Below are 50,023 nucleotides of genomic sequence, written 5' to 3' on the forward strand. Positions count from 1 at the left end.
AAGTCGAGTCCACCGGTCGTCATCACCTCCGGTCGGATCCCTGAGCTGGTCCGGTGCCCGAATCCCCCGACCTCGCGGGCACCGGACCTCCCCGGTGGGCCGGGCGTCACCCCTCCCGGCGCCCGGCCCACCGCCCCCGGAAAGCTGATTGACTCTCCAGTGGCTGGAGTCCTTACGGTGGCGACGTCTGATCTGCTGGTCTGCTCGTCACGTCAGGAAGGGACCATGGCCGTTCGAAGTGACATCGGGGTCTGTCCCGAATGCCGAGCCCTGGCGCACGACCCACCGGATCAGGCGGAGTTGTCCGCTCCGAGGCGGGGGAAGGGGTGGGTGGAGAACACCACCTCCACCGGGACTTCGAAGTGCTCCGCGATGCGCAAAGCCAGGTGGAGGCTCGGGCTGTACTCGCCGCGCTCCAGGTAGCCCACCGTTTGGTAGTGCACGCCGAGGGCCTCGGCGAGCTGGCGGCGGGAGGTTCCCCGTTCCGCGCGCAGCATCGCGATGCGGTTGTAGATCGTCTCGCTCATGTTCCCTCCGCCGTCAGCGCACGCGCTGCATGGCTTTCTCCCTCCGCGCTGCCACGATCGAACCGGACTCGCGCCGCGCCATCCGCCGCAGGATCACCGGGGCCACGCTGAGTCCGAGCACGGCCCACAGGCCGAGCATCCCGATAGTTTCCAGGTGCCGCCAGGACTCGCCGATCTCGGCCGTCACCGCCGCGTCCGGCAGCAGCGCCGAGCGCATGCCCAGGCCCAGCCAGTACATCGGGAAGACCTGCGCGATCCACTGCACCCATTCCGGGAAGACGGTGATGGGGAAGAAGATCCCGGAGATCGCGACCAGTCCCATCATCGGCAGGAACATCAGCGCCATGCTGCTCGGTGTGTTGAACAGCGAGCCGAGGCTCGCCCCGATCGGGATCGTCGCGGTCAGGCCCAGGACCGTCAGCCCGAGCACGCCCAACCACGAACCCAGGCCGAGCGTGAAGCCCTCGAACATCACCAGGCACGGGATCAGCAGGATCGCCATGCTGATGAAGGTCATCCCGATGATCAGCACGATCTTGCCGATCAGGTAACCGAACATGCCGTGCGGCACGGCTTTGGCCCGCAGCAGCGTGCCGTCCTCGCGTTCGGTGACCAGCATCTGTCCCGTGCTGATCAGCCCGCCGAGCGCGATGGTCATGCCGAGCGCGCCGGGTACGCTCGTCATCCCGAGCGCGACGCCGTTCACGACGGAACTGCGTTGGGAGGACAGCACCACGAGCAGGATCACGGTCGGCGCCAGGTAGCCCATCAGGTCCTGCCGGTTGGCCAAGGTCTGGCGGAACTCGATCCACCCTCGCTGCAGCCCGACACGCACGGTGTTGGCGTTCACCGGTTCACCTCCACGTTCGCGAACGGCAGCGCGGCGATCTCGCCGTGCCCGGACTCGTGCGCCTGCACCAGCGCCATGTAGGTGTCCTCCAAGGTTGCCCGGCGCACTTCGAGGTCGGCTACGGATTCGCCGTGCTGCGCGAGCAGCTCGCGGACGAAGGCGGTCGCGTCCGCCGCGGAGTGCACGAACCGCTGGCCGTCGACGGACCACTTGATCTCGGAATCGGCGGTGACCTGCCGGGAGAGCTGGTCGGCGGAACCGTCGGCGACGATGCGGCCGCCAGCCAGGATCAAGATGCGGTCGGCCAGCTTCTCCACCTCGTCCAGGTCGTGCGTGGTGAGCAGGACGGTGGTGTCCTCGTCGGCGAGCTGGTGCACCAGGTCGTGGAACTCGCGCCGGGCCTGCGGGTCGAAGCCCACCGTGGGTTCGTCCAGGAACAGCAGTTCCGGGCGGCCGACGATGCCGATCGCCACGTCCAGCCGGCGCCGCTGCCCACCGGAGAGCTGCCGGATGCGCTTGTCCGCGTGCTCGGTCAGCCCGACCGCGTCGACGAGGTCGTCGGTGTTCCACGGCTTGCGGTAGGGCGTGTAGTAGCTGCTCAGGTGTGACAGCAGTTCGCGCACCTTCCACTTGCCGTGGTCGCGCCAGGACTGGAGCACGACGCCGAGCCGCGCCCGCCAGCGCTCGTCGCCGTGCGCCGGGTCGGCGCCGAGGACTCGGACGTCGCCGCCCGACCGCATCCGGAAGCCTTCCAGGATCTCGATCGTGGTGCTCTTGCCCGCCCCGTTGGGCCCCAGGAGCGCGAGGACTTCACCGCGGCGCGCGGTGAAGTCGACGCCTTTGAGCACGTCCGTCGTTCCGTAGCTCATCCGCAGGTCGCGAACGTCGAGCACGGTCGTATCGGTGGATGGCGGTATCGCGTGGTCGTTGGTAGCTGTCATTTCCCCAGTACCTTCTGTAATGTACATTCGTCGATATGTAGTACAGATACTACATCTCCGAAGCGGGGCTGATCGAGTGTGGCGTGGATCTCAGCATCGGAGAGATCGACTTCAGCCGCGGTGGACGGCGGCCGGATACTGGACGGGCCTTGCCAACGGGGGTTCGGTGGATAGCCTTGGCAGTGCTGGTGGTTCGTCCGCTTCCGCGCAGCGGGAGGGGACGAGGCAAGAGGGAACCCGGTGCGAATCCGGGACTGCCCCGCAGCGGTGAGCGGGAACGACCGCCGTCATCGAGCACTGGACGCCAACTTCTGGGAAGCGACGGCCAATAGGAATCTCCGATTCGGAGAGCGCCCGCGAGTCCGAAGACCTGCCGCCGGTGCGCCCGCTGACCGGTGGGCGCGGTTCGAGGTCTCGTGGGAGGACCTGACCGACGAGCGGCTGCTGCCTGCCCGCTGGTCCACGCCCGCACGACCTCGGCACCCCTGATGTCGAGCTCGCGAGGTGAGGACTTGACCGGCAAAATCGGATCGACCGTACTCGGGTATCCCCGGATCGGCCCGAAGCGAGAGCTGAAACGAGCCCTGGAGAGCTACTGGGCGGGCCGTTCCAGCGAGGCGGAACTGCGCGAAACCGCCCGGAACCTGCGCGTCGACACCTGGCGCCGGCTGCGCGACGCCGGCCTGGACTCGGTGCCCAGCAACACTTTTTCCTACTACGACCAGGTTCTCGACACCGCCGTCACCTTCGGTGCGGTGCCCAAGCGCTACACCGAGCTCGGACTCGGACCGCTGGACACCTACTTCGCGATGGCGCGGGGCGTGGATGCGGTGGCGCCTTTGGAGATGACCAAGTGGTTCGACACCAACTACCACTACCTGGTGCCGGAAATCGGTCCGGGCACGAAGTTCTCGTTGGCCGACCGCACGCCCGTCGAGCAGTACCGCGAGGCGCTGGAGGCCGGGGTGACCACGCGCCCGGTGATGGTCGGTCCGCTGACCTTCCTGCTGCTGGCCAAGTCCGCCGCGGGGGATTCCTTCCAGCCGCTGGGCAAGTTGCCTGAACTCCTCGAGGCCTACGCCGAACTGCTGCGCGAGCTGCACCGCGCCGGGGTCGAGTGGGTGCAGCTCGACGAGCCCGCGTTCGCCGCTGACCGCACGCCCGAGCAGCTCAAGGCGCTCGGCGATGCCTATCGGCAGCTAGGCGGGCTGTCCGCACGGCCGAAGCTGCTGGTAGCGGGGTACTTCGGCGACTTCGGCGAGGCCCTGCGGGTACTCGCGGGAACTCGGGTTGAAGCGTTCGGCGTGGACCTGGTGACCGATCCGTCCACTGTGGATTCGCTGTCCGGGGTGCCGGGGTTGCGGGACAAGACGCTGGTCGCCGGGCTCGTCGACGGGCGCAACATCTGGCGCACCGACCTCGACCGCGCGCTCACCACGGCGGCCACCCTGCTCGGCTTGGCCGGTGAGGTCGCCGTGAGCACGTCGTGCTCGCTGCTGCACGTGCCCTACGACGTTCAGGTCGAGGACATCGATCCGCAGGTCAAGTCCTGGCTGGCCTTCGCCGCGCAGAAGATCCACGAGGTCGTGGTGCTCGGGCGTGCTCTGCGGGACGGTCGGGACGTCGTGGCCGACGAGCTCTCCGCCGCACGCGACGCCATCGCCGACCGGGCGGGTGCGACGCGCGTGCGCAACAACCGCGTCCGCGCGCGGCTGGAGTCGCTGCGGCCGGAGCACTCGCAGCGCGGCGACTACCAGAAGCGGCGTGCGGCGCAGCAGAAGTCCTTGCAGCTGCCGCCGTTGCCGACCACGACGATCGGTTCGTTCCCGCAGACCACCGACGTCCGCAAGGCGCGCGCGGCGTTCCAGGGCGGACGCATCGACCGGGCCAGTTACCAGCAGCGGATGCGCGACGAGATCAAGCGCGTGATCGAACTGCAGGAGGCGATCGGCCTCGACGTGCTGGTGCACGGCGAACCCGAGCGCAACGACATGGTGCAGTACTTCGCCGAGCACCTGGACGGGTTCATCAGCACCGCCAACGGCTGGGTGCAGTCCTACGGATCCCGCTGCGTGCGACCGCCGATCCTCTACGGCGACGTGTTCCGGCCGGAGCCGATGACCGTCGAGTGGGCGACCTACGCGCAGAAGCTCACGTCGAAGCCGGTCAAGGGCATGCTCACCGGGCCGGTCACCATCCTGGCCTGGTCGTTCGTCCGCGACGACCAGCCGCTGGGCGACACCGCCGCGCAGGTCGCGATGGCCATCCGCGACGAGGTCCAGGACCTGGAGGCGGCCGGGATCCGGGTGATCCAGGTGGACGAGCCGGCGCTGCGCGAACTCCTCCCGCTGCGTGCGGCCCAGCACGAGGCGTACCTGGAGTGGGCGGTGTCGGCGTTCCGCCTGGCGACCTCCGGCGTCGCCGACTCCACCCAGATCCACACGCACCTGTGCTACTCGGAGTTCGGCGACGTGATCGACGCGATCGTGGCGCTGGACGCCGACGTGACCAGCATCGAAGCCGCCCGCTCGCGGATGGAGGTGCTGGACGACCTCAACGAGGTGGGCTTCGGCCGCGGCGTCGGGCCGGGCGTGTACGACATCCACTCCCCGCGGGTGCCGGACGCGGCGGAGGTGACCGACCTGCTGCGGGCGGCCCTGCGCTCGGTCCCGGCGGACCGGCTCTGGGTGAACCCGGACTGCGGTCTGAAGACCCGCGGCTACGCGGAGGTCGAGCCGGCCCTGAAGAACCTGGTCAGCGCAACGGAAGCGGTCCGCCGCGACCTGCCCTGACCACGCGGGTTGCGGGTGGTGCCGTACTCCCACCACTCACGGCACCACCCGCAGCACCCCCACGTCAGGTCTGGGGCGCGAGGTCCGGCCCGAGGGAGGAGAACTTCTCCCGGGAGACCACGCGGGGCGGGGGCCAGGTGATGTTGCGCGGCGGCCAGGACTGGCGGGTGCGCTTCAAGAACCACTCCGGGGGTTCGTACATCGGCGGCTCGAAGTCGGCGGGCAGCATGCTGCGCCACTCGACGTCCTTGGTGCGCTCGGCGAACTCGTCCTTGAGCGCCTGCAGCCGCTCGGGCTGGGTGAGCAGGTCGATCGCCAGTGCCGCGAGGTACTTCGACGCGGACAGCAGCGCCGCGTGGCCCATGGGGGCCGCGGTGGTCGCGGCGAACGCCCAGTTGTGCGTCTTGCAGCCGAGCGGGGCGACTGCGGTGCCGAGGCTGACGGTCGGAACCTGCCAGCTGATGTCGGCGACATCGGTGGAACCACCGCCCAGGAACACCGGGTTCGGCGGCTCCAGCTCACCGATCTCGGTGGCCGCGCCCTTCTCCGGCAGTCCGAGCGAGGCCTGGATCTGCCGGGCCAGCCGCTGATCGTCGTCGCTGAACCGCGGCGGTCCGATCTGCAGCATGTTCTCGTGCAGCAGCTCGGCGGCCGACTTCGACGGCAGCTTGTTCCAGCAGGCCGCGGTGATCTTGTGCTGCACCTTGGTCTGGCTGGCCTGCGCGGCGGCTTCCGCGCAGGAGACGACCTTGTCGAACAGCACCTTGACCCGCTCCGGGCTGCCCTCCCGCACATAGTAGGAGATCTGCGCGATCTCCGGCGTCACGTTCGGCGCGTCGCCGCCGTTGTTGATCACGTAGTGCAGCCGCCCTGACGGAGCCAGGTGCTCCTCGCGCAGGAACTCGGTCATCGTGGCGAGCATGATCGCCGCGTCCAGCGCGCTCTTGTTGCCCAGCGGGATCCCGCCGTGCCCGGACACGCCGAGGAAGGTGAACGTCACCGCGGTCAGCGCGCTGCTGGTGCCCCAGCCGGTCGAGTTGGTCGTGCCCGGATGCCAGTCCAGGAACGCGTCCAGCCCGCGGTACACGCCTTCGTGGACGGCGTAGGCCTTGCCGATCAGCTGCTCCTCGGCGGTCGAGCCGAAGAACTTGATGGTTCCGCCCACTCCGTTGCGGCGCATGCCCTCGGCGGTCGCCGCGGCCGCGCCTGCGGCGGCCGAGCCGAGCGCGGCGTGGCCGCAGCCGTGCCCTGGTCCGTAGGTCGGGGCGAACGGGTCGTGGTGGTAGACGAGCGGGTCGTGCTGGCCCGCGCCCTTCTTCTGCGACAGACCGGGAAGCGCGTCGTACTCACCGCTGAACCCGAGCGTCGGCCCATTGCCGTTGCGGAAGGTCGCGACGAACGCCGTCGGGAAGCCCGCCGCGCCCCACTCGATCTGGAAACCGTTGCGGCGCAGGAACTCCGCTTCGGCGATCGAGGAGTTCCACTCGCGCAGGGACAGCTCCGCGTGCTCCCAGACCTCGTCGTTGAGGCCGGTGATGTCCTTGTCGTGCGCGTCGATCCAGGCCAGCGCGCCGCGCTTGGCCGGGGTGTCCTTGGCCAGTCCGGTCGGTGGGGTGTAGCCGATCGCGGTGCCGGTGTCGCCGGTCGTCGCAGCCATCGCCGGATCGCTGGCCATCGCCAGTCCTGCTGAGGTGACGCCGGCCGCGCCGAGCAGTTGGAGCACTTGGTGCCGGCTCAATCCGCTCTGCGGTGCGGCATGTTCGTGGTCGCTATGGTGCAGGTCACACACGGAGCGCCTCCCGGGCTGGCGGTGCGAACGTTTGCCCCGGCAAGCATTCGGTTGATCGTTCGGCGAGGTCAAGGAGATCGACCCGAACGGACGTGTTTCCTGTTGACTTCCGGCCGAGGCCAGCAAGACTGGGGGTGTGGTCAAGACGCTGCACCCGCAGAACTACGCCGACGTCTACCACGTCGGCGACTACTTCCGGCAGGGCAATGCCGTGCTGATGGACCTGACGGACCTGACGAACGCCGAGGCGATACAGCTCGTCGACTTCGCGGCGGGCATGGTCGTTGCGCGGGACGGCAACATGGAGCGCGTCGCGCCGAAGGTCTTCCTGCTGAGCCACGCGAAGGAGGCGAGCGCGGGTTCCACCCGCTAGCTCCCGGGTGAGATGTCCTGCCGGGCAGAGATCGACCGCGCCTCGAAGGTGCTCGACATCGGCTGCGATCCGGTTGCGGCGTTCCGCGACATCGCGCGGGCACTGCGCCCAGGCGGATCTGGGGTGGTCGGGAGTCGAATGACCCCGCGCGGGGTGCCATCCGGGATGGAGCGGCCGGGGCTCGCCATCGTCGTCATCGACAAATCGGCGCGATGATGCTGCGAGTGGAATTGTTTTCGCGATTTCTTCGAATTCATGCGAGTGGTGGTAATCTGTTCGGCTGGAATTGAATGGCGGGACGATCGGGGGAATGCTAGCAAGTGCTCGACATGTCCAGGCCCGATCTATTGAAAAGCCTCTGAGCTGGGCGAATGTCGGTTATTTTGATCGTTTTGCGGCGGCGGCGCATATCGGGGATATCGCCTCACCGCATGAGGTGGTCATGTTGATTTCGAGTTGCCGTGCTTTGTTGTGCGGGCGATATGGTGACCGGTGCGGATCGGTGGAAAGCATTCGAGCTGGTTCATCGGTCTGAATTGGTCGGCGCGAGGTTCGTCGCCGCAGATCCGGTTCTCATGGAAGGAAGTGTCACGATGCGCACTGCCAAGCGAGTGGTGGCCGTTCTCACGGTGAGCCTCCCGCTGTTGTTGGGAGCGACGGCCACGGCGATGGCCGACGGCGAACACGATGGCTCCCCGACGCAGCAGCAGAACCAGGACGAGATCCAGGTGAGCAAGCCGACGAACAACAACAACTCGCCTTCGGTCGTGGTGCAGCAGGGCGACGGTAGCCACGTCGCCAACACCGGGCCGTCGCAGGTCAACAACGCGAACCAGACCCAGGCCGGTGACTGGGAGGACAACACCCAAGCCCAGTCGGTCGAGGACGATGGCTCTCCGACCCAGGTGCAGAACCAGAACGAAGTCCAGGTGAGCAAGCCGACGAACAACAACACCTCGCCTTCGGTCGTGGTGCAGCAGGGCAACGGTGACCACGTCGCCAACACCGGGCCGTCGCAGACCAACAACGCCGACCAGGACCAGGCCGGTGACTGGGACGGCAACGCGCAGGTCCAGGAGGTCGACCCGCGCTGACCGCGCATCAACCGTTGAAGAAGGTCCCGTTCTGGTTGGCGGAGCGGGACCTTCTGGCTGCTCGGGTGCACCGTTGATGCGTGTCGGTCCGGTGGACGTCGTGGTCGGCGCGAGCTCGATGATCAGCCGGCGCGGCTGGGGAGGGCGGAGTGGTGTCCTGACGATCCCGGTGTCGCTGACCGCGGTTCCACGGGTCCGCTCTGAGGTGGAAAACCGGTTGATCAGTCGGTTGAACCGCGTAGGGTTCACGGCTGCGCTCTTTCCGAAACGGCCTCTGGGGGAATCATGGGCGGCAGCCCGGCAGTTGATCAGTCCAATGTGGCGGAACTCCGCGCGTGGAACGGCAACCAGGGCGATTTCTGGGCTTCCCGTGCGGATCGGTTCAACGAGGGTGTCGCGGGTTACCAGGATGCGTTCCTGGACGCCGGTCGGATCGACCGCGCCTCGAAGGTGCTCGACATCGGCTGCGGTAGCGGGCAGACGGCTCGGGATGCGGCCCGGCGGGCGGTCGACGGTTCGGTGCTGGGCGTGGACCTGTCGTCGAGCATGATCGAGCTGGCGCGTGAGCTGGCCGCGCGCGATGAGCTGACCAACGTGGCGTTCGAGCAGGTCGACGCGCAGGTGCACGACTTCCCCGCGCAGCACTTCGACATCGCGGTCAGCCGCCACGGATCGATGTTCTTCGGCGATCCCGTCGCGGCGTTCCGCAACATCGCACGGGCGCTGCGCCCCGACGGACGCCTGGCGTTGCTGACCTGGCAGCCGATGGAGCGAATCGAGTGGATGGTCGCGTTCCGCACGCTGCTGGCTGCCGGACGCGAGCTGCCGAAGCCGCCCTCGCGCGGCCCGAGCCCGCTCTCGCTGAGCGATCCCGGCGTGGTCCGCGAACTGCTCTCGGATGCCGGATTCGCCGACGTGCAGCTGCGCGGCCTCGCCGAACCGATGTACTTCGGCCGCGACGTGGACGACGCGTGCGACTTCATCACCGAACAGCACGCCTGGCTGCTTGCCGACCTCGACGCGAGCGAGCGGGCCCGCGCCGTCGCCGACCTGCGCGCGGATCTAGCCGGCCACCAGACCGAACGCGGCGTGCTCTACGACTCGGCGGCCTGGCTGGTCGAGGCCCGCCGCCGCTGAGCCCACCGGAGCGGGCCCAGCGGTACGCCGAGATCAGCCGTTCACGAACTCCGCGAGGTGCGCGGACTGCTCCAGCCGCGAGCGCTCGTGGACGTACATCATGTGCCCGGCGGGGTAGTAGCGGACGTCGATGTTCTCCCGCAGCTCCGCCGGGATCGGCAGCCGGGCCAGCACGTGCTCGGCCGCGAAGTACGGCGTCGCGCCGTCGGTGTAACCGCAGCCGACGTGGATCCGCAGGTGCGGGTTGGCCTGAATGGCCGCGCCGAGCTTGTCCACGACGGACACGCTCGCGCCCTCGAACTCCTTGTAGGACCAGGGCTGCACCTTGCTGGTGATCATCTCGTAGGGCAGGTCGCTGGTGTAGTCGAGCTCTTCGCGCAGGTAGTGGTTGATCGACGCCGCGTAGGCCCCGAGGATCCCGGAGATGCTCGGGTCGTCGGTGAAGTGCTCACCCGCCGCGTCCGGCTCCCAGCCGGTGAACCGGCCGTCCATCCGGCCCACCGTCTGCCGCCGGTCGCGCAGCAGCTCGGTGAAGAACCGGATGTGCTCGATGCGCAGGTTCGCGCGCTCCACGTAGTCCTCGGAGAGCCCGGACAGCTCCGCGACCCGGCGCACCACGTCGGCCCGCTCCTCGTCGGACAGCCGCGCGCCGCGGGCCAGCGCCCACTGGTACTCCTTGGCGGCGAACTCCTCGGCCTCGTCGAGCACCTCGCGCAGCGGCCGGTCGCCGTGCTTGCCGTGGTGGTGCGCGATCGCCGCGTAGGTCGGCAGGTAGAGCGAGTACGGCAGGTCGTTGCCCTCGGTGAACCGGATCGTGCCCATGTCCAGCACCGAGGAGATCAGCAGCAGGCCGTTCGGGTAGAGCCCGTACCGGGACTGCAGGTGCTCGGCCAGCGCCGCCGCGCGCAGCGTGCCGTAGGACTCGCCGGCCAGGTACTTCGGCGACATCCACCGGCCATTGCGGGTGGTCCACAGCCGGATCACCTCGGCGATGGACTCGATGTCGCGCTTGTAACCGTGGAAGTCGTCCGGCGTGCCGCCCGCGACGGCCCGCGAGTACCCGGTGGACACCGGGTCGATGAACACCAGATCACTGTGCGCCAGCAGGGTTTCCGGGTTGTCGGCCAGCCCGTAGGGCGGCGGGGCGAGGTCGCCGGCATCGCCGGAGACGACGCGCCGCGGGCCGAGCAGCCCGAGGTGCAGCCACACGCTCGAGGACCCCGGGCCGCCGTTGAACGCGAAGGTCACCGGCCGGGTGGTCCCGGGCTCGGCGTCGACGACGTAGGAGGTCACGAAGACCTCGGCCTTGGGCTTGAACCCGTCGAACTTGCCGTCGGCGTGCACCTCTTCGCGCAGCACGACGCGCCCGGTCGTGGCGGTGTAGGACAGCTCCGCGCCGTCCACCTCGATCGAGTGGTGCGTGCTGACCAGGTCGTCGGCCGGCTCCGCCGGGATGGTCGTTTCCTTGCTCTCGTCGGTCTTGTCCGCGCTGGCTGCCATGCCGACCACATTACGTGCCGCTGAACCGGTTTTCTGCGATTTTTGAGAGGTGCCCGCCACGACCTCCAGGCTGGTCACCGACCCCGTCGGCGACCCCGCCACCGCCGCCCCAACCGCATCTCGGCTGTCCGACCTGGACCAGCTGATCACCCGCTGCACGGCCTGCCCGCGCCTGGTGTCCTGGCGCGAGGAGGTGGCCGAGGTCAAGCGCGCGGCGTTCCGCGACGAGGAGTACTGGGGCCGCCCGGTCCCCGGCTTCGGCCCGCCGGACGCCGCGATCGCCATCGTCGGCCTGGCCCCGGCAGCCCACGGCGGCAACCGCACCGGCCGCATCTTCACCGGAGACCGCAGCGGCGACGTCCTGTTCCAGGCGCTCTACGACGTCGGCCTGGCGTCACAACCCGAAGCGCACCACGTGGACGACGGCCTGCAGCTCTTCCACACCAGGATCACGGCCCCGGTGCACTGCGCCCCGCCGGCCAACAAGCCGACCCCGACCGAACGAGACACCTGCCGCCCGTGGCTGGTCCAAGAGCTCGACCTCCTCCGCCCGACCCTGCGAGTGGTGATCGTCCTCGGAGCCTTCGGCTGGCAAGCCCTCCTGCCGGTCCTGGCCGACGCGGCGTGGCGAATCCCGCGCCCCCGCCCCAAGTTCGGCCACGAAGCCCACGCCGAACTTCCAGCGGCAGACGGAGGAAACCCCCTCCACCTCCTCGGCTGCTACCACGTCAGCCAGCAGAACACCTTCACCGGAAAGCTGACCCCGGAGATGCTGCGCGGCGTCCTGCAACGAGCGAAGCAGCTGGCGCGACTGGTTGACGACGCGCGGTGACCCCAAATTTTGTCGGGCGTCGCTAGCCGTGCCGACTGTGGATGCGGACACAGCTGGGCCTTTCCCCGGTCAGCTCTGCCATGCCTCGTCCGGCACCGGCGGTAGGGTGGCGCCGGTCTCCAGCAGCGTCTTCAGGTCGGAGAGCAGGTGTGGCCAACCGGCGCTGACCATCTGTCGCATCATGCTGCCATCGGGGAAGTCGTCGTGGATGACGGTGAGCTTGACCGTCTGCCCGAACGGTTCGATCTCGAACGTGACCTTCGACCGGGTCTCGGCGGCGAGCGTGGCGAGTACGTCGTCGTCGATGCCGGCGGCGGCAGCCCATTCCGGGGTCGGCGTGTGCCACGTGTAGGAGAGCCGACGGTACGGCTCGGCCTCCAACACGACCTGGTCCGGATCAGCGGTGCGGTGCCCGTTTTCCTCCCAGACCATGGGCGATCCCGGGCGCCAGTCGGTTTCGAAGGCGACCCCCCAGTATCGGCGAGTGAACGCTGGATCGGTGAGGGCCTGCCACAGCTGCTCCGGTGTGGTTTTGATGAAAGTGGTGTATGCGAACGCGGTTTCGCTCATCGGTGATGACTCCAATGCTTGCTTGAGGTCGGAGAGTGCCTCCGCGCGACGCCGGTCGTACCGGTGCATCCAGCGATCAGCGATCGCATTGATCGGCGCGGCGTTCAGGTAGTGCAGCTTCTCCCGGCCGCGACGAATCGTGGTGACCAGGTTGGCCTCCTCAAGCACCGCGAGGTGCTTGCTGACTGACTGCCGGGCCATGTCCAGGCCCGCGCACAGCTCGCGCAGACGCTGCCCGTTGCGGGAGTTGAGGCTGTCGAGAAGCTGACGCCGATTCGGGTCGGCCAACGCCCTGAAGACCTCGTCCATAGCTCCCACGCATCGCAAAGAAAGGCACCCTGTTGGCTGCCTAAAAAATAGGCAGCCAACAGGGTGCATGTCAAGCTGGCGGATAGCGTGCGGCGCGCTGCTTCCAACGGGGTCTCTGTGAATCCGTTCACGTCAGCCAACAGAACACCTTCACCGGGAAACTCGCCCCGAAGATGCTCCGGGTCGTCCTGGAGTACGCGAAGCAGCTGGCGGGGGTGAGGTGCGGCACCGCTGGCGCTTAACGGTTGCCGTTAATAACGTGCTACGTTAAACTCATGCTGCGATCTTTCGCTGACAAGGAGACCGAGCGTGTATGGCAACGGCGTCGTTCGCGGGTTCTCGATCAGAGGGTTCAGCGGACGGCTCTGCGCAAGCTCGCCATCCTTGATGCGGCGGAGACCGTGGAGGACTTGCGCATCCCGCCGGGTAACCGGCTGGAGAAGCTAAGTGGAGATCGGGCTGGTCAGCACAGCATTCGCATCAACCAGCAGTGGCGCATCTGCTTCGAGTGGACGTCGGCTGGCCCGGAGAACGTCGAGATCGTGGACTATCACTGAAGGGAGCTGAGGATGTCTGACGAGTTCGTCATGCCTCCGGTCCACCCCGGGGAAGTCCTGGCCGAGGAGTACTTGGAGCCGCTCGGCATCACCCAGCACCGCCTGGCGGTGGCGATCGGCGTTCCACCGCGCCGGATCAACGAAATCGTGCACGGCAAGCGAGGGATCTCGGCGAACACATCTCTGCGACTCGCACGCTTCTTCGGTACTTCCGAGCGGTTCTGGCTCAACCTCCAGTCGCGCTACGACCTGGAGCGGGAGAAGGACGCCCTCGCTGGCACGTTGGACCGAATCCAGCCTCTGTCCGCGTGACGGAAGGTGTCGCCCTCGCGGAGCGCGTCAGGGTGCTGGAGACGAGGTCCCGCCTGCTAGCGGTCGGCTTCGGTGTAGTTGGCCAGGTCTGCTTCGATGCCGGTGCGGGTGAAGAACTCCGCTGGGTCGAAGTCGGCTGCTCGGTGGACTTGGTGCACCGCAGTCCGCGCTCCCGCGAGGTCGTCGGCTGACGACCACTTGACGATCGTGACGACGTTGAACCGGCCCGGGCCCGAGTGCTGTTCCAGCAGCACGTCGTCGACGAAGCCGGTCTGCTCCCGCAGCACGGCATGAGTCCGGCGGACATGGGTCCAGAACTCGTCACGAACCTGCTCGGGAACGTCGAACTTGTCCACTCGGTAGACCGCGGTCATCGGGCGCTCCTCGTCTCGTGTGATCGATTGCCCGTCACGCTAGAACTTCCAGATAACTCGAGATCAAGCCTGAATTTCGCAGTAGGCGAGGTTGTGTTGGGTGTTGAGGCTGACCGGTGACGATGACTTGACTTCGAATGCATGATGACTGCAAAATGACTTCATGGCTGTGCTGACGATTAGAGATGTGCCAGAGGACGTCAAAGATGCTCTCGCGCAGGATGCGCGTGAGAGCGGGCAGTCCTTGCAGGCCTTTCTGCTGGGTGTCCTGCGGCGGCAGGCGGCGTTCAGCCGTAACCGGCAGCTCCTTTCCGAGATCGAACGCGACCTCGCCGAGGGCGGTGGTGCCGGTGACGACGCGCCCGATGCTGCAGCGCTCTTGGAGCAAGCGAGGCCGAACGATCTGGATGGTGGGGTTGGCCGTTCCGGGGCAGGGGGCGCGGCGTGATCGTGGTCGACGCCTCGGTGCTGGCGAACATGCTGCTCTACGCGGACGAGCGAGGGCGCCGCGCAAGAGCTGTGCTGGGCAGGGATGTCGAGTGGGCTGCTCCTGAGCACTGGAAGGCGGAGGTCTTCTCGGTTGTCCGCGGACTCACGCTGGGCAGCAAGATCAAAGAAGATCAGGCGGCCCGAGCGGTTGATCGTCTTCCAGTGCTCGGTATCGAGCACGTCTCGCTCGACGAGCTGCTTCCTCGCATGTGGCAGCTTCGCGCTGCTATCAGCGGTTATGGCGCCGCATACGTGGCATTGGCGGAGGCTCGCGGTATCCCGCTCGTGACGGCAGATGGTCGACTCGCGCGCACCGCGACGAGCTACTGCAGGGTGGAGCTAGTCGCTCCTGGAGCGTGATGGCGCTTGTGGGAGTGCTCAGCGAGGTTGGGCTACCGCCTCGAGCTCGAACCGAGCTGGACGGTCACGCCTCGGTGCTAGATGGCGCCACGACGTGCGGGTGGGCGAAGTCCGAGTTGTCGATGATGGTGTTCATCTTGGGGAGGGGGTCGACTTCTCGGAGGTAGATGCGTTCGGCGACCAGGTACCTGTTGCGGTGGATCGACTCCGCTTCGGATCCCGCCCAGTTCTGGTCGCGCTCGCCGCCTCGTCGGACGGACAGCTCCTCGTCCACCTGCAGCCAGATCCGGAAGTCCCAGTACTCGTCGATCTCCGGTCGGAAGGCGAACACGCCGTCCACGATCAGCACCGCGTCCGCGTCGATCGGCGTCAGTTCCGACGAGTGATCGCGTTGGGTCAGCGGGTCGATGCTGCACAGCGCCGCGGATGCCGTTCCCGCTGTCCTGCAGGGGGCCAGCAGCAGGCGCTTGACCGACGCGTAATCGTACGCGTTTCGGTAGTAACCCTCGCCGGACTCCCGGTCGTACAAATGCCGGTCGCGCCACGGGTTCTTGAAGTCGTCGAGGGTTGCGCGGAGCACCGGTCGTCCGGCAGCGCTGATCCACGCAGCCAGCTCATGTCCGAAACTGGTCTTCCCCGCGGCGGTGAAGCCGTCGATCCCCACCAGCAGACGTCCCTGGCCGAGAGCCAGGATGCGCTTCGCGGTCTCTTCGACCAGTGCGCTTCGTCCTGGCGAAGCTTCCGGAGGACAGGGCTGCTGCCAGGACGAAGCGGAATGGTGCACGTCTGCGCGGGGCGGCTGCATGAGGTGAAACCTATTGCCTGACGCGCAGATGAGGAAGATCAGCCCAGCTCGGCGAGTCTGGCGGCATGTCCGGGCAGGTGCTGCGTTGCGCGCAGGTGGATCAGCTCATTCCACGTGAATTGTTGGTCGGGGACGGGGTTTCCGTCGCGATCGACGATGCTCATCCGCACAGCGGCGTGCTCGGGGATTCGGTTGATGAGCGCGGTGAAGTCCTTGGCGTTGCGGCGCACGAGGTCGACTCGCTGCTGGTGGGAGGTGCTGCCGATCAGCCCGTCGAGCGCTGCGGGGTCCATGGCTTCGCGGTTGTCGACGACGGCGGTGCCTCCGGCGAGGACGTCGTGCGCTGCGGCGATGAGGATGCGGTCGCTGAGTACGAGGTGGGCGATCGTCCGGTCGACCTGCGATCGGGCGTCTTCGGGTAGCGGGTCGGTGATCGCTTCGGCGGTCCGGATCAGTTCGCGGTACGCGGCTTCGAGGGCGCTCGGGTTCATGAGATCTCCAGGTGGTTCAGACGAGGGCGGCGGCTCATTTCGGCGAGGGCGATCAGCAGCACCAGGCACAGCACTGCGATGAGGGCCGCGAAGGCCTGCACGGCGGGCAGCAGGCCGATCGAGGTGGCGAGGAAGCCGACACCGATCACGGGCAGTCCGACGCCGAGGTAGATGAGGGCGTAGAAGCTCGACAGCACGTCGGCGTGGCGATCGGCGGGTGCGGCCTGGTTGACCGCGGTGAGTCCGCCGAGGAACGCCAGCCCCTGTCCATCCCGGCGATGACGGTCGCGATCAGCAGCAACGCCAGCGAACGCAGCTCGCCGGCCGCCGCGAGCAGTACCAAACCCGTTGCCAGCAGCGGAAGTCCGATGAGTTCCAGCGTTCGCGCCGGGCGGCCGTAGCCGAGGAGCTGCGCCACCGCGGAGCTGGCCAGCGGTGAACCGACGCGGTGGGGTGACATCTGCTCTCCCTGTGTTCGAGATTTCCGAACATAACACATGTTCGGAAATCTCGAACATGGTTCGCTACGATGGAGGCATGGCGAGCCGCACCGCGACCGAACTGGTCCATCCCGCACGCGATGAGCTGCGCTTCACCGGCGTGATGGCCGCGCTCAGCGACCCGGTGCGCTTGGCGATCGTCGCCCGGCTCGCCGAGGTCGGACCCGACGGCGAGCTGGCGTGCGCGACGTTCGCACTGCCGGTCAGCAAGTCCACCCAGAGCGGCCACTTCAAGGTTCTCCGGGAAGCCGGCGTGATCCAGCAGCGGAACGAGGGAACCCGCCGCCTGAACCGGCTGCGCCGAGAAGACCTCGAAGACCGGTTCCCCGGACTGCTCGACCTCGCCGTCCCCCAAGGACGCGCGGTGATCGCCGACTGGTCGTGAGCGGCCTCAGCCGCGAAATTCAGGTGCGGCCGGTGGGCTCGATGGCCATGCTGGCCGGATGGATCGCCACGAAGTGGCTGGTTGAGCGGGTATCGCGGAGTGCTCGGATTCGTCTGCCTGCTGCTCCGGCGGCAGTAGGAGGTGTGCTGTGGACGTGCGGGTGATCGACGGTTCGCGGACTCACGTGGCCGATGCGGCGCGGATCTGGGCGGAAGCAACAGCGGCGCGCGACCAGGAAGAAGTCGCACCGCTGCAGTTCGCGACGCCGATCATCCAAGGGGTGCTCGACAGGTCTCCCCGGTCGCTGCTGCTCGTTGCGGTCGTGGGGGACGCGGCGCTCGGGTTCGCGGCGGTCGAGCCGGTGGACTCGTCGACTGCCGAGGTGAGTTACGTCGGTGTTCACCCGGACGCGTGGGGTTCGGGAGTGGGCACCTCGCTCGTGAAGGAGCTGCCGTCCCAGCTTTCGGCGCGGGGATTCACCCACGCGCAGCTGATGGTCTACGTCGACAACCACCGCGCGGTCCGGCTCTACGAAAGCGCTGGTTGGCGGGCCGTCGGGCGCCCCGCACCGCATCCACGATCGGGCAAGCCGGAACAGCAGTACGTGCTGTCGCTGACCGGGTAGGACCGGGCGTTGGATGCGTGGCGCTCGGTCAGCTCTCGGCCGATCTGGGCGAGTTCGGTGCGGACCGACTCCGGTTCCCGCGCTACCTGGCGATTCTCGCTGCGGGCCGCGAACACTTAATTCGGTGGTGGATGTCGGTGTGGCGTGGGAAGTTTCGCGGCATGACGGGATCGAATCCGAAGGCTGAACTGAAGCTCTACTTGAAGGCCGCCCGCGAGGCGCTGCTGTGGAAGCTCGACGGGCTCTCCGAATACGACGTCCGTCGCCCGCTGACGCCGACGGGCACCAACCTGCTGGGGCTGGTCAAGCACGTCGCGAGCATGGAAGCCGGGTACTTCGGCGTCGTGTTCGACCGGCCGTTCCCGCAGCCGCTTCGCTGGCTGGAGCCGGACGCCGAGCACAACGCGGACATGTGGGCGACCGCCGACGAGTCGCGCGCGTGGGTCATCGATTTCTACCGCCAGGCGTGCGAGCACGCGGACGCCACGATCGACGCCCTCGAACTGGACGCGCCGGGCAAGGTGCCGTGGTGGCCCGCCGACCGGAGCGAGGTGACGCTGCACCGGATCCTGGTGCACGTGATCGCCGAGACCCACCGCCACGCCGGACACGCCGACATCGTCCGGGAGCTCATCGACGGCCAGGTCGGCTTGGTCAACGGCAACGAGAACATGCCGCCCGCGGACAAGGCCTGGTGGGCGGACTACCGAGCCCGCCTGGAGCGCGTCGCAACAGAGGCCGCCGAGGCCTGAGCTCGCGGTGCCGCCCAACACGCTGGGGTGAACTTTCTGCCGCAACGTCTTCGCAGGTGGCGAAGAACTGCTGGCGGAGGCACGGACGGCATGGCCGGACGTTGGTGCATCGAGTGCTCTCGCGCATCGACGTCGTTCTGGTATCGGCCGAAATCGCCCGCAGGGCTGGAGAAATCCTCGGCGCGACGGGCTTGTCCGGTCATCGCTGCGCGATTGACGTGGTAGTCGCGGCGACGGCTTTGGATCTCGCGCGCCCGGTGGTTCTGCTGACCAGAGACCCGGACGATCTCAACCAACTCGTCGACGAACCAGAACGACCAAAGCACGAACGAGTAGTAGTCCGCCACGTCTAACGGATCCGCAGATCCCCGCCGAGGAGTACTTGGTCGAGCGCTGACGGGAGAACGGTGACATTGAACTTCGACGGCTCCGCAGAAGCTCGTGCACATTTCATGGACTTGTTGGGGGCGGCGGAACGGGGCGAGCGGTTTCGCGGTTCGCTCGTTTCGCCACTGCCTTCGCGTGCGCAGGTGGTTCGCGAGGACGACGGTTGTTCGGTGTTCATCCCCGGACTCCCGGTGGCGGCTGATGGGGACACAGTCGACGAGGCGATCGGCGAGATGGTCACGGCGCCGCGCGAATACGCAGATGATTGGGAAGAGCATCTCCGCGATGCTCCGAATCATCGTCTGAACTGGGATTTGGTCCAGTTGGTGCGGCTCGGCGATGACGGGCAACTGCGGGATTGGTTGTTGGGGGAAGGTTCGTGATCCGGCGGGCAGCGCGGAGTGAACGTCGCGTGAACGAATTTGGGGAAAACGGACAGGTAGTCCTCGGGTTTGGGCATTGCCGAGAAAGATTCGGTATGGTGGCCAGAACCAGCCCTCATGACACCTCGGTGGCGTCATCGTGACACCACCGCACACCACCCCTCCCGGGTGCGTACACAGCGCGTTTGCCCGTGCACGCCGCGTTGATCGTGATCGAGACCACCCGCGACTGGCGTCACATTAAGGGGGGTCGGCGCAGCGCGAACACGGTACGTGGTGCGACCATGTGGAGCATGGCTGGTAAATCCGATCCCACGCGGATTCTCATCCTCGGTGGCGGTTACGTCGGCATGTACACGGCACTTCAGCTGCAGAAGAAGCTGGGGCGCCGGGAAGCCTCCGTGACGGTCGTCGATCCTCAGCCGCACATGACCTACCAGCCCTTCCTCCCGGAAGCGGCCGCGGGCAACGTTGAGCCCCGCCACGTGGTAGCGCCACTGCGACGAGTGTTGAAGCGGTGCCACGTTGTCACCGCCGCTGTCACTGAGATCAACCACGACCAGAAGGTCGTCACGGTCGCCAACCCGCAGACCGGTTCAGAGCAGATCGCCTACGACGTGCTCGTCGTGGCGCTGGGTTCGGTCTCCCGGCTGCTGCCGATCCCCGGCCTCGCCGAGGAGGGCATCGGGCTCAAGACCGTTGGCGAAGCGACCTACCTGCGCAACCACGTGCTGGGCAAGATGGACGCCGCCGCGAACACCGACGACGAGGAGCTGCGCAAGCGGCTGCTGACCTTCACCTTCGTCGGTGGCGGATTCGCGGGCGTCGAGGCGCTGGCGGAGCTGGAAGACATGGCCCGCTTCGCGACCCGCTACTACAACAACATCAAGCCCGACGACATGTCCTGGGTGCTCGTCGAAGCCGCTGGCCGGGTGATGCCCGAGGTCAGCGAGAAGATGGGCGTCTACGTCGTCAACGCGCTGGAAGAGCGCGGCATCAAGGTCTACCTGAACACCTTCCTGAAGTCGGTCGAGGGCGGTCACGCGGTCCTCTCCGACGGCACGGAGTTCGACACCGACACCCTGGTGTGGAACGCGGGCGTCAAGGCCAACCCGGTGCTGAAGAACAGCGACCTGCCGCTCGACGAGCGCGGCCGGGTCAAGGCCAGCGCACACCTGCAGGTCGAGGGCCTGCCGGGCGTGTGGGCCGCTGGTGACTGCGCCGCGGTGCCGGACCTGTCCAAGACCGACGAGAACCCCGGCGCGACCTGCGCGCCGTCGGCTCAGCACGCGGTCCGGCAGGCCAACCAGCTCTCCAAGAACGTGCTGTCGGCGCTGCGCGGCAAGCAGACCAAGGAATACCGGCACGCCTACGCCGGTTCGGTCGCGGGCATGGGGCTGTACAAGGGTGTCGCCGACGTCTACGGCTTCAAGGCCAAGGGCTTCGTGGCGTGGTTCATGCACCGCTCGTACCACGTGAGCCGGATGCCCACGTTCAACCGCAAGCTGCGCATCATCATCGACTGGACGCTGGCCTTCCTGTTCAAGCGGGAAGTCGTGTCCATGGGCCAGATCCAGAACCCGCGGGCTGCGTTCGAGCACGCTGCGGAGAGCTGATCGGTCCAGTCGGGGCAGAGGCGACGAAGCCGCGTGTCGCACCGGCACGCGGCTTTCTTGCGCCGTAGTTCTGCTCTGTGCGGGCTACTTGATGATCAGATACCCTTGACAGCCCGTAGCGAGTAATCGAAGACTGTTCCTCGATGTTCGCCTGAAAGGGTGTGCCGTGCGGGAGAAGGGATGAATCCCTTGACGCTGAAGGAACTGGCTGCCTTGTTGCGCAGTGGCGCGGTCGAGAAGGGCCCGCTCGCCGATTTCGCGGCGGATTACCGCGAGGCGGCCAAGGTCTTCCGGAAGAAGGACGACTGACGATGGCATCGGCCGAGGCGCAGCCCGCCGACACCGGAGGTGTCTCCGAGCCGTCTCTGCGCCCCACGCCGATGCTGCTGCAGGGCCAGGACTACTTCTTCCGAGCCCCCGACACCCCGCTGGACTTCCAAGAGCGGATGTTCGCCGCGGACCTGGTGGAAGACGATCCCGGTGACCCCGTACCGTGCGTGCTGGTGCTGGCCCGCGCCGCCGACATGGAGATGAACGAGCTCTCCCTGGCGCTGGCCGAGCACGACATCCGCATGGTGCGCATCGACGCCGACCGCTGCCTGGAACTGCCGCTCACCATCTACACAGACACCCCGCTGATCGAGTTCCAGCGCTGGCTGCTGCGCCCGGTGCTGGTCTGGCGGCGGCACTTCGACATCGATTCCGTGCCGGTCGACCCGACCACGGTGCACGGCGCCTACGTCCGCGAGCAGTGGCGGGCGGTGGCCAACTGGCTGTCCTGCCGGAACGACTGGGAGCGGGTGAACTCGGTGCACGTGAGCGAGCACCTCGACCGGCTGACCCAGCTGCAGGACGCGGCGGCGGTCGGCCTGCGCGTGCCCCGCACCGTGGTGACCACCATGCCCGGCCGGAGCCGTCCCGGCGGCGGACGCTGCATCGTCAAGACGGCCGGCCATCACCTCCTAGAGCCCGAACCCGGCGCGCTGCGCGGACTGTTCCCGCAGCCGCTGGACATCCGCCGCTCCGGCGAAGTCCTCGAACAGGCCCCGGTGCTGGTGCAGCAGTACCTCGACGCGGACCGCGAGCTGCGCGTGTTCGTGGTCGGCGACCGCACGATCGGTTTCCGGGTGCAGAAGCTGGACCCGGCGCAGCTGTGGGTCGACCCCGAATCGGTGGTGGTCGAACCGGTCGAAGTCCCCGCCGAGCTCTCCGAGCGCCTGCTGGAGCTGTGCCGGAACTGGGGGCTGAGCGTGGCGGGCTTCGACCTGCTCGGCGTCGACGACGACTGGGTGTTCCTCGAGGTCAACGTCAACTGCGACTGGCGCTGGTTCGAGCACAGAGCCGACTCGACGGCGGTGTCCGCGGCGGTCCACGACTGGATCAGAACCCGCTTCGAGGAGCTGACGACCACGGCGACCGGCGGGTGGGGCCGTTGGTGAACCAACCGACCAGGTGCGAATTACCAGAACCGGGAACCGAACCGAGCGTCGCAACGTCGTAGTGGTGCGGCCCCATTGTGCCGACCACCAGGCCCCCGTAGCCCAACTGGCAGAGGCAGACGACTTAAAATCGTCCAAGTGTCGGTTCGAACCCGACCGGGGGCACGTATGGCATCAATCCGCGCCTGCTTGAGCAGGCGTTTCTTGTGCAGTGATCATGATTTCGTTGATCCTTACCGCCGCGTTGGTGACCTGGGTGACTCGAACAGTCGTCGTAGGAGCTGCTCGGGGGCGTGGGCGAGGTTCATCGTCAGGTAGGGCAGCGTGTCGAGCAGGGCGACGTCGTCGCTGCTGGGTTTGCTCGGTTCGGAGCTGTCGGCGTTGTCGAGTTCGGCGACGCTGGCCAGCGTGGCCGTCTTCTGGGTTTGCAGCTCGTTGTAGGTGCCGCGCAGTGCTTTGGTGAACGGGTCGTCGGGGTCGCCGTCCTGGGCTTGCCGCGGACTGAGTTCTGTCGGCGGGATTTGGTGTGCCCCTTGTTGGCCTTCATAGGGTTGGGGTGCCGGTGGGTCTTGGCCTTGTACCCGTAGGGGGTTTACCGATTTTCCAGCTTTCCCGGACGTGGGTGCACAGACCTGACCCAGGATTGTTCGAGGCTGTTGATCTAGATCTCGACCCGGTGAAAGAGGGCGATAGTCATCCATAGCAGCAGCCGCAGAAGAACATGCGCCGGAACAGATATGTGCGCCGTGCGTCCGGGCGAGTGTTGCGGTCCTTGCCCAGTCTCTCCGGTAATCACGGGGCGTCAGCAACATCATGGACACCGGAACTGTGCCTGCGTCACATCCCCGAGCGTTCCGTTACCAGTGGCGTGACCCCTTAAACCACTATGTGATTCGGGTCACATTATGGTTGAATACAATAAGTTTTGATAAGCCGTGACGAGGAGGTTGGCCTAATGCTCCGGGGGCATGCCCACGGTACGCCCTCCCTTGAGGATGCTCACGACCGGTTCCTCGAGGTTGGCGAGGTTACCCAGGGTGCGGTGCGGCGGGTGATCACTGAATCCTGGCACAGGTCGCAGGCCTACGGTGTCGGGATTGACGATCTTCGGCCGCCGTACACCTGCGATATCGATGTTGAAAGTCGGCTCCTGTGCGCCGCACGGCCGGTGCTCGACCGCCTCGAGCAGGAGCTTTCCGGTGTCTCCATGAGCGTGATACTCACGGACGCGAACGCATGGGTAATCGCACGCCGCACTGGCGACCGAGTCCTCGACCGGAAGTTGGACCAAATTCAGTTGGCCCCGGGATTCAGCTATGCCGAACAACATGTCGGCACCAACGGGATCGGAACGGCGATTGAAGCGGGTCGAGTATTCCACGTATTCGGGAGTGAGCATTTCTCTGGGTCATTGCGGAACTTTTCCTGCTCAGGCGCGCCGATCCACAATCCGCTCACCGGTCAACTAATGGGCATCATTGATGTCACCTGCCAGCGTTCCGACGCGACGCCGTTGATGAGCGCGCTGGTCCAGGAAGCGGCGAGGGACATCGAGCAACGGCTGCTGGATCTTGCTGGTGCGAGCGAGCGTGTACTTCTGAACGAATTCCTGGCGGCCCACCATCGCAAAGGCAAGGCAATTGTGACCATGAGCAATGACGTGGTCATCAGCAACGCGGCGGCAGCCCAGATGCTGGACCCCAGCGACCACGTCTTGCTTCGCGAGAAGGTGGCCGAACTGACCAATTCTGGTCACGACGCTGTCGGGCATGCCACCCTCAACCGCGGATACGACGTGACCCTGCGCTGCCGGCCGGTTTTCTTCTCTTCTGAGCGTGCTGGGGCGGTGCTCGAGATCAGCCGCAAGACCGCCAGCAGGAAGTCCAAGCTACAAGCGCGTCCAGTCCTGCCCCAGCTCGGTCTCAAGGGCAGCAGTCCGGTGTTTCGCAATGTGTGCTCGGAAGTTGAAGAGCATTGTTGGCAACGGTCATGGGTGTTGATCACGGGGGAGCCCGGTGTGGGCAAGCTTGCGGTCGCCCAGGCCGCCCACCGCCGCTGCTTCCCGGCCGCTCGACTGGTCGTTGTCGATGCGGTCGACCTGACCCGGTCCGACGGGGATCAGAGGAGGAGCCTGGGCATCGAGCTCGGGGAGTGCGACACCCTGGTGATTCGCCATATCGACCGCTTGAGCCCGGCAACGGCGCGAGAGCTCGTGGAGATCGCCAGCTCGGTGAAGGGGCAGACCGGTGGTCCGTGGTGCGTTGCGACATCGGACAATCTGGGAGCGGTTGACGCTGATTTGATGCGGATGTTCTCGGCCACTACCACGGTGCCACCACTTCGGCATCGAGCCGACGACATTGCTGAGCTTGTTCCGGAACTCCTGCGTCGCCTCGCTGGCAGCGACCAGGTCACCTGTGGCGCGGCAGCGATGCGGATTCTGCAGCGAGCGCTGTGGCCCAACAACGTCACTGAACTCGAAGAAGCGCTGCGCGCGGCGCTGAAAAGGCGGCGTGTCGGCGAGATTGCGCCGCGAGATCTACCGGAGTCCTGCCAGGCGGTCGCTCGCCGTGTGCTCACCAACTGGGAAGCGCTCGAACGCGACGCTCTCGTCCGAGCGCTGAACGAGGTGGACGGCGACAAGATCCGCGCGGCCTCGCTGCTGGGCATCTCGCGAGCGACCATCTACCGGAAGATCAAGTTGTACGGCATCTCGGCATGATGCGCGCCGTTGGCGAGTGGCACCTCATCGAAGCTCGAGTTTCCTTCTTGTGTGCTGCGTGGCCCTGCTGAGGTCGGCAAACCAAGATCACTGAAGACCTGCCTCGATGGATCCAGGCTCAGCTCCCGAGGCCTTGGCCTGAGCACGGCCGCTGCGGCTGGGCGCCCGTCGCAAAGTGAGACGACGACGTGGGGCTTAGTGCCCTAGCGTCATATGTGTCGACCCCGGAGAAACCCCGGAAAAAGCGACGGCGATCAACCCGAACTACCAAGGTGATCAAGGTGAGCACGATCCCCCGAGTAACCTTCACCGAAGCCCGATACAGGGCGCTGAGCGCCGTGTCAGAAGGTGAGATCTGTTATCACAACGGGCTCAGTCAACCCGCCCTGGGATATGACTGGGTGGCGGGCCTTTCCCGACGAATGGCCGATGACGTCCGTCATACCCTGCACAGTCTGTGGGCTGCGGATTTGATCGACATCGACACGCACAGCCTGTTCGTGCGACCGGGCCACAGAGTCATGATCACGCCCAAGGGGTACCAGGTGTTCCGCCAATGGGCGACGGCTGCCGGTCATGATCGCGCGACGTAGCGACAAAGATCGCCAAAGGAAACTACCTGCTTGCATCGTCGGTTTGGTCGAAGATCCAGTCTTGACCGACGAGCAGGGATGGAGGTGATGAAACCGATGCTGCTCCACGCCTGGCCGGACCGAGCCGAGGGCCCGCGACACCGACGTTCCCCAAGGGCTTCCCAGCCCGCGGCGGCGGAGGTTCTGCGGTTCGGTCAGCGCTATGCAGACCTCTGCGATCGTCGCCTGGCGGACAGGCTGACCCTCGAGGATGCGACGGAGGAAAACGAGGAGCTCTCGGTTCACGAACGCATCACGTGCCGCTTCCACCGGCGCTGGGTGCACGAGTGCATCAGCTCGCCGGTGCACGTGATCATCCTGACCGGACATCGATGGTGTCGGCGCTGCGAGGCCGAGGCCTCGATCGCGGTCGACGAACTGACGGGTTCGGTTGCCGTAACCTGCACGCGCTGCCGCTGTTCCCCCGACACGGCGGCAACGCGGCAGATCCTTCGCACCTGCCGCGCCAGCCTGGCCGCCGCCGGGGAAAGCCGCCGCGCGCGGGCAGCAGAGAAGCGCACGACAACGGCAGCCTGACGGTTGCCCTGTGCCATCCGCAGGTCGTGATGTCCCTTTCAGCGTGCAAGCAGATCGACTGCACGGTCGCGATCATCGGGCCTCACCACTGCGGCCACGGCGACGCACTATCCGCTGCACCTGGACAACGAGGCCTGTCTCCTGGGTGGCCTCGACGCCGACGGTCGCCGGGATATCGCAGCCGCGCTCGCGACAGTGCTGGAAGCGCACGGCGACATCGCTGGCTAGCGGGAAGTCTCGGGGTTGCTCCCCAAGAAAAGCTCCGCCTGATCACGAACAGGCGGAGCTCTTCAATCAGCGCAGATCGAACCGTTGATCTTCGGCGGCTCCGCATCACCTGAATGGGACGGTCTGGGGGAAGGCCTGAAGGACTGCCCAGACGAGCCCGGAAACGACTGCTCCGATCCCGGCGAGCTGTCCCGGAGTTCGCGCGCGTCGCTTCTTGCCCGTGTCCTTCCGCTTCGCCCGTATCAACTGGGAGATCAGCCCGACAACGAGCCCAACGACCGCCCCTGCCGCTACGACGAGCAACGTCGCCACCACAGCTGGCATGGCGTTCCACCTCCTGCGCCGGACGTTGGGCCCCCTCGGCCAGCCGCACCAGGGGCGAACTGCCTCGAAACCACTGCTCGACCCGCTCGGGTTCCGCGCATCTGCCTAGAGGTGACTTTCGGCTCTGTTGGGCGGTGCCAGCCCGAGTGTGCTTGAGCAGAGGGGTTCGTAACGGCGGCGGATGACCGTCGCCCGCCCATCGCCAGATGGTTGCTCAAGGCGGCGTGCATCCCTGCCGAGCAACCGAACTCCGCGATGGGAGGTGCGACGATGCCGAGCGAGGGGGAGCTGCTCAGCCAGGTCTTGCAGAATTCGATCAACGATGCGCAGCACAGGTTGGAATTCTTCAACGCTTGCCAAAATTCCTTCCTCGTGAAAATGTCGACCGGAAAACACCTTCCCGCCGATATCTACGATCCCGACGGTCCGATAACGTACCAATACGAAGCGAACTGGCTGCAGGGAAATATTTCGGATGCGCAGCGAGACCTGGATCAGCTCAAGGCGTTGCAAGTCAAATCGTACACCTCTTGGTCCGCTCGAACCGACGAGCTGCGCAACTGGTACCTCAGCGGAACCACTAAATCCGACCCGTACGCCGACGCTGAGTCGTACCAGGACTACTGGAAAGGGCTGCAGCGCAGCGCGGCGAGGGACACGGATTTCCTGGCCAAGATGCGCAGCGACCCGAAATGGATGGATAACCACTACGGGAACCCCGTTGCGCAAGGACCGCTCCGAATCCCCAGTTCGAGGCCCGCCGACATCGGTGACGAGACAGTGCCACCAACGCTCCCGTCACCGAACAGGCCGAACGCAGGCGCCAACGCTGCGGAGGTGGCCGCCGCCGAAGAACCCGCCGTGCCGGCCGCAGCGGATGATCTCAAGAGCGTCGCCGCGACCGACGCCGCCGGCTTGACGCCCGAAGTCGGGGTCTTGGAGACGACCGCCGTCGAGTCGAGCCAGAGTGTCGCGTCCGATGCAGGGCTAGCCGGAGGCATGGTAGCGACCCTTGAAGTTACCTGCGGTAACGTCATTTCCTGGACTTTGGGGTTCATCGGGACGGTCATCAGGGGAGTGGCAACCGTCCTGGGTTGGCTGGCCAGTTTGATCGGTGGCTGGGACGTCCTGATCACGGTCCTGCTGGCAGCCGCCACCGCCACATTCGTCTCCCACATGTGGGATTACCTGAACGGTCCCACCATCCCGCCGCCAACACCGCCCGCAGTGCAAGCCCCTCCTGTACCCGGCCCAGATCGAGGCGGCACCGGAAACCAGAATCCGAACAGCGGCAACAATTCGAACCAAGGCTCCAACGGCGGGGACAACGGTTCTGGATCGAACGCGCCCAACAGCAACGGGAATCAGAACCCGAACAGCGGCAACAACTCGAACGCCGGAAATCAGAACCCGAACAGCGGAGACAACAGCTCGAACCAAGGCTCCAACAGTGGGAACAACGGTTCTGGATCGAACGCGCCCAACAACAATGGGAACCAGAACTTGAACAGCGGAGACAACAGCTCGAACCAAAGCTCCAACAGTGGGAACAACGGTTCTGGATCGAACGCGCCCAACAACAATGGGAACCAGAACTCGAACAGCGGAGACAACAGCTCGAACCAAAGCTCCAACAGTGGGAACAATGGTTCTGGATCGAACGCGCCCAACAGCAACGAGAACCAGAACTCGAACAGCAGCAACAACTCGAACAGCAACAGCCAGCAGGGCGGACAGTGCTCACCCTGTGGTGGAAGCAGCGACAAGAGCGGCAACAGCGGGGGAAGCAGCGAGGGCCAGAACAACACCGGCAGTAGCGGCACTGGCAGCAGCAGTGGATCTGGCAGCAGCAGCGGATCTGGCGGCTACGGTACTGCCTTCCATCTCAACATGGCCAACTGCTGCTGAGATCTGGGGTTTTGCGGGGCGCCAGGACCTAACTGCCGCACTCGCGGCAGTTCGCCCACAGGGACAGTTCTCCGCTCTGCAGCCGTTCCTGGCTTAAAGCGGTGACAGGATCATGAGGATTTCGTCGCGGTCGTCTTGTGGGGACAGGCGGAGGACGCCGGGCCAGCGGCCGATCTCCTGCCAGCCCGGCGCTGTTGCGCACTCACGACCCCACCCCCCGGGCTGGTTCACATCGGTGGGAGAACGAAATCTCCGCGGATCGGGGGGTACGGGAATGAACGGGGTTGGCGTGCTGTTTACGGTACGCTGTACGGGCAACGGATCTGGAGGTGCGGGTGGGGCTGGGTCGGTGCGCGGTGGTGTTCGAGGTTGGGGACGTGCCGCGGGCGGGGGTGTTTCTTGTTCATGGCCCGGATGGCGGGTCGCCTGAAGTCTCGGTGGGGGAGCTCGGTGACGCGGTGGTGACGCTGCTGGAGGACGGCGCGGTCCTTGCTCGGCGCGTTCCGGTGCGTCGGATTCCGCTAGTCGAGGCGTTGCCGCTGTTGGTTCCGCTGGATGGGGACGTGCATCCGGCTGCTGGTTTTTGGGGTGCTGCGGCAAAGTTCGCGTTGCACATGGTTGCGCGCGGGCGGGTTTTGCCGGGTGTCCACGAGAGCGGTGTTGCTGCGTGGCGGATGGGGCCGTTCGACGTTGTCGACGTTGAGCGGTTGCGTGCGCTGGCCGCCGCCATTCCGGCTAGTGCGCGGGCGGTGCCGGTGGATCCGGACGCCGATCGGTTGATGTTGCCCGACGCTGCGGAGCTGTTGCGCGAGTTCTTCGACGCGGTCGCCGACGCGATGCCTCGCAATCCGGCTTGGTCAGCCGGCGAATCGCTTTACGCGGCTCAGGAGCTCACAACCGCTGACGAGGAGCTCCGCGAGTGGGCGCAGCAGGTCGCTGCGGGCGTTGACGCGGGTCTGCGCGTGAGCTTGCGGCTGGAGCTGCGCGGCGACTACGACGAAGCTCCGTTCACCGCCGTGGTCCGGCTGCGCAACCTCGCCGATCCGACGCAGGCGGTCGACGCCGAGACGTTGTGGGCGGGGGAAGCGCACGGTTTCGGCGACCGCGCGACGTTCGAAGCGATGCTCGCGGTGCGCCGGGCCGCTCGTGCGTGGTCGCCGCTGGAAAGCCTGTTGGCCGAAGCCGAGCCGGTCGAGTTGGAGCTGGTCGACGAGGACGTGGTGGACCTGCTCGGCGGTGGCGAGGCGCGGTTGGCGGCGATGGGGGTCGACGTCGAATGGCCGCCGGAGCTCTCCCGCGAGCTCAACGCGCGGGTCGCGGTGTCCGCGTCCAGTGACCGGCCCGACGATGTTGCGGCCTACCTGCGGGAATCCGGTCCGTTGCCGATGTCCTGGCAGCTGACCCTCGGCGGCGCGCCGCTCACCGACGCCGAGATGGATCTGGTGGCCAAGTCGCGCCCGGTGGTTCGGCTGCGTGACCAGTGGTTGCTGGTCGAACCCGAGTTGGCGCGGAAAGCGCGGGAACGGGCACTGCCGTCGGTCCCGGCTTATCCGGCTTTGGGCAGCGTGCTGGTCGGCAGCGCGGTGGTCGAGGGCGTCCGCGTCGAAGCCGTTGGGGAGGGTTGGCTCGGTGAGGTGGTCGATCGGATCGCCGATCCTGACGGAGGACCGGAGGCGCTCGGGCAGCCGCCGGAGCTGACCGCGACATTGCGCGACTACCAGCAGCGCGGTCTGCGCTGGCTGGAGCGGATGACGTCGTTGGGGTTCGGCGGATGTCTGGCCGACGACATGGGTCTGGGCAAGACGATCATGCTGATCTCGCTGCACCTGCGGCGCGCGGTGGGGCCGACGTTGGTGGTCTGCCCGGCTTCTCTGCTGAGCAACTGGGAGCGCGAGATCGAGAAGTTCGCGCCCAGCACGCCGGTGCGCCGGTTTCACGGGGCGGAGCGCTCTTTGTCCGGTGCAGAAAGCGGTTTCGTTCTCACCACCTACGGGACGATGCGCGTTGACGCGTCGACGTTGGCCGCGCACCGATGGGGAATGGTCGTCGCTGACGAGGCCCAGCACGTCAAGAACCGCTTGAGCGGTACGGCGAAGGCGCTGCGCGAGATCCCCGCGGACGCCAAGGTGGCGTTGACCGGTACGCCGGTGGAGAACGACCTGAGCGAGCTGTGGGCGATCTTGGACTGGACCTCGCCGGGGCTGCTGGGGCGGATGGGCGAGTTCCGCGCCGAGTGGAGTCGATCGGTGGAGGAGGGGCGGGACAACGCGACCGCGCAACGGTTGTCCCGGCTGGTGCGACCGTTCCTGCTGCGCCGCCGCAAGAGCGATCCGGGTATCGCGCCGGAGTTGCCGCCCAAGACCGAGACCGACCACCTGGTTGCCCTCACCTCGGAGCAGATCGCTCTCTACCAGCGGGTGGCCGACGAGGTGATGGCCGAAATCCGCAGCAGCACAACCGAAATCGCGCGGCGTGGTTCGGTGCTCAAGCTGTTGGTCGGGCTCAAGCAGGTGTGCAACCACCCGGCGCACTACCTGAAGGAAGACACCGCGTCTGCCGCTCGCTCGGAGAAGTTGCAGGCGCTGGACGAACTGCTCGGCACCATCCTCGCCGAAGACGGTGCGGTGCTGGTCTTCACGCAGTACGTGCAGATGGCCCGGCTGTTGGAGAAGCACCTGGCCGATCACGGGGTGCCAGCACAACTGCTGCACGGCGGTACGCCGGTGGCCAAGCGGGACGAGATGGTGCGGCGGTTCCAGGCCGGTGAAGCGCCGGTTTTCCTGCTCTCGCTCAAAGCCGCTGGTACCGGTCTGAACCTGACCCGGGCCGACCACGTCATCCACTACGACCGCTGGTGGAACCCCGCCGTCGAGGAGCAGGCCACCGACCGGGCGCACCGGATCGGGCAGGACAAGCCGGTGCAGGTGCACCGGTTGATGGCGCAGGGCACGTTGGAGGAGCGGATCGCCGAACTTCTCGTGCACAAGCGGGAATTGGCCGATGCGATCGTCGGTGGTGAGGCGGCGCTGAGCGAGCTTTCCGATGCCGAGCTGCGGCGACTGGTCGAATTGAGGAGCGTCTGAGATGTCCTACTACGACGATGACGACTTCTACCTCGACTTCGACGAGGACGAACCGGTGCGCGCGGCGACCTTCCCCGCCTTCCCGCCGGGCAAGCGGTACGGCAAGAAGTTCGCCGACACCTGGTGGGGCAACGCGTGGATCGAGGCGATGGAGTACACCGCGCTCGATCCGGAGCAGCTGAAGAAGGGCCGCAAGTACGCCTTCGCCGGTCAGGTCGGGGCGATCACGGTCAGCCCTGGGCGGATCTCCGCGCCGGTGCACGACGGCGACCCTGACCAGCCGCATCGCACCGAAGTCCACCTCGCGGAGCTGACCGGCTCGGGCTGGGAGCGGTTCCTGGACCGGGTGGCCGGCCGGGCCGGGCACATCGCCGCGCTGCTCGACCGGGACATGCCACCGGACCTGGTCGACACCGCCGAGGACGCGGGCGTGCGCCTGCTGCCGAGCTTCGGCGACCTCGAAACGGACTGCGACTGCCCCGGCTGGGACAGCCCGTGCAAGCACGCGGCAGCGCTGGCCTACCAGGTTTCCTGGCTGCTGGACCGGGATCCGTTCGTCCTGCTGCTGTTGCGCGGCCGGGCGGAGGACGAGCTGACCGAGGAACTCCACCGGCGCAACGCTCGGCAGGAGACGGCCGTCGGCGAAGGCGGCGACGTGGGCACTCCCGCTGCTGAGGCGTGGGCAGCTCCGATCGCCCCGTTGCCGGAGGGGCCCGGCCCGGTGCTGGTCGAGCCGCTGGACCTGGCGCCGCTGTTGGAGGACGTGGAGGTCGAGGAGGCGCCTGTCGACACCATCGCGCTCACCGCGCTGGCCGCCGACGCGGTGGACCGCGCTCGTGCTCTTCTGTCCAATGTGGGCGGAGGTGGCGTGGCGGGGCGTCCATTGGAGCCCAGCCCGGCAGAACCGCAGGTCGGGGGATTTCCAAGTTTAGGGAAATTTGGGAGGACTCCGCAGTCGACGGCGGAGCCGAGGAGCGACGTCTACGGCTGTGACAAAGGTGTTTGAGGTCCGTTCGGCGCGCGGGTGGCGTGCCGAACGGACCTCGGGGTTACCAGGCTGGGCGGGTGGTGGTTCGGCGGCGGAGTTGCTTGGCCGGGACCACGCGGGCTCGGTCCACCGCGATGACCGTGACCAGGAGTCCGGCCACTAGCCAGGCCACCAGCTGGAGGACTCCGCTGGTTGCTCCTCCGGAGCCCGTGACGATCGCCGAGAGGGCCTGGATCGCGCCGTGCGTGGGGAGGAAGGCGCTGGTGCTCTGGAGGAATCCGGGGATCGTGGAGACCACTCCGGTTGCTGCCGTCAGGACCAGGACCGCGATGGAGACGATTCGGCCGGTGTTGCCGAGGAGGGCGATCAGGGCTTGGTTGAGGGCCACGAAGGCCAGGGCCGCTAGGAGGGTTACTCCGGCGAAAGCCGCCCAGGATCCGAAGCTCAGGCCGAGGAACGGGGCCAGGGCTGCGCTGACCAGGACCGCTCCGATCGCCGCGATCAGCACGCCGGGGAGCAGCGAGGAGAGCACCAAGCGCCAGGTGGAGCGGCGCGAGCTCGCCGCGTCGGCCGGGATCGCCCTGGTCACGGCGTAGATGCCCAGGGCTGTGGTCCAGAACGCGATCGCGATCAGCAGGGCGATCAGGGACTTGCCGAAGCCGGGCAGGTCGGACTGCAGCGCGGCCGGGCTGGACGCCACCGTCTTGAGGTGGGCGCGCTCGTCGTCGGTGTAGTTGGGCAGCTGGTCGGCCGCCGGGCCGATCTGGTCGGCGAACTGCCGGTTGCCGTCGGCGACCTGCTCGGCGCCGGAGACCAACTGGCCCACGCCACCGCCGAGCTCCTGGACACCGCCGTTGAGCTCTTGGACACCGCCGTTGAGCTGGTTCAGGCCGCCGGACAGCTGCTGCGCGCCGTCGCTGAGCTGCGTGCCGCCGTCGGCCAGCTGGCCGATCCCGCCGACCAGTTGGCCCGAGTTGTCGGCGAGCATCCGGGTGCCCTTGGCGACCTGCTCGGAACCGTAGGCGAGGCCTTCGAAACCGTCCCGAGCCTGCTTCACCGGCTGCTGGATCTTGTCCTTGATGCCGTCCAGCACGCCCTCGTACTGGTTGAGCTGGTCGATGTCTTCGCGCAGGCGGGTGCAGAAGTCCGAGGTCAGGCCGTCGACGGGGCACTGCTCGGCGAGTTCGGCGAGCCCGTCGAGCTCGGGGGAGTCGGGGATCTGGTCGGTCGCGGCCAGGATCTGGTCGGCGAGCGGGACGAACTGGTCCGCCATCTGACGGTTGCCCGCCGCGACCTGCTCCGCGCCGTCGGCCAGCTGCCGGGTTTGCGCGGGCATCTGCGAAACCTGCTGGTGCAGCTGGTTCAGGCCGCCGGACAGCTGCGAAGCGCCGTCGGCGAGCTGCGCACCGCCGTCGGCCAACTGCGGCACACCGCCGGCCAACTCGTCAACGCCGCCGACCAGCTGGCCAACGCCTCCAGCCAGCTGCTTGGTTCCGTCGGCGAGCTGCCCACTGCCGTCCGCCAACTGCCGCGCGCCGTCGGCGGCGGTGCCCAGCTGACCGTGCATCTCGGAAAATCCGCCGTAGAACCCGTCGAGCAGCATCTCCAAGATCTGCTGGTTGAACACCGAAACGCTCTGCCGCGCAGCAGCTTCCACCGCCGCCGCGTCGGCCGGGGCAGCGACCGGCGAGGTGTCCACGGTGATCCCGGCCCGGGTGGCGTCCATCGGCTTGCCGGTCATCACCGACGCCGTGTTGCGGGAGAACGCCTCGGGGATGGTCACCGCCGCCGCGTACTGGCCGTCAGCCAGGCCTTCCGAAGCCTCCTCGGAGGAGGTGATCTGCCAGACGTAGCCGGAATCGGTGCTGTTGACCAGCTTCGCGGCCATCTCCCGGCCCAGCGGGGCCATCTGACCGTTGATCGTGGCCGGCTCGTCGTTGTTGACCACTGCGACCTTGGCGGCGCCGTGCTGGCTCATCGGCGCCCAGAAGGCCCAGGCCAGCACGCCGACGACGAGCACCGGGACCAGGGCGAGCCCGATCCAGGTGAGGCGCCCGACCGATCCGCCGGCGCGCCGGGTGGCGTGCGTGAACGGGTTCAACATTGCCCTCAAACCTCCTGGAGGCGGCCCGATAACACGTCCGGCCGCGCGGAAAGCCGCAGAACGTCGACCCGGTGGTCCGGCAGGAGGTCGGAGACCAGGCCCGAGTTCTGGAAAGTCACGACGAAGCTCACCGGCGATCCGTCCGAAGTGGACGATCTGCGGAGCAGGGTGGTCAGCTGGCGGCGCTGTTCGGCGGAGGCGATCGCGTCGATCTCGTCGAGCAGCACCAGCTGCACGCCTTCGGCCACCGCCTGCCGGACCTCGGCGGCAGGCTCAGCGGAGTCCCGGCACTGCACCAGCGCGGTGCGCGACCGCACGGCCCGCGCCCGCTGCGGCAGCAGCAGCCCGGTCACCCGCAGGTCACCCCGCACGGTCCGGACTCGGCCGCCGAGCGCGTGCAGCAGCGCGGACGCGTCATCGCCCTCCACCGCGAGCACCCCGCCAGGCCGCAGGCCGATCCGCACGCCGCCGACGGCCTGGTCGCCGCGGTCGTCGTGGATGCTCAGGTCGCGGGCGCTGACCACCTCGTCGTTGCCCGGCCACTCGGCCAGGCGCAGCTCGTGCTGCAGCGCCTCGCCTTCCACGTCCATCGCGGGCAGCCGCCGGGCCAGCCAGCGCGGCAGCCACCAGGCCTTGTCGCCGAGCAGCGCCATCACCGCCGGCACCAGCGTCATCCGGACCAGGAACGCGTCCACGAACACGCCGACCGCCAGGCCGAACGCGATGGGCTTGATGTTGGCGTCGCCGTGCGGGACGAACGCGGCGAACACCGAGATCATGATGACCGCGGCAGCCACCACCACCGGCGCGACGTTGGTGAAACCGGCCTCGATGGCCCGCTTCGCGTCGCCGTGGTGGCTGTACTCCTCGCGCATCCGGGAGACCAGGAAGACCTCGTAGTCCATGGCCAGCCCGAACAGGATCGCCATCAGCAGGATCGGCATGAAGCTGATGACCCCGCCGACGTGCGCCAGGTTCAGCGGCCCGGCCAGGTGCCCCTGGTTGAACACGAACGCGATCGCGCCGAACGTCGCGCCGACCGACAGCAGGTAGCCGAGCGCGGCCTTGACCGGCACCCACACCGAGCGGAACACCATCGCCAGCAGCACCAGCGTCAGGCCGACCACGATGACCGCGAACGGCAGCAGCGCGTCGAAGAGCTTCTCGGACAGGTCGATGCCGATGGCGGTCACGCCGGTCACCGCGATGCCCGCGCCGTACTTCTCGGCGAAGTGCGGGCTCATCGCGCGCAGCCGGTGCACCAGGTCGGCGGTCTCGTCGGCTTCGCCGCCGGTGGTCGGGATGACCTGGATGATGCCGGTGTCGATGGTCGGATTCGGCGTGGCCATGGGAATCGCGGCCACACCCGGCATCGCCCGGATCTCGTCGGCGATGCCGTTGACCTGCCCCAGCGGATCCTCGTTGCCGATGATGTCGGTGGTGACCATCAGCGGGCTGTTGAAGCCAGGGCCGAACTTCTCGGCGATGTGGTCGTAGGTGTCGCGCGCCGGGGTGCCGACGGCCTGCGCGCTCGCGTCGGGCACCGACAGCTTCAGGTCCGCCATCGGCAGCGCGCACACGCCGAGCCCGGCGACGACCAGGACGATCGTCAGCAGCGGCACCTTGGTGACCGCCCGCACCCAGGTCAGCGCGAACGAGCGGCGTGCGCGACGCGGCTTGGCGGCACGTCGGCGCCGGACCTTGACCGGGCGCAGCCGTTCACCCGCGAAGCTCAGCAGCGCCGGGATGATGGTCAGCGCCACCGCGACTCCGACCGCGATCGCGACACCGGCCAGCACGCCCATGGTGGTCAGGAACGTGATGCCGGGAACCGCCAGCGCCAGCAGCGCGATGATCACCGTGACGCCGGCGAAGATGACAGCCGAACCGGCGGTGGCCACGGAACGCGCGATGGACTCGTCGACGTCGACTCCGGCGGCGAGCTGTTCGCGGTGCCGGGACACGATGAACAGCGAGTAGTCGATGCCCACGGCCAGGCCCAGCATCACGCCGAGCATCGGCGCGGCCGACGACACCTCGGTGAAAACGGTGGCCAGCAGCACGATCGTCATCGACACGCCGACGCCGACGAGCGCGGTGATCAGCGGCATCACGGCGGCGACCAGCGAGCGCAGCAACAGCATCAGCACCAGCAGCGCGACGACCACGCCGACCGCTTCGGTCGCGCCCATCTCGGGCATGGCGTTGGCGAAGATGTCGCCGCCGACGTGCACCGAGGCGCCTGCGCCGAGCTGCTGCTCCAGCGCGTGAGCCTCGCTGATCAGGTCGTTCTTCACCTGATCAGGTACATCCAGCGGCGGGAAGTCGAACTGCATGTTGATCAGGCCGGTGCTGCGGTCCTCGGAGACCTGGTTCTTCACCAGCTCGTCCAGCGGACTCACCACCGAGTCCACGCCGTCCCAACCGGAAACGCGGTCGATCAGGCCCTCGAAGGCGTGCCGCACCTCAGGCGAGTCCACCTGCTCGCCCGGCGGCACGGTGAACACCAGCTGCGCGCGCGAGCCTGTCATCTGGGGGAAGACGTTGTTGAGGTGGTCCAGCGCTTCCTGCGATTCGGCGCCGGGGATCTCGAGACTGGTCTCCATCCCCTTCTGCAGGAAGAACGCGCCGCTGCCCAGCACGGCGAGCAGCGCTAGCCACGCGACCAGCACCCAGGTTCTAGCGCGGACCACGGCCCGCCCGAGTCGGTACAGCGAAGACGACAACCGGAACACTCCCGCAGCGAGAATCGATACACGGCGCATGCGATACGCGGTGCATGCGATACACGATGTATTCAATGCACACTGTATGTTTCCCGGGGCCCCGCGATGCCACCTCGCGCGGGAAACTGTGAGGCGAAACACCGAGCGGGAGAATCAAGGTCATGACCGACCAGCCGCAACGGCGCGAAACCCGACGACGCGCGGAAACCCGTCGTCGGCTGATCTCCGCTGCCCGCGAGGTGTTCCTGGAGCACAGCATCCGCGACGCGCCGGTGGAGCTGATCTGCGAGGCGGCCGGCTTTAGCCGCGGCGCCTTCTATTCCAACTTCGCGACGAAGGAAGACCTCTTCCTCGCCGTCTACGAGGAGGAGATGACCGCCCGCATCGACCAGACGCGGGAGATCATCGAGAAGGCCGTCGCCCCCACCGGTGAAGAGCGCTCGGTGCACGAATCGATCCTCAAGATCGGTGCGGCGTGCGCGGAGTCGTTGGTCGCCGACAAGACCTGGTACCTGCTGCTGACCGAATTCCGCGCGCACGCCCTGCGAAACCCCGAACTGCGCATGCGCGCGGGGGAGTACCTGGTGCAGGTCACCGAAGCGGTCGCGGAGCTGATGCAGCACGCCCTCGACGAACTCGGCATGCGCGCGGAAGTCGACACCCGAGACGCGGTCCGAGCGCTGATCGCGATCTACGACGCGGAACTGGAACGAGCGGTCTTCAGCAACAGCGACCCGAACCTGGGCACCCTGTTCACGGAGATCTTCCCCCGCATCGCAGCAGCCCTCATCACCCCTCGCGACACCTGACCTCTGGCGAAATCACCTGGGGCCGTGTGACCTCCACGAAATCGCGCACTGCACCCCGACCGGGGCACTGCGTTGTGGGCCGTCGACCGCCGCTGGTTTGAGGCGTCGGTAGGTCGCGCTCGGCACGGGGGCCACTTCCGCACCCGGCTAACCTCGATGAGGCTTGGGGCACGGTTGTTGCAGCAGATCGACGATCGAGAGGTCGGTTTCCCCGGCGACGAGGTCGCATGCCAATTCCGCACGCGCCGCAAGGTCGAGCGGGTACAGCCTTGTGTCGAAGTACGAGTGGGCGATGCGGTCGAGGCCCGCTCCGACGAGCGGGGCCGCGCTCCGGAGCGTGGCGTCCAGGGAAACACTGGCGACAGATCCGCCGTGCAGCACCACGTTTCGCGCTCTGTAGAGACGACGAAGTGCCACGCGAACGGCCTGGGTCACCTCGGACAGGACGCGCGGAAGCCCCCGCTTGCGCGCACGCCTCGGGTGGTGTGCGCGCGGGCGGCGAGCCATGTGCTGACTTCGGTCTTGTTCAGCCAGCCGTCCGTCTTCTCGGCGAGGGGGCGGTTGGGGATTCCGTCCATCACGAGAAGTACTTCGAAAATGCGAGGTGATGTGTGCGCCAGTTCCGCAGCTCGCGTGAGGATCGCGTCGGTACCCGCTCCGTCGCGGCTCAGTGCCGCCCACTGGGATGTGAGAAAGGGAGCGGTGTAGCCGAGGTCGAGCAGGTGGGCGGCGACCGTGCGGGCCAATCGTTCCGGTTTGACCTTGGCGCCGTCGCGCAATCCGGTAACCCACCGATCGAGGTAGTTCGTTTGGGCGTGGTCGATGAGATGTCGAAGGCGACGGTGGCCGGGGCTGGGATCGATGATCTCGCCTTTGCGGAGGATTTCGGTGAGTTCACGGCGCAGTTCGCGAGTGCCGAGTCCGAGATCAGGCCCGACCAATCGCGCGAGTTCGCGCTGCTGCCAGCTCACGGCTGTAGCCGAGAGAACCCGCCGGGCCTGCCACGTGCTGGCTTCCCAGAGTTCTTCCAAAGCCAGAATTGACCCGATGTCCCACAAACGCCGAGTCCAAGGCATTCCCTGGGCCATGCAGTAGTCGGTCAGCCGAGCCAGGACGTGACGCGAGTAGAGCGGATCCGCTGGTTGCACGCCGACAACATAGTGGTGCTAAGCTGTCATCAGCTTGAGGGAGGTACCCGCCACAAGGCCACTACCTCCCTTTTTTCTTGCCCCGGTGAGGCTGCGCGCGGCGAAATTCCCCTGATCTGGGTATGCGGGACCGGCTTGATGTCCTCGTGAACGACAGAACTTGCTGGCGATGGACACCGTATTGGTGACGCATGGTCACCGCCTTCGGCATGCGCACGGCGGTCGACGCCCGGCACTGTCCCACTACGCCTTCGGTGGTCGCGGTAGCAACGGCTTTCCGGCAGTCGGCCGCAAGCGAGTGATTCCTTTCGCGTGCCGTTGACCAGCGGCGACGGTCCATGTTGCCTGTCAGCAGGCCGGTGACAAGAGCCCCAGGAGGGTTCTCCTCCTGTCAGGGGTAGCCGGCCGTCTACTTTCCCAAAGCAAGAGCTCCGCCGGTCTTGACCAGGCGGAGCTCTTGAAGTCTTCGATCAGCGCAGGTCGAACCTTCGTGCTTGGACTGCTGCTAGAAAGGCCCTCCAGGATCGATGATCGAACGCCAGCGTTCCGCCATCGCGATCTTTCGTGTCCCGCACGCCGATGACACCGGGCCCGCTGCCGACCTCGACGCAACTTCCGGTTTGTCCGCTGTGTAGCTGGACTTCTTCCAGGTCATCTGATCAGCGGAGGTCGTGCTTCCCGGTCTTCACGTCGCGCATGAAGGCCGACCACGCCGAGGTGGTGAAGGGGAGGACAGGGCTGGCGCTACTGAGCTTGCTGTCCTTCACGCCAGCGGCTCCAGGAACGCGCGCCACCATGACGCAGGCACCCCCGCCGCCGTGGCTTCGGCTGCTCTTGCGCCACTGCGCCTGGCTGAAGTCCGGGGATAACATTCCGCGCTCCCTTGCCCTGCTTACAACTCCCGAGCGAGCCGGTTCAGGAAGGTGATCGATTCCTTCTGGCTCAACGCCCTGGACCGCAAGGCGCTGTAGTTCAGGGTATATGCAGCAACTTCGGCTGGATCCTCCAAATAGACGCTACCTGTGAGGTGCTCCGCGAAGGCTACGTCCGGATCTTCTTGATCGGGGAAGGACAGCATGATGAACGGAAGGCCGAGTGCGGGGATCGCTCCGGTGCTGAACGGAATTACCTGAACTGTCACGTGGGGCAGTTTGGCGCTGGACACGAGGTGTTTGAGCTGTTCGCGCATCACCTCGGGGCCGCCGATCAGTTGTCGCAGCGCTGACTCGTGGATGACGGTGCCCAAGGTGAGCGGATTCGTTTCGCGCAGCCGTGCTTGTCGTTGTGCGCGCAGGTCGGTGCGCTCTTTCATGACGACTTCGTCGGCCTTCGGGATCCACGCCTGCATGAGTTCGGTTGCGTAGCGCTCGGTCTGCAACAGTCCGGGAATCAGTTCGCCGGAGAACTCGTGCACCTCGGCGGCTTCGGACTCGAGCCCGATGTATTCCTCGAAGTTCGATGCCAGTGCGTCCTGGCCGTACCGCTGCCACCAGCCCTTCTGCCTGGCTTGCAACGCGAGCGCGACGTACTGATCCCGTTCTGCGTCGGGGACGCCGTAGACCGCTGCCAGCGCGAGAACTTCGGCCGGTCCAGCGGATTTCTCGGCGTTCTCGAACCTGCTCAGCTTCGGCTTGGACCAGTCCAGCGCAGCCGCGACGTCCTCTTGGCGGAGTCCGGCTTCCGCGCGCCAGCGTCGGATTCCTCTGGTGAGCCTCCGTAGTCGCACTGTCGGGCTGATCCGCTCGTCCACGTTGTCCTCCTCCGCTCAGCTCGTTGCTTGGATCTTCGCAGGGGGCAGTCCTTCCACGCAGTCGCTCTTTCGGGTGCGGTGGTGGATCTATCGGCTGACGGACATTGCAGATGTGGAAATTCCACGGGACTTTGATTTCAATTTTCCACATCGGCACGGAAGGAAGCCCCATGGAGTACCTGACTTACATCTGGCGTCCGGTCACCGGTGGGCGGCACGCGTTTCCCGTTGTGGCGCGGGAGGTTCCGGTCGGCGAGCAGGTCGCCGCCTACTGCGGAGCGGAGGTCGACGCAGCTGAGCTGCACGACCGCACCGAGGTGGACTGGGTTCGCGAGCGCTCCTGCATGGACTGCTGGCGCATCCTCGCCGACCGCACCTGATCGACCGCCCCACTCGGAAGGAGAACGCGATGTTCTGGTTGCACCTGAGCGGACTCGTGCTGATCAACGTGTTGATCGCCGCTCTGATCATCAGCTCGACCGCGATGCGGTTTCCGTTCGCCACGCGGGCTCAGCACGCCGGGGCGGGGGAGGGTGCTTACAACGTCTGGGAACTCATCGCACAAGTGGAAGCCGAACGCGATGAGGAGCGAGCCCGCGCCGTAGTGCGGTCGCCTGCACCGCAGTTCCCCACCGATGACCCGGACGACCAATCAACCGGTCGACATCACTTGCGCGGCTGACCGAGAGTCGGCGACAAGACTGGATCGGTGCAGCTGCCTCCCCGACCACTGCATCGGTCCGACCCGGTGGCCGGGCGCCTTCCCCTCCCTGCGCTCGGCCACCGGCCTCCACTCTCCTGGTTCTCCTGCTGGTGATCATCGAGGGTGGCCGGTTGGTGGCGCGTGGAAGTTGTTGGCTTGGCGGGATTTTCGGTGGTCGAAAGGTATTGGAAACTTACTTCGGATGACGTATAAAGTAGCGCATGTCCGAGGTCAGCGACCGTTCTGCGCCCACTGGGAACGAGGCTCTGCGGCGCATCCGCACCGATGCGGTGCTCGCCGCGCTGCGTGAGCACGGGCCCGTTTCGCGCACTGAACTCGCCGGGCTGACCGGTTACCGCCCGTCGTCGTTGACCGAGATCGTTCGCGAGCTGATGGGGTCCGGGCACGTCATCGAGGTCGGTGCCGGGGACTCCTCCGGGGGGCGTCGGCCGCGGATGCTGGAGTTCAACCCGTCCGCTGAATCGCTGGTCGCCGTGTCCCTGGAAGGGGAGCAGGCGCGCGTTTCGGTGGTCGACCTCGCCGGGGAACTGCTCGGTTCGTACAGCCTCGCGGTGGATCCGGACGCGCCGCTGGACGGGCTGAGCGACGTCGTCCACCAGGCACTTCGGATGCATCCGAAGCCGAGTCCGAGCCGCGTCGTGTTCTCCCTCCCCGGTGTTGCCACCGCGGAGGGGGCCGTGGCGCTCTCGCCGGTCCTGGAGTCGCTGGGCGGGCGGTCGCTCACCGAGGCGTTGGCCGAACGGGTCGGGTTGCCCGTGCAGATCTCCAACGACGTCAACCTGATCGCGCTGGGGGAGCGCGAACGCGGCGCCGCCGCCGACGTGGACGACCTCGTGCTGGTCTACGTCGGATACGGCATCGGTGCCGCGATCGTCAGCGGCGGAGCGCTCTGCCGCGGAGCCGCCGGATTCGCCGGGGAAATCGGCTTCCTGCCTGCGGGTTTGCCGCCCGCGCCGCACAGCGGCGGGCGCGGCGAGTTCGAGCGGCGGTGGAGCGTTCCCGGCATCCGGCAGGCACTGCCCGAACTGGATGGTCGGGCCGATGACGCCCCGGTCGCCGAGCTGGCCGCTCGGGCCGGTGAACCTGCTGTCGCCGAGTTGCGCAGGCAGGTCATCGAGGCGTGGGCCTACGCCGCCATCGTCTGCGCGTGCGTGGTGAACCCGGCACGCGTGGTCTTCGCCGGAGCCGCCACCGAACTCGGACCCGACGGGCTGGCCGAACTGGCCGCGCTCGTCGGATCGGCGGCCCCGTCGGCACCCGAGGTCGTGTTCGCCGAGCTCGGTCCCCGCGCGCTGCACATCGGCGCGGTTTCGCCATCTCTGATTCCCCCGGCTGCGAACACCGCGCAGCCCGTGCGCGAAGGGTAGCCATGCGCAGAATCCTGTCCCTCATCACCGGCGTGACGTTGTTCGCCGGTCTGACCGCCGGATGCGGTCTCAACGCCGCCGGCGGAGACGACGGCCTGACCATCTACACCGCCCGCGACAAGGAACTCGCCGAGTCCGTGGTCAAGGACTTCGAGGAGGCGAACCCCGAGTACAAGGGCAAGGTCCGGCTCCTGACGCTCGGCGCGCAGGAAGCCGCCGAGCGGATCTCGGCCGAGCGCGGCCGCCCGCAGGCCGACGTCTGGTGGGGCGGCTCGCAGCAGCAGCTCAGCCAGGCCGCCAACGACGGCGTGCTCGCGCCCGTTCCCGACCAGGTGCGCGACCGGATCCCCGAGCGCTACCGCGACGCGGACGGCCGCTGGGTCGGTGAGATGGTCCTCGCCGAGGTCGTCTTCTACAACGACCAGATGCTGACCCCGGAGCAGGCCCCGAAGGACTGGGACGACCTGATCAAGCCGGAGTACAAGGACAAGATCGCGGTCCGCGACGTCGCCGCCTCCGGCACGATGCGCAGCATCTACTCGGCGATGATCAGCCGCAACAGCACGCCGGACGACCCGGAACCGGGCTACGACTGGCTGCGCAAGCTGGACGCCAACACCAAGGTCTACGCGGCCAACCCGACCGACCTCTACCTGCGGATCCAGCGGCAGGAAGCGCCGATCAGCGTCTGGAACCTCCAGGACGTCATGCTGCAGCAGAAGAAGAATGGTGCGCCGTTCAAGCCGGTCGCCACGACTTCCGGTGTGCCGCAGCTGATCGACGGCGTGGCCAAGGTCAAGGACGGCCCGAACGCGGCCGCCGCCGACAAGTTCCTCGACTTCCTGCTCGGCGTCGACGAGCAGAAGAAGCTGGGCGAGGAGTACTACCAGATCCCGACCGTCGAGGGCGCCGGTGAGCCGAGCTGGCTCGCCCCGCTTGGCCTGCACGAGATGCCGGTCGACTGGGAACTCGCGGGCAGCAAGGAATCCGAGTGGATTTCCTACTGGAGCGACCAGATCAAGAACCAGAACTAAGGCCTGTCTTCACTCGCTCCGCGTAGCGGTGCGGGTGGCGGAACCTCAGAGGCCGCCTGGACTGCGGGAGCCCGTTCTCATGCATGTCCGATGCACGGCGAACGGGCTGTCCTCGCCGGGCGACCTCTGAGAACCCGCGGCGGTGCCAGCGCTGTAGGTGGGCTAAGCGCCTTCGGCGCTGCAAAGAAGAAGATCAAGGGCAGGTACTTGAAAAATGGCACGCCGCCGGACCCGGAGCTCCGGTCGGATGCCTGCTGATCAGACGTTTCAGCACCTAGTCGCCCCGCCGGTGCGCGGGCAGAGCACGGAGCGACCAGCATGATCCCCGTTCGCCTCGACCGCGTCGGCAAGAGCTACGGCTCGGCCGCGCAGGTCGTGCACGACATCGACGTGACGATCGAGTCCGGTGAGTTCTTCACGCTCCTGGGCCCGTCCGGCTGCGGCAAGTCCACCACGCTGCGCATGATCGCCGGGTTCGTCACGCCCACCAGCGGCCGAATCTTCTTCGGCGACCGCGACATCACGGCCACCCCGCCGAACAAGCGCGGCACCGGCATGGTGTTCCAGAACTACGCGCTGTTCCCGCACTACGACGTCGCGCAGAACGTCGCCTACGGCCTGGTGACCCGCAAGGTCGCCAAGGCCGAACGCGCCGAGCGGGTCACCGCCGCGCTCGCCGCGGTCGGCCTCGAGGGCTACGCGGACCGGCGCATCGACCAGCTCTCCGGCGGTCAGCAGCAGCGCGTCGCGCTGGCCCGCGCGCTGGTCATCTCGCCCTCGGTGCTGCTGCTCGACGAGCCGCTGTCCAATTTGGACGCCAAGCTGCGCGAGGAGACCCGGATCGAGATCCGGCGCGCGCAGCGCGAAGCCGGCATCACCAGCGTCTACGTCACGCACGACCAGGCCGAGGCGATGGCCATGAGCGACCGGATCGCCGTGCTGGAATCCGGGAAGCTGCACCAGGTCGGCACCCCGCGCGAGGTCTACCACCAGCCCGCGACCGCTTTCGTGGCCAAGTTCATCGGCGGCAGCAACGTCCTGGACGCCGAGGTCGTGGAGGTCTCCGGCGACCGGGCCATGGTGGAGCTGGCCGGATCCGGCGCGAAGCTCGCCACCGGTGGCGCCGAGCAGACGAAGACCGGCGAGCGGGTCGCGGTGTCCGTCCGGCCCGAGCACTTCGAGCTCACCGAACCCGGGCAGGGCAGCTTCGACGCCGTCGTGCGCGCCGTGGAGTTCACCGGCGCGACCTGCCAGTTCGAGTTGCAGGCCGGAGACCTGGAGCTGTCGGTGGCGGTGCCGGACCGGCCCGGTCTGCCGCGGCCCGGTGACGCCGTCGGCCTGCGTCCGGACGCCGACCACGCCTGGCTGGTGCGGCCATGAGCGCCCCGGCGGTGGCCCCGAAGCCCCGGCGCCGCAAGCTGCCGGCGTCCGACGGCGACCGGTTCGTCTACGTGCTGGCCATCCCGGTCGTGCTGGTGCTGCTGTTCCTCGTCGTCATCCCGATGGCGACGACGGCCATCACTTCCGCTGGGGGCAACGGTTTCGCGACCAACTACGGCAGCCTGTTCGGCGGTAGTTCCGGTCAGGCACTGCTGCTGTCGTTGGTGAGCTCGCTGCTCTCCGTCTTCTTCTGCGGTGTGCTCGGCACCCTGCTCGCAGTGCTGCTGCACCGCTTCGACTTCCCCGGCCGCCGCGCGCTCTCGGTGTTCGCGGTGCTGCCGATGGCGCTGCCGCCGCTGATCGGCGCGGTGTCGTTCGTGCTGCTCTACAGCGAAACCGGGATCCTGCCGCGCACCCTCAACGTGCTGCTCGGCATCGACCCGGCCAGCACCTCGGTCGGTGGGCTGGCGGGCGTCGTCCTGGTGCACGCCTTCACCATGTACCCGTACTTCTACCTGTCGGTTTCGGCCGCGCTGGCCGGGATGGACGGGTCGCTTGAAGAGGCCGCGACCAACCTCGGCGCCGGTCGGATCCGGGTGTGGCGGACGGTGCTGCTGCCGATGCTCACCCCGGCGCTGGTCTCCGGTGCGCTGCTGACGTTCATGATGTCGATGGCGTCGTTCACCGCGCCGCAGCTGTACAACGTGCAGACCCTGACGATGGAGATCGTCTCCGCGCGCACCTCCGGCAACGCCGCGCTTGCCGCCGCCCAGTCGACCGCACTGTCCGTGGTGTCGATCGTGTTCCTGCTGAGCATGCGCTGGTACCAGGGCCGTCGCGTGCACCGCAGCCTCTCCAAGGGCACCCCGAGCGCGCGTCGGGCACCGGCCTCGGCCGCGGCGAAGTTCGCCGCCGCGCTGGGCAGCCTGCTGCTGACGGTGGTTCTGCTGGCGCCGGTGCTGGTGATCGTGCTGGTGTCGTTCTCGGTGGACGGCGCGTGGACGACGCAGGTGCTGCCGACCGAGTACACATTGGACAACTACCTGGAGATCTTCTCCGAGCCGCAGAGCCTGCTTCCGATCTCGGTGAGCGTGCAGACCAGCTTGCTGGCCACCGCGTTCGCGATCGTCGTCGGTGCGGCGGCCGCGTGGGTCGTGGCCCGGTGGCGCAAGCCCGGTAAGGGCCTGCTGGACGTGGTCATCATGCTGCCGTGGGCGCTGCCCGGCACGGTCATCGGCGTGAACCTGGTGACCGCGTTCAACGAGCCCGGCGTCGGCAACCTCGGCCTGACGCTGGTCGGCACGCTGTGGATCCTGCCGGTCGCCTACTTCGTCCGGTTCGTGCCGCTGGTGTTCCGCTCGACCAGCGCCTCCCTGGACCAGCTCGATCCGACGCTGGAGGAAGCCGCGCGCAACCTCGGCGCCGGCCCGATGCGAGTCCTGCGCACCGTCACGTTGCCGCTGGTTCTGCGCGGGGTGCTCGCCGGTGCCCTGCTGGCCTTCGTCGACGGTGTGGGCGAGTATGTCGCCTCCGTGGTGATCTACCCGCCGGGTCTGCCGCCGATGTCGGTGGAGATCTACAACCGGATCTACTCCTCGGAGTTCGGCACCGCAGCCGCCTACGGCGCACTGCAGATCGTGCTGATCCTGATCGTCCTGGCGGTGTCCAACCGGCTCGGCCAGGGGCCGCGCCAGAAGCGTTCCGCGGCCGCCCCGGTGGTCGTGCCCACCGCGTGAGTCCGTCTCAATCCACAGTGGAAAGAGTTCTTGACATGCAGCCTCCGGAAAACCTGTCCATCTACTGGCAGAACCACCTCCGGGTCGCCTTCGAGAAGTCCGCGCCGCAGCTGTACCGGCCGATGCTGACGGCCAGCCTCGCGCACGTGGTGATGCTCGCCGAGCAGGGCCTGCTGCCGGCCGAGCGCGCCCGGCAGCTGCTGGGCGGTCTGCGCGAACTGCTCGCGGCCGAGGACGACCGGTTCGTCTTCGACGGCAGCGTCGAGGACGTCTACTACCTCGTCGAACAGCGGCTCGCGGCGGCGGCCGGGATCAGGAAGTCCGAATTGGACGTTCAGCTGGCCCGGTCCCGCAACGACCTCGACGCCGGTGTGTTCCGCATGGTGCTGCGGGACAACATCCTCGACCAGGCCCGCCAGGCCTGCGCCGCCGCCGAGGCCGCCGCCGCCCAGGCGGACCGCTGCGCGGAGGTGCTGATCACCGGGTTCACCCACCGTCGGCCGGCGCAGCCGACCACGCTCGGGCACGTGCTGGCCGGTTACGCCGAGGCGTTGTTGAGCCAGGCCGACGAGCTGCTGTCGGTCTACGACGAGCTCGACGTCAACCCGCTCGGTTCCTGCGCCTTCGCCGGGACCGACTTGCCGATCGAGCCGGAGCGGCTGGGCGAACTGCTCGGCTTCCGGGAGAGCTTCACCTCCAGCTACGAGGCGGTGGCCGGGTCGGAGCACCTGATGCGCACCGCGGCGGTGCAGGCGCGGATCCTCGCGACCGGTGCCCGGATGGCCCGCACCATGCTGGACTGGATGACCTTCGGCTGGATCGCCACGCCGGACTCCTACTGCCAGGGCTCGAGCATCATGCCGCAGAAGAAGAACCCGGTGGTTCTGGAGCACATGTGCTCGATGGCGGGCGCGGCGGCGGCCGACCTGGCCGCGACGATGAACAACGTCGGCGCCGCCTGGTACGAGGACTCCAACAACGCCACCACCGACGTCCAGGAACACCTGTGGCGAGCGGGAGATCGCTCGGTGCGGTTCCTGACCATGATGGGCGGGCTGATCGAGGAGCTGCGCCCGCAGGACCCGCCGTCGCCGGAGCAGGTCGTGGCCACCGGTGCGACCACCACCGCCATCGCTGAAGCGCTGGCCGGTGCCGGAATTCCTTGGCGCGGCGCGCATTCCGTGGTCGGCGCACTCGTTCGGCAGGCGCCGCCGGCGGAGTGGACGAGCTCGGTGGTCGCCGCTGCGATCGCGGAGGCCGGGCTGGGCGAGGTGGACGACTCCGTCGTCGAGGCCGCGCTCGCCGCCGGACTCAAGCCGGAGCTCGTGCTCGACCGCCCGCAGGCAGGCGGCCCCGGTGCGGCGGCCGTGCGGCGCACGGCGGAGCTGGCGTTGGGTCGGGCGCGCTCGCTGGGCGACGAATTCGCCGCGCGTCGCACGGTTCTCAGCGAAGCCGCGGCCAAGCTGGACGCTGCGGTCGACGGTGTGCTGGCCGGGGGCCGCGGGTGAACCAGCCTGCTCCCGATGACCGGATCACGGTCGTCGGCAACGTCAACCTCGATGTGCTGGTCGCCGGTGCGGCGGAACTCCCGCCGCCCGGCACCGAGCAGATCGTGCCTTCGATCGTCCTGCGGCCCGGTGGCTCGGCGGCCAACACCGCCATCGTGCTGGCACAGCTCGGCAGGTCGACGGTGCTGGCCGGGCGTGTCGGCGACGACGGAACCGCCCGACTGCTCACCGAACAGCTCGACATCCCCGGACTGCGGTCGGACCTGGTCCGCGTGCGCGACGAGCCCACCGGCGTGACCGTCGCAGCCGAGGCGCCGGGCCGGGACCGCTCGTTCCTGTCGGCGCTCGGGGCGATGTCCGAGCTCGACGCGGAAGCCGTGCCGGTCGAATCGCTGTCCGCGCAGTTCGTGCTGTTATCCGGCTACTTCTTGCTGCCAGCCCTGCAAGGCGAGTCCGCGCGCGGCTTGCTGGCCCAGGCGCGGCAGGCCGGCGCGCGCACGGCTCTGGACACCGGCTGGGATCCGGAGGGCTGGTCGGAAGTCACGCGTGCCGAAGTCCTCCAGCTGCTGCGAGAAGTCGACGTCTTCCTGCCCAACGCGGACGAACTGCGCGCCCTGCACGGTGACGACCAGTGCACCGATGAGGACGCGGCCCGCAGCATCGCCGACGCGACCGGGACGACCGTCGTGGTCAAGCGCGGCTCCCTCGGCGCTCTCGCCGTGCGACCGGGCCAGGAGCCCAGTGCACATCCGGCGCCCGAAGTGCAGGTGCGCGATTCGACCGGTGCCGGTGACGCCTTCAACGCGGGACTGCTGCACCGGCTCGCCGACGGTGCGGACGTCGCCGACGCCACCGACTACGCGGTGCGGGTCGCCGCGACCGTGATCGTCCGTCCCTCGCACGACCGCGCTTTCACCCCGGAGGACGTGCTGGCATGAGTGGCTCTGTGTCAGGCCCGATCCTGCGCAACGGCACCTCAGGGGACCGTGACGCAAACCAGCCACAAGAAACCGCAAAACGCGAGATCACTCCCGGACGGGACCACCACTGTGATTCGCGGAGAGGCGGAACGGGCATGAGTGGTCCTGTGTCAGGCCCGATCCTGCGCAACGGCACCTCAGGGGAC

The 50,023-nt window shown here is 67.4% G+C and carries 52 protein-coding genes, 1 tRNA gene and 1 riboswitch (1 of these 54 running past the window's edge); of the genes, 34 read left to right on the forward strand and 19 right to left on the reverse strand.

Annotated features, from left to right (window positions below; all coding sequences use genetic code 11):
• Positions 1 to 44, forward strand: the final stretch of a protein-coding gene (locus ACWCO2_RS03235) for a hypothetical protein (protein WP_450126062.1). 142 nt of this gene lie to the left of the window's left edge; only the last 44 of its 186 coding nucleotides appear in the window; the start codon falls outside the window, past its left edge; its stop codon occupies positions 42 to 44.
• A 246-nt stretch (positions 45 to 290) separates the two neighbouring features.
• On the opposite strand, the gene ACWCO2_RS03240 is transcribed toward ACWCO2_RS03235, so the two are convergent.
• From ACWCO2_RS03240 to ACWCO2_RS03250, 3 genes are read right to left on the reverse strand one after another with little or no spacing between them, the layout of a single operon-like run.
• On the reverse strand, positions 291 to 527 hold the full coding sequence (locus ACWCO2_RS03240; protein ID WP_450126063.1) for a helix-turn-helix transcriptional regulator: 237 nt from the start codon (positions 525 to 527) through the stop codon (positions 291 to 293).
• Between the two features lie 13 nt (positions 528 to 540).
• Complete coding sequence (locus ACWCO2_RS03245) at positions 541 to 1,377, reverse strand: ABC transporter permease (protein WP_450126064.1); 837 nt, start codon at positions 1,375 to 1,377, stop codon at positions 541 to 543.
• Positions 1,374 to 2,318 (reverse strand): ABC transporter ATP-binding protein, encoded by a 945-nt coding sequence (locus ACWCO2_RS03250; protein ID WP_450126065.1) that lies wholly within the window; start codon positions 2,316 to 2,318, stop codon positions 1,374 to 1,376. The genes ACWCO2_RS03245 and ACWCO2_RS03250 overlap by 4 nt, the downstream gene beginning before the upstream one ends.
• Positions 2,319 to 2,490: 172 nt before the next feature.
• Positions 2,491 to 2,710: riboswitch (cobalamin riboswitch) on the forward strand.
• Positions 2,711 to 2,830: 120 nt separating this feature from the next.
• Here ACWCO2_RS03250 and metE point away from each other — a divergent pair.
• Entirely contained in the window at positions 2,831 to 5,110 is a 2,280-nt protein-coding gene (gene metE, locus ACWCO2_RS03255) for a 5-methyltetrahydropteroyltriglutamate--homocysteine S-methyltransferase (RefSeq protein WP_450126066.1), read from the forward strand.
• A 64-nt stretch (positions 5,111 to 5,174) separates the two neighbouring features.
• Here metE and ACWCO2_RS03260 read toward each other — a convergent pair whose 3' ends face one another.
• Positions 5,175 to 6,848, reverse strand: a complete 1,674-nt coding sequence (locus ACWCO2_RS03260) for an amidohydrolase (protein WP_450126067.1) — start codon at positions 6,846 to 6,848, stop codon at positions 5,175 to 5,177.
• Positions 6,849 to 7,035: 187 nt separating this feature from the next.
• On the opposite strand from ACWCO2_RS03260, the gene ACWCO2_RS03265 reads away from it, so the two are divergent.
• The 4 genes from ACWCO2_RS03265 (at position 7,036) to ACWCO2_RS03280 (ending at position 9,503) form a co-directional block, all read left to right on the forward strand.
• Positions 7,036 to 7,272, forward strand: a complete 237-nt coding sequence (locus ACWCO2_RS03265; protein ID WP_450126068.1) for a cell division protein SepF — start codon at positions 7,036 to 7,038, stop codon at positions 7,270 to 7,272.
• A gap of 12 nt (positions 7,273 to 7,284) precedes the next feature.
• Positions 7,285 to 7,488 carry a hypothetical protein gene (locus ACWCO2_RS03270; protein WP_450126069.1) on the forward strand — a complete coding sequence of 68 codons (204 nt, stop codon included), beginning with the start codon at positions 7,285 to 7,287 and terminating at the stop codon, positions 7,486 to 7,488.
• A gap of 377 nt (positions 7,489 to 7,865) precedes the next feature.
• A complete protein-coding gene (locus tag ACWCO2_RS03275) occupies positions 7,866 to 8,366 on the forward strand; it encodes a hypothetical protein (RefSeq protein WP_450126070.1) in 501 nt (166 codons plus the stop codon).
• Positions 8,367 to 8,651: 285 nt separating this feature from the next.
• Positions 8,652 to 9,503, forward strand: coding sequence for a class I SAM-dependent methyltransferase (locus ACWCO2_RS03280; RefSeq protein ID WP_450126071.1), 852 nt, complete (start codon positions 8,652 to 8,654; stop codon positions 9,501 to 9,503).
• 33 nt (positions 9,504 to 9,536) lie between these two features.
• Here the strand turns inward: ACWCO2_RS03280 and ACWCO2_RS03285 are convergent, their stop codons facing one another.
• On the reverse strand, positions 9,537 to 11,003 hold the full coding sequence (locus ACWCO2_RS03285) for a S10 family peptidase (RefSeq protein ID WP_450126072.1): 1,467 nt from the start codon (positions 11,001 to 11,003) through the stop codon (positions 9,537 to 9,539).
• Between the two features lie 124 nt (positions 11,004 to 11,127).
• On the opposite strand from ACWCO2_RS03285, the gene ACWCO2_RS03290 reads away from it, so the two are divergent.
• Positions 11,128 to 11,835: a uracil-DNA glycosylase gene (locus tag ACWCO2_RS03290; RefSeq protein WP_450126244.1), complete on the forward strand. Its 708-nt coding sequence runs from the start codon at positions 11,128 to 11,130 to the stop codon at positions 11,833 to 11,835.
• Between the two features lie 69 nt (positions 11,836 to 11,904).
• On the opposite strand, the gene ACWCO2_RS03295 is transcribed toward ACWCO2_RS03290, so the two are convergent.
• Entirely contained in the window at positions 11,905 to 12,714 is an 810-nt protein-coding gene (locus ACWCO2_RS03295; protein WP_450126073.1) for an ArsR/SmtB family transcription factor, read from the reverse strand.
• Between the two features lie 275 nt (positions 12,715 to 12,989).
• On the opposite strand from ACWCO2_RS03295, the gene ACWCO2_RS03300 reads away from it, so the two are divergent.
• Positions 12,990 to 13,271, forward strand: a complete 282-nt coding sequence (locus ACWCO2_RS03300; protein WP_450126074.1) for a type II toxin-antitoxin system RelE/ParE family toxin — start codon at positions 12,990 to 12,992, stop codon at positions 13,269 to 13,271.
• A gap of 12 nt (positions 13,272 to 13,283) precedes the next feature.
• Positions 13,284 to 13,583, forward strand: coding sequence for a HigA family addiction module antitoxin (locus ACWCO2_RS03305; protein ID WP_450126075.1), 300 nt, complete (start codon positions 13,284 to 13,286; stop codon positions 13,581 to 13,583).
• Positions 13,584 to 13,639: 56 nt separating this feature from the next.
• Here ACWCO2_RS03305 and ACWCO2_RS03310 read toward each other — a convergent pair whose 3' ends face one another.
• Complete coding sequence (locus ACWCO2_RS03310) at positions 13,640 to 13,957, reverse strand: hypothetical protein (RefSeq protein WP_450126076.1); 318 nt, start codon at positions 13,955 to 13,957, stop codon at positions 13,640 to 13,642.
• 163 nt (positions 13,958 to 14,120) lie between these two features.
• Here ACWCO2_RS03310 and ACWCO2_RS03315 point away from each other — a divergent pair, with 163 nt between their 5' ends.
• Both ACWCO2_RS03315 and ACWCO2_RS03320 read left to right on the forward strand, forming a co-directional pair.
• The gene (locus ACWCO2_RS03315; protein WP_450126077.1) at positions 14,121 to 14,405 is read left to right on the forward strand and encodes a FitA-like ribbon-helix-helix domain-containing protein; all 285 of its coding nucleotides are present in this window, start codon (positions 14,121 to 14,123) and stop codon (positions 14,403 to 14,405) included.
• Positions 14,402 to 14,806 (forward strand): type II toxin-antitoxin system VapC family toxin, encoded by a 405-nt coding sequence (locus ACWCO2_RS03320; protein WP_450126078.1) that lies wholly within the window; start codon positions 14,402 to 14,404, stop codon positions 14,804 to 14,806. The genes ACWCO2_RS03315 and ACWCO2_RS03320 overlap by 4 nt, the downstream gene beginning before the upstream one ends.
• A 64-nt stretch (positions 14,807 to 14,870) precedes the next feature.
• Here ACWCO2_RS03320 and ACWCO2_RS03325 read toward each other — a convergent pair whose 3' ends face one another.
• From ACWCO2_RS03325 to ACWCO2_RS03340, 4 genes are read right to left on the reverse strand one after another with little or no spacing between them, the layout of a single operon-like run.
• The gene (locus ACWCO2_RS03325; protein ID WP_450126079.1) at positions 14,871 to 15,611 is read right to left on the reverse strand and encodes a uridine kinase; all 741 of its coding nucleotides are present in this window, start codon (positions 15,609 to 15,611) and stop codon (positions 14,871 to 14,873) included.
• A 38-nt stretch (positions 15,612 to 15,649) separates the two neighbouring features.
• Positions 15,650 to 16,102, reverse strand: a complete 453-nt coding sequence (locus ACWCO2_RS03330; RefSeq protein WP_450126080.1) for a hypothetical protein — start codon at positions 16,100 to 16,102, stop codon at positions 15,650 to 15,652.
• Positions 16,099 to 16,251, reverse strand: coding sequence for a hypothetical protein (locus ACWCO2_RS03335; protein ID WP_450126081.1), 153 nt, complete (start codon positions 16,249 to 16,251; stop codon positions 16,099 to 16,101). The genes ACWCO2_RS03330 and ACWCO2_RS03335 overlap by 4 nt, the downstream gene beginning before the upstream one ends.
• On the reverse strand, positions 16,248 to 16,562 hold the full coding sequence (locus ACWCO2_RS03340; protein ID WP_450126082.1) for a hypothetical protein: 315 nt from the start codon (positions 16,560 to 16,562) through the stop codon (positions 16,248 to 16,250). Before ACWCO2_RS03340 ends, ACWCO2_RS03335 begins: the two co-directional genes overlap by 4 nt.
• Before the next feature lie 77 nt (positions 16,563 to 16,639).
• Here ACWCO2_RS03340 and ACWCO2_RS03345 point away from each other — a divergent pair, with 77 nt between their 5' ends.
• From ACWCO2_RS03345 to ACWCO2_RS03380, 8 genes are all read left to right on the forward strand, one after another.
• Complete coding sequence (locus ACWCO2_RS03345) at positions 16,640 to 16,987, forward strand: ArsR/SmtB family transcription factor (protein ID WP_450126083.1); 348 nt, start codon at positions 16,640 to 16,642, stop codon at positions 16,985 to 16,987.
• Between the two features lie 148 nt (positions 16,988 to 17,135).
• Entirely contained in the window at positions 17,136 to 17,612 is a 477-nt protein-coding gene (locus ACWCO2_RS03350; RefSeq protein WP_450126084.1) for a GNAT family N-acetyltransferase, read from the forward strand.
• A 161-nt stretch (positions 17,613 to 17,773) separates the two neighbouring features.
• The gene (locus ACWCO2_RS03355) at positions 17,774 to 18,364 is read left to right on the forward strand and encodes a DinB family protein (RefSeq protein WP_450126085.1); all 591 of its coding nucleotides are present in this window, start codon (positions 17,774 to 17,776) and stop codon (positions 18,362 to 18,364) included.
• A gap of 113 nt (positions 18,365 to 18,477) precedes the next feature.
• Positions 18,478 to 18,717: a type II toxin-antitoxin system VapC family toxin gene (locus ACWCO2_RS03360; RefSeq protein WP_450126086.1), complete on the forward strand. Its 240-nt coding sequence runs from the start codon at positions 18,478 to 18,480 to the stop codon at positions 18,715 to 18,717.
• A gap of 54 nt (positions 18,718 to 18,771) precedes the next feature.
• Positions 18,772 to 19,134 (forward strand): type II toxin-antitoxin system HicB family antitoxin, encoded by a 363-nt coding sequence (locus tag ACWCO2_RS03365; RefSeq protein WP_450126087.1) that lies wholly within the window; start codon positions 18,772 to 18,774, stop codon positions 19,132 to 19,134.
• Between the two features lie 293 nt (positions 19,135 to 19,427).
• Positions 19,428 to 20,750: an NAD(P)/FAD-dependent oxidoreductase gene (locus tag ACWCO2_RS03370; protein ID WP_450126088.1), complete on the forward strand. Its 1,323-nt coding sequence runs from the start codon at positions 19,428 to 19,430 to the stop codon at positions 20,748 to 20,750.
• 311 nt (positions 20,751 to 21,061) lie between these two features.
• The gene (locus ACWCO2_RS03375) at positions 21,062 to 22,189 is read left to right on the forward strand and encodes an ATP-grasp domain-containing protein (RefSeq protein WP_450126089.1); all 1,128 of its coding nucleotides are present in this window, start codon (positions 21,062 to 21,064) and stop codon (positions 22,187 to 22,189) included.
• A 91-nt stretch (positions 22,190 to 22,280) separates the two neighbouring features.
• Positions 22,281 to 22,354: transfer RNA gene (locus tag ACWCO2_RS03380), tRNA-Leu, on the forward strand.
• A gap of 68 nt (positions 22,355 to 22,422) precedes the next feature.
• Here the strand turns inward: ACWCO2_RS03380 and ACWCO2_RS03385 are convergent.
• Entirely contained in the window at positions 22,423 to 22,890 is a 468-nt protein-coding gene (locus ACWCO2_RS03385) for a hypothetical protein (protein WP_450126090.1), read from the reverse strand.
• Between the two features lie 350 nt (positions 22,891 to 23,240).
• On the opposite strand from ACWCO2_RS03385, the gene ACWCO2_RS03390 reads away from it, so the two are divergent.
• The 6 genes from ACWCO2_RS03390 (at position 23,241) to ACWCO2_RS03415 (ending at position 32,629) form a co-directional block, all read left to right on the forward strand.
• On the forward strand, positions 23,241 to 24,911 hold the full coding sequence (locus ACWCO2_RS03390; RefSeq protein WP_450126091.1) for a sigma-54-dependent Fis family transcriptional regulator: 1,671 nt from the start codon (positions 23,241 to 23,243) through the stop codon (positions 24,909 to 24,911).
• 281 nt (positions 24,912 to 25,192) lie between these two features.
• Positions 25,193 to 25,504, forward strand: a complete 312-nt coding sequence (locus tag ACWCO2_RS03395; protein WP_450126092.1) for a hypothetical protein — start codon at positions 25,193 to 25,195, stop codon at positions 25,502 to 25,504.
• Between the two features lie 87 nt (positions 25,505 to 25,591).
• Entirely contained in the window at positions 25,592 to 26,080 is a 489-nt protein-coding gene (locus ACWCO2_RS03400) for a hypothetical protein (RefSeq protein WP_450126093.1), read from the forward strand.
• A gap of 822 nt (positions 26,081 to 26,902) precedes the next feature.
• Positions 26,903 to 28,540 (forward strand): hypothetical protein, encoded by a 1,638-nt coding sequence (locus ACWCO2_RS03405; RefSeq protein WP_450126094.1) that lies wholly within the window; start codon positions 26,903 to 26,905, stop codon positions 28,538 to 28,540.
• A 437-nt stretch (positions 28,541 to 28,977) separates the two neighbouring features.
• Entirely contained in the window at positions 28,978 to 31,623 is a 2,646-nt protein-coding gene (locus tag ACWCO2_RS03410; protein ID WP_450126095.1) for a DEAD/DEAH box helicase, read from the forward strand.
• A 1-nt stretch (position 31,624) separates the two neighbouring features.
• On the forward strand, positions 31,625 to 32,629 hold the full coding sequence (locus tag ACWCO2_RS03415) for an SWIM zinc finger family protein (protein ID WP_450126096.1): 1,005 nt from the start codon (positions 31,625 to 31,627) through the stop codon (positions 32,627 to 32,629).
• A gap of 43 nt (positions 32,630 to 32,672) precedes the next feature.
• On the opposite strand, the gene ACWCO2_RS03420 is transcribed toward ACWCO2_RS03415, so the two are convergent.
• Both ACWCO2_RS03420 and ACWCO2_RS03425 read right to left on the reverse strand, forming a co-directional pair.
• Entirely contained in the window at positions 32,673 to 34,715 is a 2,043-nt protein-coding gene (locus tag ACWCO2_RS03420) for a YhgE/Pip family protein (protein WP_450126097.1), read from the reverse strand.
• A 5-nt stretch (positions 34,716 to 34,720) separates the two neighbouring features.
• Positions 34,721 to 37,441, reverse strand: coding sequence for an MMPL family transporter (locus ACWCO2_RS03425; protein WP_450126098.1), 2,721 nt, complete (start codon positions 37,439 to 37,441; stop codon positions 34,721 to 34,723).
• Between the two features lie 161 nt (positions 37,442 to 37,602).
• Between ACWCO2_RS03425 and ACWCO2_RS03430 the strand changes: the two genes are divergently transcribed.
• Positions 37,603 to 38,250, forward strand: a complete 648-nt coding sequence (locus ACWCO2_RS03430; protein WP_450126099.1) for a TetR/AcrR family transcriptional regulator — start codon at positions 37,603 to 37,605, stop codon at positions 38,248 to 38,250.
• Positions 38,251 to 38,397: 147 nt separating this feature from the next.
• On the opposite strand, the gene ACWCO2_RS03435 is transcribed toward ACWCO2_RS03430, so the two are convergent.
• The 5 genes from ACWCO2_RS03435 to ACWCO2_RS03455 form a co-directional block, all read right to left on the reverse strand.
• Positions 38,398 to 38,634 carry a hypothetical protein gene (locus ACWCO2_RS03435; protein WP_450126100.1) on the reverse strand — a complete coding sequence of 79 codons (237 nt, stop codon included), beginning with the start codon at positions 38,632 to 38,634 and terminating at the stop codon, positions 38,398 to 38,400.
• Positions 38,635 to 38,681: 47 nt separating this feature from the next.
• Positions 38,682 to 39,338 (reverse strand): hypothetical protein, encoded by a 657-nt coding sequence (locus ACWCO2_RS03440; protein WP_450126101.1) that lies wholly within the window; start codon positions 39,336 to 39,338, stop codon positions 38,682 to 38,684.
• A 530-nt stretch (positions 39,339 to 39,868) separates the two neighbouring features.
• On the reverse strand, positions 39,869 to 39,973 hold the full coding sequence (locus tag ACWCO2_RS03445) for a DUF397 domain-containing protein (RefSeq protein ID WP_450126102.1): 105 nt from the start codon (positions 39,971 to 39,973) through the stop codon (positions 39,869 to 39,871).
• Between the two features lie 84 nt (positions 39,974 to 40,057).
• Complete coding sequence (locus tag ACWCO2_RS03450) at positions 40,058 to 40,270, reverse strand: DUF397 domain-containing protein (RefSeq protein WP_450126103.1); 213 nt, start codon at positions 40,268 to 40,270, stop codon at positions 40,058 to 40,060.
• Between the two features lie 20 nt (positions 40,271 to 40,290).
• A complete protein-coding gene (locus ACWCO2_RS03455) occupies positions 40,291 to 41,148 on the reverse strand; it encodes a helix-turn-helix domain-containing protein (RefSeq protein WP_450126104.1) in 858 nt (285 codons plus the stop codon).
• Positions 41,149 to 41,318: 170 nt separating this feature from the next.
• Between ACWCO2_RS03455 and ACWCO2_RS03460 the strand changes: the two genes are divergently transcribed.
• From ACWCO2_RS03460 to ACWCO2_RS03495, 8 genes are all read left to right on the forward strand, one after another.
• A complete protein-coding gene (locus ACWCO2_RS03460) occupies positions 41,319 to 41,528 on the forward strand; it encodes a zinc finger protein (protein WP_450126105.1) in 210 nt (69 codons plus the stop codon).
• 29 nt (positions 41,529 to 41,557) lie between these two features.
• Complete coding sequence (locus ACWCO2_RS03465) at positions 41,558 to 41,830, forward strand: hypothetical protein (protein ID WP_450126106.1); 273 nt, start codon at positions 41,558 to 41,560, stop codon at positions 41,828 to 41,830.
• 242 nt (positions 41,831 to 42,072) lie between these two features.
• A complete protein-coding gene (locus ACWCO2_RS03470) occupies positions 42,073 to 43,239 on the forward strand; it encodes an ROK family protein (protein ID WP_450126107.1) in 1,167 nt (388 codons plus the stop codon).
• Between the two features lie 2 nt (positions 43,240 to 43,241).
• Complete coding sequence (locus ACWCO2_RS03475) at positions 43,242 to 44,273, forward strand: extracellular solute-binding protein (RefSeq protein ID WP_450126108.1); 1,032 nt, start codon at positions 43,242 to 43,244, stop codon at positions 44,271 to 44,273.
• A gap of 318 nt (positions 44,274 to 44,591) precedes the next feature.
• Positions 44,592 to 45,653 (forward strand): ABC transporter ATP-binding protein, encoded by a 1,062-nt coding sequence (locus ACWCO2_RS03480; RefSeq protein ID WP_450126109.1) that lies wholly within the window; start codon positions 44,592 to 44,594, stop codon positions 45,651 to 45,653.
• Entirely contained in the window at positions 45,650 to 47,389 is a 1,740-nt protein-coding gene (locus tag ACWCO2_RS03485) for an ABC transporter permease (RefSeq protein WP_450126110.1), read from the forward strand. The genes ACWCO2_RS03480 and ACWCO2_RS03485 overlap by 4 nt, the downstream gene beginning before the upstream one ends.
• A gap of 35 nt (positions 47,390 to 47,424) precedes the next feature.
• Positions 47,425 to 48,897, forward strand: coding sequence for a lyase family protein (locus tag ACWCO2_RS03490; RefSeq protein ID WP_450126111.1), 1,473 nt, complete (start codon positions 47,425 to 47,427; stop codon positions 48,895 to 48,897).
• Positions 48,894 to 49,835 (forward strand): carbohydrate kinase family protein, encoded by a 942-nt coding sequence (locus tag ACWCO2_RS03495; RefSeq protein WP_450126112.1) that lies wholly within the window; start codon positions 48,894 to 48,896, stop codon positions 49,833 to 49,835. The genes ACWCO2_RS03490 and ACWCO2_RS03495 overlap by 4 nt, the downstream gene beginning before the upstream one ends.
• The last annotated feature ends 188 nt before the right edge of the window (positions 49,836 to 50,023 follow it).

This window comes from Saccharopolyspora sp. NPDC002376 (assembly GCF_053593195.1).

Coding starts and splice junctions, on each gene's coding strand:
- ACWCO2_RS03385 (WP_450126090.1), bottom strand. CDS start 22,890: ATGGATGACTATCGCCCTCTTTCACCGGGTCGAGATCTAGATCAACAG.
- ACWCO2_RS03250 (WP_450126065.1), bottom strand. CDS start 2,318: ATGACAGCTACCAACGACCACGCGATACCGCCATCCACCGATACGACC.
- ACWCO2_RS03420 (WP_450126097.1), bottom strand. CDS start 34,715: ATGTTGAACCCGTTCACGCACGCCACCCGGCGCGCCGGCGGATCGGTC.
- ACWCO2_RS03325 (WP_450126079.1), bottom strand. CDS start 15,611: ATGCAGCCGCCCCGCGCAGACGTGCACCATTCCGCTTCGTCCTGGCAG.
- ACWCO2_RS03490 (WP_450126111.1), top strand. CDS start 47,425: ATGCAGCCTCCGGAAAACCTGTCCATCTACTGGCAGAACCACCTCCGG.
- ACWCO2_RS03330 (WP_450126080.1), bottom strand. CDS start 16,102: ATGAACCCGAGCGCCCTCGAAGCCGCGTACCGCGAACTGATCCGGACC.
- ACWCO2_RS03240 (WP_450126063.1), bottom strand. CDS start 527: ATGAGCGAGACGATCTACAACCGCATCGCGATGCTGCGCGCGGAACGG.
- ACWCO2_RS03465 (WP_450126106.1), top strand. CDS start 41,558: ATGTTCTGGTTGCACCTGAGCGGACTCGTGCTGATCAACGTGTTGATC.
- ACWCO2_RS03475 (WP_450126108.1), top strand. CDS start 43,242: ATGCGCAGAATCCTGTCCCTCATCACCGGCGTGACGTTGTTCGCCGGT.
- ACWCO2_RS03375 (WP_450126089.1), top strand. CDS start 21,062: ATGGCATCGGCCGAGGCGCAGCCCGCCGACACCGGAGGTGTCTCCGAG.
- ACWCO2_RS03345 (WP_450126083.1), top strand. CDS start 16,640: ATGGCGAGCCGCACCGCGACCGAACTGGTCCATCCCGCACGCGATGAG.
- ACWCO2_RS03355 (WP_450126085.1), top strand. CDS start 17,774: ATGACGGGATCGAATCCGAAGGCTGAACTGAAGCTCTACTTGAAGGCC.
- ACWCO2_RS03450 (WP_450126103.1), bottom strand. CDS start 40,270: ATGTTATCCCCGGACTTCAGCCAGGCGCAGTGGCGCAAGAGCAGCCGA.
- ACWCO2_RS03415 (WP_450126096.1), top strand. CDS start 31,625: ATGTCCTACTACGACGATGACGACTTCTACCTCGACTTCGACGAGGAC.
- ACWCO2_RS03400 (WP_450126093.1), top strand. CDS start 25,592: ATGAAACCGATGCTGCTCCACGCCTGGCCGGACCGAGCCGAGGGCCCG.
- ACWCO2_RS03405 (WP_450126094.1), top strand. CDS start 26,903: ATGCCGAGCGAGGGGGAGCTGCTCAGCCAGGTCTTGCAGAATTCGATC.
- ACWCO2_RS03485 (WP_450126110.1), top strand. CDS start 45,650: ATGAGCGCCCCGGCGGTGGCCCCGAAGCCCCGGCGCCGCAAGCTGCCG.
- ACWCO2_RS03460 (WP_450126105.1), top strand. CDS start 41,319: ATGGAGTACCTGACTTACATCTGGCGTCCGGTCACCGGTGGGCGGCAC.
- ACWCO2_RS03430 (WP_450126099.1), top strand. CDS start 37,603: ATGACCGACCAGCCGCAACGGCGCGAAACCCGACGACGCGCGGAAACC.
- ACWCO2_RS03315 (WP_450126077.1), top strand. CDS start 14,121: ATGGCTGTGCTGACGATTAGAGATGTGCCAGAGGACGTCAAAGATGCT.
- ACWCO2_RS03275 (WP_450126070.1), top strand. CDS start 7,866: ATGCGCACTGCCAAGCGAGTGGTGGCCGTTCTCACGGTGAGCCTCCCG.
- ACWCO2_RS03440 (WP_450126101.1), bottom strand. CDS start 39,338: ATGGCCCAGGGAATGCCTTGGACTCGGCGTTTGTGGGACATCGGGTCA.
- ACWCO2_RS03370 (WP_450126088.1), top strand. CDS start 19,428: ATGGCTGGTAAATCCGATCCCACGCGGATTCTCATCCTCGGTGGCGGT.
- ACWCO2_RS03340 (WP_450126082.1), bottom strand. CDS start 16,562: ATGTCACCCCACCGCGTCGGTTCACCGCTGGCCAGCTCCGCGGTGGCG.
- ACWCO2_RS03285 (WP_450126072.1), bottom strand. CDS start 11,003: ATGGCAGCCAGCGCGGACAAGACCGACGAGAGCAAGGAAACGACCATC.
- ACWCO2_RS03470 (WP_450126107.1), top strand. CDS start 42,073: ATGTCCGAGGTCAGCGACCGTTCTGCGCCCACTGGGAACGAGGCTCTG.
- ACWCO2_RS03295 (WP_450126073.1), bottom strand. CDS start 12,714: ATGGACGAGGTCTTCAGGGCGTTGGCCGACCCGAATCGGCGTCAGCTT.
- ACWCO2_RS03480 (WP_450126109.1), top strand. CDS start 44,592: ATGATCCCCGTTCGCCTCGACCGCGTCGGCAAGAGCTACGGCTCGGCC.
- ACWCO2_RS03305 (WP_450126075.1), top strand. CDS start 13,284: ATGTCTGACGAGTTCGTCATGCCTCCGGTCCACCCCGGGGAAGTCCTG.
- ACWCO2_RS03280 (WP_450126071.1), top strand. CDS start 8,652: ATGGGCGGCAGCCCGGCAGTTGATCAGTCCAATGTGGCGGAACTCCGC.
- ACWCO2_RS03270 (WP_450126069.1), top strand. CDS start 7,285: ATGTCCTGCCGGGCAGAGATCGACCGCGCCTCGAAGGTGCTCGACATC.
- ACWCO2_RS03300 (WP_450126074.1), top strand. CDS start 12,990: ATGCTGCGATCTTTCGCTGACAAGGAGACCGAGCGTGTATGGCAACGG.
- ACWCO2_RS03310 (WP_450126076.1), bottom strand. CDS start 13,957: ATGACCGCGGTCTACCGAGTGGACAAGTTCGACGTTCCCGAGCAGGTT.